The following is a 57,671-nucleotide window of genomic DNA, read 5'->3' as shown; positions in this document are numbered from 1 at the left end:
TCGGCGGTCCCGGAGGCCGCGACCGGACCGACTGAGGCGGTCGGGGTAGTGGTCCAGGCATTGCCGGTTACGGTGATAGTGTAACTGTCGGTTGCGTTTCCAGCGTTTGTTACCGTCAACTTATAAGAGATTGTTGCTCCTGGGCTGTCGAATCGGGTATCGGCGGTGGGCACCAGGCCGACATTGAGTGTCGGCTTGGAATTCACATTGCCCGGAAAGGTGCGCGCTTCAATTTCGGTCAGATTCGAAAAACCATCTCCGTCGGAATCTTTCGGTTCGATTGCGCCAAAGGAGGTGGCATTACCCCGTCCCTGCGCCAGATAATCGGCGCCAAAGGAGGTGAGCGGGCGGACTGCCGTGATCGAACTGGTACCGGCATTGCCATGGCAGAGGGTGCAACTGCTGAGGCTTGTACTTGCAGTGCCATACTTGGTATTAAAAATGCTAAGGTCATTAGAGTTGGCATGAGTGATGCTTGGAGCGAAAAACAGCGCCAAGCTTATTAAGAAGAAGCGTCCTAGGAGAGCCCTTCTTCGGACTGATCTTCGTGCCAAGACGATTAAAGCAATGCCGAGCAGCCCAACCAAGGTCGGATCAAAGCCGCTCCCGACTGTCATCGTGCATCCGCCGCCACCCCCGCCTCCCCCTGATCCGCCGGTGGAGACTCCATCATTCCCATCGTCTCCCCCGGGGTCGACGCCACCTCCCCCTCCGTTTCCTCCCGACCCGTCGCTGACAGTCGCGCTCATCGAAACCGAATTGTTGGCGCCGTTCGGATCGGTGGAGCCGGTAGAAACCTGGGCTTGTTGATTCAAATCGCCGGCGACACTGGGTGTTACGACAATGGTGACGACCGCGTTGGAGCCATTGTCAATCACGCCTAAATTACAGGTCACGGTATCGGTCCCCTGACATGCTCCCTGCGGCTCCGCCGACACCAAGCTCGTTCCGGCGGCGAGGGTCATCGTGATAACAACGCTGGTCGCCGCTTCGGGTCCTTGGTTGGTCACGGTGATCTGATAGGTCAGGTTCTCTCCGGCTGAAACAGAGTTGGGTGTGACGGTAGACGAAAGTGCCAGGTCCGACATGGCAGCCGTTGTCGGCTCCGCCGAGAGATCGAGAAGAAAGAGTCCATTGCTGGTTGCGGCAATCAAATTGCGCGAAGGGGTGAGGGCCAGGCCATAAACCGTCTCGGCGTTTGTTAGCGATCCGCTGTTTCCCGCGATCCAAGTCTCCCCCGCGTCGAGCGTATAATAATATCCTTCGGAGGTTCCGGCGTGGATGTAATTCGGATTGGTTGGATCGATCAGAAGCGAGCGGATCTCCGGAGGTGTTGCAGGAAGGCCGGTATTCTTCTGAGTCCACGACGTGCCGCCGTTCTTGCTTTTATAGATTCCATTCGATGCCGTTCCAGCATAGAGGGTCGATGGTTCTGCCGGATCGGTTACAAGGGAGTAGATGAAAAGGCCAACTCCGGGAGATATACCGGTCCAGATCAAGCCTCCATCGGTGCTCTTTGCGAGATTCGGTGTCCCGCTCCCTCCGGCATAGACCACGCCCATAGTGTCGATGGCGATAACATAAGCCCGAAGATCAGCTCCCGGAGGAGTTGTAGGGTTCGGCAGATGCGCCCACGAGCTTCCCCCGGTTGTTGATTTGATAATGGGTGAGGTCGTTCCATCATAGGAAGGAAGTTCGAAATTACCTGCGTAAAGAACGTCGGGATCGGCGGGATCAATCGCGAGCGATTTAATTTGCTCCCCCGGGCTTCCTCCATCAGGAAGGACCTCCGTCCAAGTCCCGCCGGCGTTGATGCTTTTCAAGATTTTTGAAGGGGTCGCGGGGAAGAATACATCGATGCTCGAGGCATAGACGTTGGCGCCGTCCACGGCGAGCGCTCTGACGCTTTCCCCGCCGATGTCTCCCGTAAGCGGCGTCCAGTTGTCCCCGCCATCCGTTGTTTTATAGACGGTCAATCCTCCCGCCGCGTAGGCGATTCCATCGTTTGTTTGATCCGCCGCAACGGCGTGGAAACTGGTTCCCGAAAGCCCACCAACGGAGGCCCAGTTTCCAATCAATGCCGTCGCGACCTCACGGGAGCCTGGCCCTTCAGTACCGCCATCTACCGCCGTGATTACAAAATGATACGTTCGATTCGGCGTTAAGCCGGTTAATGTATACGGACCGGTCACGCCGCTCCGCTTTCTTCCCCCTCTTAACGTCGAAAAGTTTTCTTTCGTCAGGCCCGATTGCTCGGAAATGTAGAGGTTGTAAGAATCGGCGCCGAGGATTCGGTCCCAATTGATTGTGATTTGGTTTGCGCCCGGCGCCAGGGTGACCAGAAGCGGAGGAACCGGCTGCTGCGTGTCGGCGGGAGCGGTTCCGGTGAAGCGAAAGACCTCGCTGTCGGCGCCGCCGTCATTGCTGAGTCCGATCCAATGGACAAAGCCATCCGCCAACCAAGGGAGACAGCAAGGGCTTCCCAACTGGGTGACCACCGATGTCGAAGGGGTCGGATCGATTGTCGCGATGCCGCTTCCGTCGTGGTAGCGAAACGAGCCGCCCAGGTCGGTCCAGAAAAGCTGCCCCCGATGAAGTTGAAAAGGATGTTCCGTCGTGATGCCTAAATCGGCCGGCCGGTTGGTTGTGTCGGTCAGTTGAACCCCGGCATTGAAAATAATATGGACATCGGTCCCGTTGGCGTTGCCATGCAGCCAAGCGATGTGTCGCCCGTCGGCCCGCGGGGAGAAGTTCCCAAGAGATGCATCTGTCTCCGTGGTCAGCTGAACAGCCGCAGGATTAGACGCGGTGCTGTCATAGAGAAAAATCTGTCTGATCCCATTTACAAGCTTCTCGTAGACCAGCCTTCCACGGTTGAGGTGAAACCCTCGGAGGGTCGAGTTGAACGTGTTGTCATCACCTGTCTCAACGGTGGTGATGCTTGTTCCATTGTAGAATTGAAGATGATAGGTTCCGATCCCATCGTCAAACACCCAAGCCGCTTGGCAGTCACTCGTCGAAATTCGGGCCGCGCCGATGGTAGCGCCATTCACATGTGTCAATGGAATCCCACCGGTGAGAAGTGTAGCTGTATTGGTCGCGGGATCGACCCGGAAAACATGCTTAACGAGTGTGTTCTGGCCGGAGCCGGCTTGAAGAACCATAAAGACGCAGCCGTCGGCGATCGCCACCCCTTCCGGATTCATCCCTCCCGTGCCGAATGGATTGGTTGCGACGACCTTTGAGGGTGTGCCGCCGCTGATCCACACCCACGCGTCGTTCTGCCCCCTCCGCCATGCGCCGATCACCTGGCCTGGAGAGGAGCCGCTTCCCAAAGAGAACACCGTACTTTCAATGGCGCCGGGACTGTTGTTGGGATCCTCCGCCTGGACCGGAGTCGCGTCGTCGTTTAAGAAAACCGATTCAGTTTGATCATCGTACCAGAGGACGTTTCCCCGGCTCGCGGCGCTGTTCCGAAGGCTCCACCCTTCGTCATTGGCGTTGGTGGTGATCTGCGCGGCCGCTTCCGCCTTTTCGGTGAATGTGAGCGGGGATAAAATGAGGGAAAGGAAGAAGGACAGAAAAATGTAACGGAGGTTCTTGTGAATCATTGAAAGGCTCCCGGGCTAAACGATATCGATACGAAAACGCCCGGGCGGTTCCTTTCGCCCAAATCTTGAATGCGCCTCTTGCGCGGGTGACGGCGTAACGGATATTAGGGAGCTTTATTCTAGAGGAAGTGAAAAGAGATATCAATCATTATTTACTTTAGGGATAATTGAGCGGGGCATCAAAACGGAAAAAGGGGGAACGCGGGGTCGCGGGTTCAATCCCTGGAGGGGACCCGTTGTTCTATTCTAAAAATCAGAATGCTCGGGAAAAGGGTTTTCTTAAGTAGACCTGAGGCTTCGTCGGGGTCCAATCCGGCTCAAATTCCATGTGTTTTCCGGCGAATGCGGCGACTTCCTCTCCGAGGATCAAATAACAGCCTTCCGTGACCAATGGGGCATATGTCTGAATTTCAACGATCGGATGCTGCCGAAGGCCGTCTTCTAAAATAACCATGACCTTGTCCCTGGGGTGGATCATTTTGTTAATCGAATCGAGCACGGACGAATCGAGCAGGTTCCCTTCGATGTAACGAACATTGCTTTTCTGCGGCAGGTTTTTTGCGTCTTTGACGACGGTGATGACGGAGAGATCTCTGTCGATCTTTTTAAGAATGGAAGCGGAAAAAAGGACGGCGTATTTATCTTTGGTTCCGATTTGGATCACCCACTTCGGCTTTGTCTCTAAAAAGACATCGGTGATTAGCCAATCCCACGGACTTTTCGTTTTAACCCCGTTATAGCCGATTGTCGCTTCGTTGACCTGCATCCATTCCCTCCGCAAATCTTGTTAAAAATACCAAGTTGGTCGTTTTTAAACTAATGCAACTCACATGCCTTGAACAGGATGGAGCAACTCCATGCGCAGGCAAGAAATAAATGGCTATTTTGGGGAGAATGGAGTGAAGGGGTCTTTATCCATTTGCAGAATTCTTCAAAAAAGTGAAAATGTTTTCCTGTGGAGATCCTAATGAAGGTTTCAGAGGGTGTTCTTTGAAAAAAACAGGCGGGGGGTCATTTCTTTTGAAATCGGACGAGGCGCATGAAGTCGTCGATGGTATAGAGCGCTTCGAAGCCGATCCCTTCTGCGGCGATCCGCTCTGCTCCCCCTTCTTTTCGATCGATCAGGGCAATCACTTTCAAAACCGAGTAGCCTTCTTTCCGAAGTGCCTCGATCGTTCGAACCGTGGAGCCTCCGGTGGTGACGACATCTTCGACGACCACGAGCTTGCCATTCGGCTGGAGGGCCCCTTCCACCTGCTGTCCGCTGCCATGTCCCTTCGGTTCTTTTCGGACGATGAAGGCGGGGATCGGCTTGTTTTTGAGGAAGCTGATCAGGGAGACGGCGGTGGCGATCGGATCGGCTCCCAGGGTCATTCCGCCGACCCCTTCGACTGGAAGACTTTTAATCCGATCGAAGATCTGTTCTCCGATGAGGAAGGCCCCTTCGGGATCGAGCGAAACCTTTTTGCAGTCGATGTAGAAGGAGCTCATCTTCCCGGAGGTGAGCTTGAAAGTAGGTACCTCGCTGTAGCGGAAGGCCCGTTGGAAGAGGAGCTCGAGGAGCTTGTCGCGGTCGGAGCGGGAGAGAAACATACTTATTGCATACCCGATTTCCAACCGGTAGTCAAGCATTTCCATGATATCGTGGCCGTCATTTGAACCGACGTAGGGGCGAGGCGCTGCCTCGCCCTGCACTCGCCCTGGTTTTCCCTTGTCTCTCCTGGGCGACCCGCCGGTCGCCCCTACAACCGGTAAACCGTTTACAACCTCCGGCGGCCCGTGTTAATATAACCGACTCAAATCTTGATATTTGGATCGGATGATGTCGCAAGAAATTTTGGAAAAAGTATACGACCCCAAGCGGGTCGAAGAAAAGTGGGTCGCCTTCTGGGAGAAGGAACGGCTTTTCCATGCCGCGCCCGAGTCGGATCGTCCCTCGTTCTCGATGGTCATTCCCCCGCCGAACGTCACCGGCTCCCTCCACGTAGGGCATGCTCTGAACAACACCCTTCAAGATATTCTGGCCCGTTGGAAGCGGATGCGCGGTTTTAATGTCCTCTGGGTTCCCGGCATGGATCACGCCGGAATTGCGACGCAGAACGTCGTGGAGCGCCAACTCGCGAAGGAGGGGCTCGACCGACATCAGCTCGGACGGGAGCGATTCATCGAGCGGGTCTGGCAGTGGAAGGAAACCTCCGGCGGGACGATCCTCCGGCAGCTCAAGCGACTGGGGGCATCGTGCGACTGGGAGCGCGAACGGTTTACCTTGGACCCGGGACTCTCCGCTGCCGTCCGGGAAGTGTTTGTCCGGCTCCATCAAGAAGGGCTGATCTATCGGGCCGAGCGTCTGATCAACTGGTGCCCGCGCTGCCAGACGGCGCTTTCCGACATCGAAGTGGAGCATGAGGAGAGCCGGGGCAAGCTCTACCGGATCGACTACCCGCTGGCCGATCATCCCGATCAGAAAATCACGGTCGCCACCACCCGGCCCGAGACGATGCTCGGCGATACGGCGGTCGCCGTTCACCCTGAGGATGAACGATATCAAAAACTCATCGGGAAAAAGGTCCGTCTTCCCCTGACCGGGGTCGAGATCCCGGTCATTGCCGATCCGGTGGTTGACCGGACCTTCGGGACCGGGGCGGTCAAGGTGACCCCGGCCCATGATTTCAACGACGAGGCGATCGGAAGGCGCCATCAGCTCCCATTTGAGAATATTTTGACTCAGGATGCGCATCTTGCAAAGACCTCTCGGACCGGCCGATACGCAGGGATGACGATTTCCGAGGCTCGAAATCAGGTTGTCCAGGACCTCGAAAAAGAGGGGCTGCTTCACGGGATCGAAGAGCATTCCCATGCCGTCGGGCGATGTTACCGCTGCAAAACGGTGGTGGAGCCGTTTGTCTCGACACAGTGGTATGTCCGGATCAACGATCCGAAGAACTCGCTCGCGGCCCCGGCGATCGACGCGGTCCGTCAAAAGAAGATCCGGCTGATTCCCGAAAGTTGGGAGCCGAACTACTTCGGATGGATGGAGAACATTCAGGACTGGTGCATCTCGCGGCAGATCTGGTGGGGGCATCAGATTCCGGCCTGGTACTGTCTGAAAGAGGCTGATAAAGAACCGATCGTTGCCCTGACCCCTCCGGAGAAATGTCCCCGCTGCGGCTCGACCGAGCTGCGGCAAGACCCCGATGTCCTCGACACCTGGTTCTCCTCGGCCCTCTGGCCTTTTTCCACCCTCGGCTGGCCGCCGGGGGATCAGCCCGATGGCCTAAAAAAAGAAGCGGAACAGTTATTGAAGACCTTTTATCCGACCTCCACGCTGGTCACCAGCTTCGACATCCTCTTCTTCTGGGTGGCCCGAATGGCGATGATGGGGCTTCATTTCATGAAAGAGGTTCCCTTCCGGGATGTCTACATCCACGCCCTGGTTCGCGATGCCGAGGGGCAGAAGATGAGCAAGTCGAAGGGAAACGTCATCGACCCGCTCGAGATCATGGACCGGTTCGGGACCGACGCCCTTCGGTTTACCCTGGCGGCGATGGCCTCGCCGGGTCGGGATGTGAAGCTCGCCGAGGAGCGGATCGAAGGCTACCGGAACTTCGCCAACAAGCTCTGGAACGCGGCGCGATTTATTCTGATGAACCTTCCCGAAGGAGGGGTGACCGGGCCGGCGCCCGGGCTTGCGGAGCGCTCTCCCGCCGATCACTGGATCACCAGCCGGCTGCACCGCGCGATCGGATCGATCAACGATTCGCTGGAGCGCTATCGATTCGATGAGGCGGCGCAGGCCCTTTATCAATTCATCTGGCATGAGTTCTGCGATTGGTATCTGGAACTGGCCAAGGTCGATCTTCAAGGAGGAAGCGAGGCCCATGGCCTAGATAATGAGGCGGCCACCAGGAAGCGGGCGACGGCACATACCCTCAGCGAGACTTTTAGTGCGCTGTTGCATCTGCTTCATCCGTTGATGCCGTTTATTACCGAGGAGCTGGCGGTCCACTTTCCCCGCCAAGCGAAGAGCTTGGCCGTTGCCCCTTATCCGACGGCTGATCCGACGAAGGTGAATTCGGTGATAGAGGAGATTGTTCAAGAGATCGTCATCGAGACGGTCGTCAGGATTCGGAATCTTCGCGGTGAGATGAACATTCCTCCGTCAGAGGAGCTGGCGGTCCAGATCAGCGCGAACGATGAACGGGCGCGTGATCTCTTCCGAAATCATCTCCCCTATATCCAACGGCTGGCCCGTCTTTCCGAGCCAACCATTGGGATCGACATGCCCTTGCCGAAGCAGGCGGCCACGGTGTTGACGGATATGGTGAAGGTTTACATTCCAGTCGATGAAGCCCGTCTGAGGAAGGAGATCGATCGTCTGGAAAAGGCAATGGCTAAGCTCGACAAAGAGTTAGAACCTGTGGAACGAAAATTTCAGGACCAGAATATCATGACCAAAGCGCCAAAAGAGGTCATCGCCAAGCTGGAAACGCAGCGGGCAGATTTGCAAGCAAAGAGAGCGAAGTTAAATGAGGATCTCCGCCGGTTCCGCGAAATGATCTCAGGGTCGGAATAATGGAGTCGTTTCTTTTAAAAAAACTGGTCGAGCGTGCTCTGGCCGAAGATCTTTCTTATGGCGATCGAACGACTGAAGCGCTCTTTCACCGTCCGGTTCCGGCGGTCGGTGAAATCATCGCCAAAGGAGATCTCGTCGTCGCCGGGCTCGATGTTTTTCAGACGGTCTTCGAACTCCTCGATCCAACGATTCGGGTCGAGGTCAACATTGGGCCGGGACAGAAGGCCAAACCGGGCGATTCAATCGGATCGGTCTACGGTGACGGACGGCTTCTTCTCAAGGGGGAGCGTACCGCGCTGAATTTTCTTCAGCGTCTTTCGGGTGTCGCCACCCAGACCCGGCGGTTTGTCGATCAGGTGGCCGGCACCGGGGCGAAAATCGTTGATACACGGAAGACCACCCCGGGACTCCGAATGCTGGAGAAAGAGGCGGTCCGGCTCGGCGGCGGATGGAACCATCGGTTCCACTTGGGGGATATGGTTTTGATCAAGGACAACCACATCGCCCTGGCGGGCGGGGTTGCGAATGCTTTAAAGGAGGCGCATGTATCGCTCTCCCATCCCTTCAAAATCGAGGTGGAGACGACGACCCTGGCGGAAGTGAAAGAGGCGCTTCAAATCGGCGCCGAGATCATCCTCCTCGATAACATGTCGCTCACTGAAATAAAACAATCGGTCGAGTTGATCCGAAAAGGCGCTTCCGGTGTGAAGATCGAGGTCTCCGGCGGCGTTCGGCTGGAGAACGTGGCGGCGATTGCCGGGTGCGGCGTTGATATGATTTCTGTGGGAGCGCTGACACATTCGGCGCCGGCAGTCGATATCAGCTTTGAAATGAAACCCCATTCGGAAAAGAAATAGGAGAAGACGTGGCGTTGGATTTGGAGAGGATTGAAAAACACTGCCGCAGCCACACCAAAGTTCGCGAGTGGGTACGGGAAATTATGATGTTTGATCGGGTCGATTCGACCAATCGAATTGCCCTTGAGATGGCGTCGCAAGGTCTTCCGGGCGGAATCGTGATCCTGGCCGAGGCTCAGGAGAAGGGAAAAGGGCGGCTCGGCCGTGAGTGGTTTTCGCCGGAAGGGATGAATCTTTACTTCTCACTCTTACTCCGCCCGTATCAACCGGCGCGCGACTTTCCCCTCTACTCGCTGGCGACGTCGGTCGCCCTCATTGAGGCGATTCAGCGGACCACCGGATTGGCCGTTCAGATCAAATGGCCGAATGATGTCGTCCTGGAAGATAAAAAGTTGGCCGGTATTTTGTTGGAGTCCGAAGTCAGGGGGGAGCAATCCCCTCCCTTGGTGGTGGGCGTCGGGGTGAACGTCAATATCGGCTTGACCGACTTTCCGCCGGAGCTCCAGAAGAGCGCCACTTCCCTCCGGATTGCCCTGGGGCGGCCGGTCGATCGGGCCGATCTTTTAATCGAACTGTTCAATCAGCTGGTGGAACAATACCGGCTTGTGGACGACAAAGCCCTCCTGATTCAGGCCGTCAGACAACACTGCCAAACCTTGGGGAGGCGTGTCCGCGTCCAGACCGCCCGCCAGGAGTTTGAAGGTTGGGCGGAGGATCTTCAAGAGGATGGGGCGCTGCTGATCCGAATGGGAGATGGAAACCAGCGGCGGATCTTGGTCGGAGATGTGACCCATCTTCGAGAAGTAAAAGACCCTTCCGCACATGGACGAAGCACCCCTGCATAGGCCGAGATGAAACCGGAACGAAAACAATCGCTGCTGTTGGTGATCGATATCGGAAACACCAATGTGGTGTTCGGCATCTTCGAGCGAAAGAAGCTCGTCGGAGAATGGCGGGTCGCCACCCACCTTCACAAGACGGCCGATGAATATGGAATTCTGCTCATCGATCTTTTACTTGCCCAAAAAATCCCCCTCTCGAAGGTGAAGGGGGCGATTCTCTCGAGCGTCGTCCCCCCTTTGACGCCGGTTTTTCAGGAGATGACCCGAAAGTATTTCTCGCTCGATCCGATGGTCGTCACCCATTCGCTGAAAACCGGTCTTCAGATCAAATACGACCAGCCGAAAGAGATCGGCGCCGACCGGATTGTGAACGCCGCGGCCGCTTATCATCTCTACGGCGGCCCCGTCGTCATTGTCGATTTTGGAACGGCGACCACGTTTTGTGTCGTTTCGGAAACGGGAGACTACTTGGGCGGGGCGATCGCCCCCGGACTGATCATTTCGGCCGATGCCCTTTTCTCCCGCGCCGCAAAACTCCCCCGTGTCGAGCTGATCAAGCCGAAGAGAATCATCGGAAGAGATACGGTCAGCAGTATGCAATCCGGCATGATCTTCGGATATGTCGGGCTGGTAAACGAAATCGTCCGCCGTATCCATCGAGAGATCGGAACGGAAGCGCTTGTGGTGGCTACGGGGGGCCTCTCCAATCTTATCGCGCCGGAATGCAGCACGATCCAAAAGGTGAGGCCCGCCTTGACGTTGGAAGGGCTCATGATTATTTATCATCTGAATTAAGTCGCCCTTGCAACTGAGTTGAGCCTGAACCAGGGGTCGGTCCCAAGCTGCCTTTTTCCGGTAGAAATGGGGAAATTTGCTTGACAGTGTGGGGATGATTTGGTAGGGTACTGGCACTCTATCTATGAGAGTGCTAAGATAGAAAATATATAGTTATCATAGAGTTTGAGGAGCAAAGATGCCGCTTGACGATCGCAGTAGATATGTCTTAAAGGCGATTGTCCTCTCCTACATCAAAACTGCTTTTCCGGTCGGATCCCAGGCCATCACGCGCAGTTTTGACATCGGAGTAAGCCCCGCCACCATCCGAAATATCATGGCCGATTTGGAGTCGCAAGGATTCCTGATGCAGCCGCACACGTCGGCCGGCCGGATTCCGACGGAAAAGGGATATCGTTTCTACGTAGATAACCTTCTCCAAGATGCGGAATTATTGAAGGAGCAGGATGATATTCTTGGGCAGGCGGAGCAATTGATCCAGCGCGAGACCATTCAGGCCCTCTTGCAGGATACCTCCAAGCTCCTCTCGGATGCGTCGCAATATCTCGCGATCGTCACCGCCCCCAAGTTTTCATCCACCCGGATCAAGCAGGTCGAGTTCGTCCGGCTGAGAAAAAATTCGGTGATGGCGGTCTGTATCTCTCAGGACGGTTTCGTTCAGAATAAATTTTTCGAAGTTCCGGAGGATCTCTCTCAGAAAGATCTCAACAAAATTGCCGACACCCTCAACCACCTCTACTCGGGGTTGACCCTTCAGGAGATCCGCCAGAAATTATTAACGCAAATTCAAAAAATGAAAGATCTCTACGATCATCTTCTTCAGGAAGCCCTCGAGCTGACGCGGCGGACCTTCATGGACGGCGGCTCGGGCGGAATCGACGCAGAGCTTTATATGGATGGCGCATCCCACATGATCGACCATCCCGATTTTGCCGATTTTCGGGTGATGAAGGGGCTGCTCAGCGCGTTTGAGGAAAAGAGGATGATCGTTCAGCTCCTCGATAAATATATCGGGACGGAAGGGGTCCAGGTCTACATCGGTTCCGAAAATCCCTTTCTGGGGGATCACCATTGCAGTTTGGTGGTGTCCCATTATAAAAGGGGGAATCAGGTATTAGGGACCGTGGGGATCCTCGGCCCGACCCGAATGGAGTACTCCAAAATTATTCCGCTGGTCGACTCGACGGCCAAGAAGGTCAGTCGGCTATTAGAAGAATCTTCCATGGAAGAGGAATCTTCTCTGGGAGAAAAAACCAAATGAGCCTTTCCTCTCATTATATTATTATTGTTGATGCTCGGAGGGGCCAGGGAAGTGAGGTGTTCTCTTGAACCAGCAGGATGAAAATAAAATAGGTGAAGAAAAAGAACGATTTGAAGAAGCGAAAGGCCCGGCCACTGCGGAAGATGCTCCGGCGGAGTCGCCTGAAAAAGTGATCGAGACGCTTCGTGCCGGTTATGAAAAGAAGGAAGAAGAGGCGCGACAGGCCCAAGAACGCTTCATGCGGACGTTGGCCGATTTTGAAAACTATAAAAAAAGAGCGCAGAGAGATCAATCGGACGCGCTCAAATATGCCAATGAAAAGCTCATTAAAGAGCTCCTCCCGGTCATCGATAATCTGGAGCGGGCGCTGGCCCATTCCAGGGAGACGCGGGATTTTGACCGGATGATGGAGGGGGTCGAACTGATTCGGAAGCAACTCCTCTCGGCGCTGGGAAAGTTCGGGGTCGCTCCGATCGAAAGTTTAAATCATCCCTTTGATCCTTCTCTCCATCAATCGATCGGACAGATCGAGGTGGAGGAGGGCTCCGATGCCGAAGAGAACCAGGTGATCGGAGAGACTCAAAAAGGTTATCATCTGAATGATCGTGTTCTCCGCCCTTCATTGGTGATGATTGCAAAGAAAAAGGCCCCTCCCTCCGGGGATGGCGCGGGGGCCGGCGAAGGAATATAGGCTAAATAAGCGTCCTCCCGGGGAATGCCTAAACCCGGTGGAAAAGCGAATAATGAGATCGGCACGTCTTTCTCATGCGTAGGTGGTATCGATCGTATCGTAAAGACAGCAGGGGCGTGCGTTGCGGATTCATGCGAATCCTTAAAGGAGGAGACAATGGCAAAGGTTATTGGAATTGATTTGGGGACGACGTTCTCCTGCATGTCGGTGGTGACCGGCGGAGAGCCGGAGGTGATCCCGAATGCAGAGGGAAGCCGGACGACCCCCTCCGTCGTCGCCATTACCGATAAGGGAGAGCGGTTGGTCGGACAGCTTGCCCGAAGGCAGGCGGTCACGAACCCGACCAATACGATCTACTCGATCAAGCGGTTGATGGGACGGAAATATGATTCGACCGAAGTAAAAGAGGCGATGAAGCGCCTTCCATACAAGATCGTGAAGGCCCCCAACGGAGATGCGCACGTTGAAATTCAGGGAAAGGTCTACAGCCCTCCCGAGATCTCGGCGATGATCTTGCAAAAATTACGGGCCGACGCGGAAGCGTTTCTGGGCGAGAAGGTGACCGAGGCGGTCATCACCGTCCCGGCTTACTTCGATGACAGCCAGCGGCAGGCGACCAAAGACGCCGGGCAGATCGCGGGTTTGAATGTCCTTCGGATCATCAACGAGCCGACGGCGGCCTCGCTGGCGTACGGATTGGATAAAAAGAAAGATGAGCGGATCTCCGTCTATGACCTGGGAGGGGGAACCTTCGATGTCTCCGTCCTGGAGATCGGCGACGGGGTCTTCGAGGTCAAGTCGACGAACGGGGATACGTATCTCGGCGGCGACGACTTCGATCTGACGATCATGGACTGGATGATCGAGGAGTTCCGGAAAGAGAACGGGATCGATCTGAAAAAGGATCGCATGGCCCTTCAGCGGTTGAAAGAAGCGGCGGAAAAAGCAAAGATCGAGCTCTCCTCTGCGATGGAAACCGAGATCAACCTTCCTTTCATCACGGCCGATGCCACCGGTCCGAAGCATCTGGTCATCAAGTTGACCCGGTCGAAGCTGGAGCAGTTGGTCGATCCGCTCGTTCAAAGGACGATCGAGCCGTGCCGAAGGGCGCTGGCCGACGCAGGATTGACGCCGGCGGAAATCCATGAGGTGGTCCTCGTCGGCGGGATGACCCGGATGCCGAAGGTCCAGCAGGTGGTGAAGCAGTTCTTCGGAAAAGAGCCGCATAAGGGGGTCAATCCGGATGAGGTGGTTGCCATCGGGGCGGCCATCCAAGGGGCGGTGTTGAAGGGAGAGGTGAAGGATGTCCTTCTTCTCGACGTGACGCCGCTCTCGTTGGGAATTGAGACCCTCGGCGGGGTGTTTACCCGGATCATCGATCGGAACACGACCATCCCGTCGAAGAAGAGCCAGGTCTTCTCCACCGCGTCGGACAACCAGACGGCGGTGACGATCCGGGTTTTCCAGGGAGAGCGTGAAATGGCGGCCGATAACAAGCTGCTCGGCCAATTCGATCTGATCGGTATCCCCCCGGCCCCGCGCGGTATTCCTCAGGTCGAGGTCACCTTCGACATCGATGCCAACGGTATCGTCCATGTTTCCGCGAAAGATATGGCGACACAAAAAGAGCAGTCGATTCGAATCACCGCATCGAGCGGTCTCAATAAGGAAGAGATCGACAAGCTCGTGAAGGACGCCCAGGCGCATGCGGAAGAAGATAAGAAAAAGAAAGAGTTGATCGAGGTCCGCAACGAGGCCGACAATCTGATCTACGCCACCGAAAAATCGGTGACCGAGTTCGGCGATCGGATTTCTCCGGAAGAGAAAAACCAGATCATGGAAAAGATCTCCCAGACGCGAAAGGCGATGGAGTCGAATAACGTCGAAGAGATTCGGGCGGCCATTTCCGAGCTCTCCAAGGCCTCGCATAAATTGGCCGAAGAGATGTATAAGAAGACCGGCGCCGGCGCGGCGGCGGGGGCTCAGGCGGGACCGACCGGAGACGGCGGGGCCGCCGGCGGGCAACAACAGGCCAAAGATGAAAACGTGGTCGACGCCGAGTTTGAAGAAACGGATAAAAAGTAGTAAAGTATGAGTCACTCCCCAGCCGCCTGGCGGTCCTCGAAAGCCGATCAGGCGGCTGGTTTTTAATGAACCATCCATCTCAATATCGATGTTAAGGAGTTCCGTGGCCAGCAAAAAAGATTATTACGAAGTGCTCGGTGTCGAACGAACCGCTTCAGAGGAAGAGCTGAAGAAGGCCTATCGCAAGATGGCCCTCAAGTTTCATCCTGATCGAAATCCGGGTGATAAAGCGGCCGAGGAACAATTCAAAGTGGTCAATGAGGCCTACAGCGTTTTGGCCGACGCCGAAAAGCGGAAGAGCTATGACCTCTTCGGCCATGCCGGACCGGCCGGCGGCGCGGGCGGTTTTGACTTCAATCAAGGGGGCTTCTCCGATATCTTCGGCGACATCTTCGAAGAGTTTTTCGGCGCTTCGGCCGGGGGGCGCGCCCGCACGCGGGCGCAGCGGGGGAACGATCTTCGCTACAACATGACCATCACTTTTGAAGAAGCCTATTTCGGGAAGGAGGCGAAGATCAGATTGCGCCGTCCCGAGGCCTGCAGCGCCTGCAAGGGAACGGGCGCCAAAGGAGGGGCGACCAAGGTCTGCCCGACCTGCGGCGGCGCGGGGCAGCTTCGATTCCAGCAGGGAATGTTTGCGGTCAGCCGCACCTGCAGCCAGTGCCGGGGAGAGGGGCGAATCATCTCGGAGAGCTGTCCGCAGTGTAAAGGGGAGCGGTATATCGCCCGCGATAAGACGATCTCCGTCAAGATTCCTCCCGGGGTCGAGACCGGCTCGCGGCTGCGCGTCATGGGCGAGGGGGAACCGGGACTCAACGGCGGGCCGACCGGCGATCTCTACGTGGTCCTGACCGTGGAGGAGCATCCTCAGTTTTCCAGGGACGGCGATCACATCCTCTGTCAAGTTCCGATCAGCTTCGTCAAAGCGATCCTCGGCGGAAAGGTCGACGCCCCGACGATGAAGGGGCCGACGGCGGTGAAGATTCCTCCCGGAACGGCGGATGGAAAGATCTTCCGTCTGAAAGGGCTGGGTTTCGCGAATATCCGCGGATACGGGATCGGCGATGAGCTGGTTCGGATCAAGGTCGAGATTCCGAGTAAAATCACAGCGAAGCAGCGGGAGCTTCTGGAAGAATTCGCGAAAATCAGCGGAGAGTCGATCGACCCCGATTCGGGAAAACTCTTCGAAAAAGTGAAGAACCTCTTCGAATAAAAACAAGTGATCAGCGCCTCACTTCCATGCCTGTCTATTTTATCCACTCAAAGCAGGTCGATCATGGAAAAATCACCGTCCAGGATCGTCTGGCCCACCATCTTCGCGATGTTCTCCGTTCGCAAGAAGGGGAGACCCTTCTTCTGGTCGATGAGCAACCGAAGCGGTACACCGCCCGGCTGATCGAATCGCATCCGGCGCGGTTGACCCTGGAGGTGCTGCACGAAGAGAACCCTCCCCCTTTTCCCCTTCCGGCCCTCCATCTGGGGATCGGCTTGTTGAAAGGGGAGAAGATTGAATGGGTTTTGCAAAAGGCAACCGAGCTGGGGGTGGCCCGGATGACCCCTCTGGTCACGGAGCGGGCGGTCGTCCGGCCCAAAGCGGACCGTCTGTCTCATCAGCAGGAGCGCTGGATGAAGATCATCACGGAGGCGGCTCAACAGTCGGGGCGCTGGAGCATTCCGATGCTCGACCCGCCGACCGAGCTGCTGGCGTTTCTGACGAAAACGGCCGGATACGGCTTGAAACTGATTTTCTGGGAAGGGGCTCCCTCTCAATCGCCGCGAGGCCGGATCGCGGAGGCGATCGCGTCATCTCCGCGCGAAGGGGTTGTTCTGATCGGGCCGGAAGGCGGATTGGAGAAAGCGGAAGTCGATGCCGCCTGCGCGATGGGATATGAGGCTCTCTCTCTCGGAGCGCGGATTCTGCGGGCCGAGACAGCCGCGCTTTCCGCTTTATCGATCGTTCAATATGAAATTGAAGGGAGGATAGATGGAGCGGGTTGACCGGCCGATGGGAGGGGAGCTTCCCGAGTTCTTTCCCGCGTCGTTGTTTCCCGAAGAGAAGGCGGAGACGGCAGCGGTTCAACCGGCCGGTTTTCTTCGCCGTGTCGTCGCTTTTCTCATCGACTTCTTCATTATCGAAATTCTCTATTTGGCGCTGTTGGCGGCCGGTTTTCTGGGCATCCGCTATTCAAACGGAGAAGCGGGTTTTCTTCTTACCGAAGAGGGATCACTGATCCCCTGGGTGGCGCCTTTTATCGCCGCTTGGTTTTGCCTTTTTCTCGGCTATTTCACCTTCTTTCACGCGCATGGCGGCCAGACGCCGGCGAAGATGCTGATCCGGATCAAAGTCGTCGCCTCCGGAGCGGCTCCCCTCTCCCCCTTCCGGGCGCTCGCGAGGTCGTTCGGTTACATTCTCTCCAGCTTCTTTTTCGGATTCGGTTTTTTGATGACCATTTTCAATAGAAAGAAAAGAGCGCTCCACGATCTACTGACCCGAACCGAGGTGGTCTTAGCCTAGATGCGCTGTTTGATCTTCATTTTACTTTTATCACTTCCGGCGTTTTCTGCCATCGGGTTTGCCGCGGAGCCGGTGGAGCGGATCGCGGCGACCCTCAACGATAAGATTATTTTTCTCTCCGACCTTCAACGTCATCAGACTTTTTTTGAGAACGCCGGAAAGAATATGAGGGGAGAAGATTCAAAAACGTTATTGGACCGGGTCGTTGATAACCGGCTCCTTCGTTTGGAGGCCCGTCGGTTTGTTCTTCAGGGTCCCACCGAAACGGAGATCCAACAACGCCTGAAGGTTCTCCGTGAGCGATTCAAAACCGAGGCCGCATTCGAAGAGGCCCTTGGACAAACCGGGCTTTCGTTAGATGAATTGAAGCAAGAGATCAAAGAGCAGCTTTGGGTGGAGAAGCTTCTCCAGGAGCGGATTCACGCGTTTGTTTTCATTTCTCCGAAAGAGGTGACGCGATACTATCAAGAGCATGCAGCCGATTTCGGCGGGAAGAAGCAGGAAGAGGTCGAGCCGATAATCCGAAAAATCTTAAGCGAGGAAAAACGGATGACAAAAGAGATGGAGTACCTGGCTCGGCTGCGATCGCACGCGGAGATTCAGGTGAACTTACAGTAGGCTGAAATCACCTTATCTCGACGATCATCTCCAACTCCACCGGCGCGCCGAGCGGCAATTCGGCGGCCCCCAGCGCCAACCGGGCGTGCCGGCCGGCATCGCCAAAAATTTGAACCAGGAGATCCGACGCGCCGTTTGCGACGGCCGGCTGTTGGGTGAATCCTTCGCTCGATGCAACATGGACGCCGATCCGGACGATCCGTTTGATTCCGTCGAGCGAGCCGAGCTCGGCCTTGATGACCGCCAGCGCATTCAGCAGCGTGATCTGCGCCGCCTGCTGTCCCTGTTCCACAGTCAGCTCTTTCCCGAGCTTCCCCACCATCGCCATCTTCCCCTCCACCATCGGAATCATGCCGGATAGAAATAAGAGATTTCCGCTTCGAACCGCCGGGACATAGGTTGCGACCGGCTTGGGCGGGGAGGGTAAGGTAAAGCCGAGTGATTGTAGTTTCTTTTCGTAATCCATCTGAAAGCTCCGGATGAAGTCGGTTTATGCAGCGGGTGCGGCGATCAGCGGAAGGAAGCTCTCTCCCACCGGGAGACGGTCCACTCCGAAATGCTCCGCCAAAGTCTGTCCCAGGTCGGCGAAGGTCGCTCGAATCCCGAGATCGCGCCCCGACGCAACCCCTTTCTGAAAAACGATCAGCGGCACATGCTCCCGCGTGTGGTCGGTGCCGGGAAAAAGGGGATCGTTCCCATGGTCGGCGGTGAGAATCAGCCAATCCCCCTCCTTCATCTTCGAAACGATCTCAGGAAGGCGACGATCGAACTCCTCCAGCGCCTTCGCGAATCCGACGGCATCGTTTCGATGGCCGTAAAGCATATCGAAGTCGACCAGGTTCGTGAAGATCAATCCGGTGTCGGTCCGGTCGATGAACCGAACGGTTTGATCGATGCCGTCGTTGTTGTCGTGGGTGTGGACCGATTCCGAAATCCCCCTTCCCGAGAAGATATCTTCGATCTTTCCGATGCCGATGACCGGAATCCGCGCCGCTTGAAGACGGTCGAGCAGGGTCTCGGCCGGCGGGGCGACGGAGAAATCGCGGCGGCGGTCGGTCCGGACGAATCGCCCCGGCTCGCCGATGAACGGTCTTGCGATGACCCGCGCAACCTGGTGCGGCGGCTTCAGGAGATTGCGGGCGATCCGGGAGATCTCCCAAAGTTTTTCGGGCGGGATGGTCGCCTCGTGCGCGGCAATCTGAAAGACCGAGTCGGCGGAGGTGTAGACGATCGGCGCCCCGGTCGCCATCTGTTCTGCGCCGAGCTCCTTGAGGATCTCCGTTCCGGAGGCGACCTTATTTCCGAGGACCTTCCGTCCGATCGCCGCTTCAAAAGGGCCGATCACTTCGGGCGGAAAGCCGTTCGGATAGGTGGGGAAAGGGGTGGGGGTGATCACCCCCGTCATCTCCCAGTGGCCGATCACCGTATCTTTCCCCGCCGATCGCTCCGCCATCTTCCCGAAATGGGCGGTCGGATGAGGAACCGGCGCAATCCCTTCGAGATCGTCGATTCGCCCCAACCCCCATCTCTCAAGGGTCGGAAGACGAAGCGCTACCGCCCGAGATATGTGGCCGAGGGTATCGCTTCCGGCATCGCCGTACCGGTCCGCATCGGGGAGGGCCCCGGCGCCGACGCCGTCGAGGACAATGAGAATGACCCTTGTGGGGGAAACGGCGCGCATCATCGCTTTCAGGCCTTCTTGCGTTGGTACTTATTGACCGCGCGATTGTGCTCGCGGAGGTTTTTTGAGAAGGAATGGGTTCCGTCATTCTTGGAGACGAAATAGAGGTAATCGACATCCGCCGGATAAAGCGCGGCAGAGAGCGATTCTCTCCCGGGGTTGGAAATCGGGCCGGGCGGCAGGCCGATGAAACGATAGGTATTGTAAGGAGAGGGGATGCCGAGATCTCTTTTGCGAATATTCCCGTCGAATTCAGTGAGAGCGAAGATGACGGTCGGATCGCTCTGAAGACGCATTTTTTTCTTCAGGCGGTTGTGAAAAACGGCGGAGATCAGGCCCCGCTCGGAAGGATGCCCCGTCTCCTTCTCGATGATCGAAGCGAGGGTGACGACCTCCCGCTGCGTCATGCGGAGTTGATCGGCCCTTCTACGGAGGGATTCATCATAGGCCGCCTGAAATTGGGTGACCATTCGCCGGACGATCTCATGGGGCGGGGTTCGCTTTGGAAACTGGTAGGTATCGGGAAAGAGATATCCTTCCAAGCTTTCCCCTTCGATCCCGAACTCACTCATTAAGGTCGGATCTTCCACGACTTTCATAAAGACCTCGGCCTCGGTGAGCTTCGCCGCTTCGAGCAGCTTCGCGATCTGCCGGGCGGTCGATCCTTCCGGAATCACCACCTGATAGTGAAGGATCTTGCCCCGCACGAGGAGATCGAGCAGTTCCATCGGCCGCATCGCCGTATGGAGGCCGTATTCACCCGGCTTGATGTTTTTTTCATTTCCCGTCCAAGCGCCGAGGAGACGAAAATAAATTCGACTGGTGATCAGCCCTTCGCGCTCCAAAAGCTCAGAGACGCTGTTGTAGGTGGCCCCTTCTGCAATTTCGATGACTTTGTGGGTTTCTGCAAGGGAGGGGGGATGATTCAGGAATTGGAGGCCGCGAACGGCCCCGATCGCAATGACGAGGGTAAGAGAAAAGAGGGTAATCCAAACCTTGATCATGCGCGCTCACTCGAAGGAGGTTGCTTCCTCTGGACACGGAACCCAAATCTTTCAAGAAAATGCTTGGACGATCCTTTTCCCCCGACAGACAGGTGAGTCGTTTTCTGCCGTGGATCGGTTCATGACTACTATTATAACGAATGAAGGCCGATACGAAAAGGGAGCCCGGTCAGGCGGCCGGCTCCCCTTTTTCACGACGGGAGGCCTCCCATCGCCGGAACTGGGCGGTCAGATCGGCGAGCTCTTTCTCCAGCCGCTCGATATCGGCGCGGGAAGGGAACCGGACATTCCCGGCGATTCTTTTGCCGAGGTCGGACATCTTCTGGTTGAGCTCCTGCTCCCCTTTTTCGGCCGATTCGAAAAAGGACCGGACGCGCCGCGCCTCTTCGGTTTGGCTCTCCTCCCCCTTCTTCGCGAGCTCGTCGGCCACCTCTTTGGCCCGTTCGGTCAATGCAAGTCCGATTAAAGCGGCTTTCCTCAGCGCGGTAAACATAAGCACCCCCCAAAAAAAGATTAATTTCCTCCGATCATCTTCTCGATGACCTGGACGGCCTGCTCCAGGGCGGCGTCGAGTTTTTCGATCCGCTTCCCGCCGGCCTGGGCCATCTCCGGTTTCCCGCCGCCGGTTCCCTCGATGAGGCCGGCGATCCCTTTGACGATTTCCGAGGCCGAAAGACGCGAGGCCCAGTCGGGGGTGACCATCACGACGATCGATACTTTTTCCCCCTTCGGGTCTGGCGCACCGACAATAATCACCCCCGATTTGAGCCGGTCGCGGAGCCGATCGGCCTGCGCCCGGATATCCTTAATCTCCGCCGGGGAGATTTTCTCGGCGATCAATGAGACCGGTCCGATCTTGCGGGCATTCGCAAGGGGATCGGACGCGGGCGCCGCCGCGCGCGATTTGAGCCGTTCGATCTCTCGGTCTTTTTCCTGAAGCTGGGTATTCAGCCGCTCCGCTTTCTGGGCGACCTCTTCCGGCCGCGTCTTGAGGAGACTCGAAACCTCGCGCAAGACCCGCTCCTGATTTTTCACATGTTGATAGGCGGCCGGACCGGTGAGCGCTTCGATCCGGCGGATGCCGGCGGCGACGCTGCTCTCCTTGACGATCTTGAAGAAGCCGATCTCTCCCGCGCCGTGGCAGTGGGTGCCGCCGCAGAGCTCCCGGCTGAAGTCGGCGACCCGCACCACGCGGACCTTCTCGCCGTATTTTTCGCCGAAGAGGGCCATCGCCCCGGTGGCGATCGCGTCTTTCGTCTCCATCACCTCGGTCTCGACATGGGCATCTTCTCGAATCCGCTCGTTCACCCGTGCCTCGATCCGGTCGATCTCTTTCTCGGTCAGCGTGGAGAAGTGATAGAAGTCGAATCGAAGGCGGTCGGGGGCGACGAGCGACCCGGCCTGTTTGACATGATCGCCGAGGACCTCCCGCAGGACCGCATGAAGGATGTGGGTTCCGGTGTGGTTCCGCGCCGCATTTTTTCTCGCCTCGGCATCGACAGTCACATGAACCGGCTCGCCGACCGTGATCGTCCCTTGGATGACCTTCGCCCGATGAAGATGAAGATCGGGGACCGGCTTAACGGTGTTGTTGATTTCGACCAGCGCCGTGGGTGACGAGAGGGTCCCTCGATCTCCGACCTGTCCTCCTCCTTCGGCATAGAAGGGGGAAGGGTTGAAAACAAGATCGACGGTTTCGCCCCCTTTTGCAGAGGTGACCCGGTCGGTTCCTTTCAGGATCGCCAGGAGGGTCACCTCTTCTTCAAGATGTTCGTAGCCGGTGAACCGGCTCTTTCCGATCTCTTCCACCAAGGCCCGATAGATCGGCGCGCCCCGCTCTTCCTCGCCGGCGCCGACCCACGATTTTCTCGCCCGCTCCCGTTGGACTTCCATCGCGGCATTGAAGCCGGTCTCGTCGACGCCGAGCCCCGCCTCTTGCGCCATCTCCGCGGCTAGATCAAGCGGGAAACCGTAAGTGTCGTAGAGGGTAAAGAGATCTTCTCCCGGGATTACCTGAATCCCTTGGCCTTTCACCTTGGCGATGATTCCTTCCAGAATCTGCACCCCCTGGTTCAGCGTATGAATGAACCGCTCCTCTTCCAGGAGAACCGCCTGCGCGATCTGTTTTCGATGCTGTTCCAGATCGGGATAGGGGCCGCGCATCGTGTCGATCACCACACCAGTCAGCTCGTGGAGAAAAGGATCATGGAATCCAAGCTGTTTCCCGAATCGAGCGGCCCGCCGAAGGATCCGCCGGAGGACATACCCGCGTCCTTCGTTCGAAGGGATCACGCCGTCGTTGATCAAAAAAGTAATCGCGCGGAGATGATCCGCAATGACCCGCCCCGCCATCGCTCCCCGAACCGCCTGCTCGGATTTGCCGGCCCGTTCGGCGATCGCCTTGAAAATCGGCTGGAAGAGATCGGTATCGTAATTGCTCAAGACCCCTTGGCAGACCGCCGTGATCCGCTCCAATCCCATTCCGGTGTCGATGCTCGGCTTCGGAAGGGGGGTGAGTTTTCCCTGCGCGTCGCGGTTGTATTGCATGAAGACCAAATTCCAGATCTCCAGATAGCGGTCGCAGTCGCATTTGCCGATCCCGGGGCAGTCGGGGTGAACCTGCGCTCCCTGATCGATCAAGATCTCGGAGCAAGGGCCGCACGGGCCGGTGTCCCCCATCTGCCAGAAGTTGTCTTTCTCGCCGAGCCGGAGGATCCGATCGGCCGGGAGATACTTCTTCCAAAGCTCGGCCGCTTCATCGTCATCCCGAAAGACAGTGGCGTAAAGCCGCGTGGGAGGAAGCTGGAATTCTTTCGTCAGAAGCTCCCAGGCAAAGTCGATCGCATCTTTTTTAAAGTAGTCGCCGAAGGAGAAATTGCCGAGCATCTCGAAGAAGGTGTGATGCCGGGCGGTCTGGCCGACGTTGTCGAGGTCGTTGTGTTTTCCGCCGGCGCGCATCGACTTCTGAGACGAGGCGGCCCGTTTGTAGGGACGTTTTTCCTCCCCCAAAAAGACCCCCTTGAACTGAACCATCCCGGCGTTCGTGAAGAGGAGGGTCGGGTCCTTCTCCGGAATCAGCGGGGAGCTCGGCACCTCTGTGTGGCCGTGCTCGACAAAGTAGCGAATGAATTTTGAACGGATCTCTGAGGAGGTCATCATCTTTCCCTATTCTATTCCGATGCCGGGTTTGCCATCATCTTAAATACTTTAAAAATCGTTTCCGTATTAAAACCTTTCCGCTGCAAAAAGGCATAGGCTTTCCGCCGGGTTTTCAAATCGTGGAGTAAAGAGGGGTCTTTGAGTCGCCGCCGGAGGGCCGCTTCCGCCTGCTCGACCAAGTCCCACTCCTCCGAGCGGCCTTCGATGGCGCGATCGGCTTCTTCCGAGGAGATTCCCTTCTCCAGAAGCTCTCTTTTTAAGCGGATCGGACCGAAATGGCGGTGTTCCGTGCGGAATCGGACCCACTGCCGGGCGAAGCGATCGTCATCGAGATAATTCGCCTCTTTCAGCGAGGCGATCACCTCCGCGATGATCTCTTCCGAATAGCCTTTCTCGGCGAGTTTGGTTTCGATCTCTTTGACGCTCCGATCCCGATAGGAAAGGAGCCGGTAGGCGGACTGTTTTGCACGATCGGCCGGGCGCGACGCTCCGGCCGTTTGACGCGCCTCTCTTTCGCCGCTTGGGGCCGCCGGCGCTTCGGCGCGTCGGGCGGGCCTAGAAGCGGTCGACCTGTAGCTTTCCGCCATCCGCTTGATCGTTCGATTCCTCCCAGCTCTCACTCGTCGACTGAATCCCCTTGACCTTCAGCGCGAAGTCTTCCGGATTGCTCGTCCACTTCAGCGCCTCTTCGTAGGAAATCAGTTGCTGTTTATAGAGATTATACAGCGACTGGTCGAAGGTTTGCATCCCATACTGCGTTCCTCCGACGGCGAGGACGTCATGAACCCGCCGCGTTTTTTCAGGATCGATGATCGCCTCCCGAATCGTCTGGGTGGCGACCAAAACCTCCACCGCAGGGACCCGCCCGCGTCCATCCGCTTTGGGGACCAGGCGCTGCGAAATGATTCCCCGAAGGACGGAGGCGAGCTGCAACCGGACCTGCTTCTGCTGATACGGCGGGAAGACCGAAATGATTCGATTGATCGTCTCGACCGCATCGAGCGTATGCAGGGTGCTCATCACCAGATGCCCGGTCTCGGCCGCCGTCAGGGCCGTCGAGATCGTCTCGAAGTCGCGCATCTCCCCCACCAGAATCACATCGGGGTCCTGACGCAGCGCGGAGCGCAAGGCGACGCTAAATGACTCGGTATCGTGGCCGATCTCCCGCTGGCTGACGATCCCCTTCTTGTCCCGGTGCAAAAACTCGATCGGGTCTTCGATCGTCATGATGTTGACCATCTGGTTCTGGTTGATGTAATCAACCATGGCGGCCAACGTGGTCGATTTTCCGCTCCCGGTGGTCCCGGTCACCAAGAGTAGACCGCGATGTTCCGACGCCAGCTTCTCGATCACCGGGGGGAGGAGCAGATCGTTGACGGAGAGGATCTTGGTCGGAATGACACGGAAGACCATTCCGATCGTCCCCCGCTGCTGAAAGACGTTGACGCGGAACCGCCCCAAGCCGGCCGCGCCGTAGCCGAAGTCGATCTCGCACCGCTCTTTGAACTTCTCCTTTTGCTGCGGGTTCATCACGGAAAAGGCGAGGCTGATCGCCTCTTCCTGTGTGATTTTCGGAAATTTCTCCAATGGAGCGAGCGATCCATGGACCCGGGCCATTGGGGCGACGCCGACCTTCAAATGAAGGTCGGACGAGCCTTTCTCCATCGCGGCCTTCAACAGCTCATCGATTTTCATATTTCCCCTCCAGAATGAGTTCACATCGAGAATCGATCTCCCTGATATCTCTGGTATATCAGCCGGAGACCTTCCGCCTGAAAGTTTACCATAGGGAATCGATTCTGGGGGCCGGAGGGCCCTCTTGGAAATCACCCGCGGGTATGTATGAAATGGAATGAGTCGCTCCCGGGAAGCCTCCTTCCCGGGAACATCTTTTCTTAAGCTTTTTAAGCTTTCACTTTGGTCCGCTCTGCGGCCAAGGCCGGTGCCGGGGCGACCGGCTCTTTCTTTCCGTTCGTCGGAAGGCCGCTCGCTTCCCGGATCGCCAGCTCGATCGTCGCTGTGGCGGCCGGATTCTCCTTCAGGTAATTGATCGATTGGTCCCGGCCCTGTCCCATCCGGTCTCCCTTGTAGGAATACCATGCCCCGCTCTTTTCGACGATCTTCTTTTCAACCCCCAGATCGAGGATCTCCCCCAGTTTGGAGACGCCGACATTGAAGAGAACGTCGAATTCGGCCTGCCGGAAGGGGGGAGCGATCTTGTTTTTGACGACCTTCACGCGAACGCGGTTTCCGGTCACCTCTTGGCCTTCTTTGATCGCCTCGATGCGTCGGATGTCGAGCCGGACCGAGGAGTAGAACTTCAGCGCATTTCCGCCGGTGGTCGTCTCCGGGTTTCCGAACATCACGCCGATTTTCATCCGGATCTGGTTAATGAAGATCACGGTGGTCTGTGACTTCGAGATCGCCGCGGTCAGCTTCCGAAGCGCCTGCGACATCAACCGGGCCTGCAAACCCATATGGGAGTCTCCCATCTCCCCCTCGATTTCGGCGCGGGGGACCAGGGCGGCCACGGAGTCGATCACGATGATGTCGAGGGCGCCGCTCCGAACGAGGGTCTCCGCGATCTCCAATGCCTGCTCTCCCGTGTCGGGCTGAGAGACAAGGAGGTCATCCACCTTCACCCCCAGGCGTCCGGCGTAGTGAATGTCGAGGGCATGCTCCGCATCGATAAACGCGGCGGCCCCTCCCGCCTTTTGCGCCTCGGCAATGGCATGAAGGGAGAGGGTCGTCTTTCCGGACGACTCCGGTCCGAAGATCTCGATGACCCGTCCGCGGGGAAGCCCCCCCACGCCGAGGGCGATATCGAGCCCCAGCGACCCGCTCGAGATCACCGGAACGTTGGCCGCAATCTCGTCGGCCCCCAATTTCATGATCGCCCCCTTGCCGAACTGCTTCTCGATCTGCGACATTGCCAGCTCAAGCGCTTTTCCCCGGTGGCTCTCTCTCTCCTTTAATTCTCGCTCTCCCATGTTTTCTCCTTGATAAAGTAAGTGATCTATCTTATCAAACTTATCAAAACCCGATGACCCGTTCTCGGGGGGCTCCCCCCAGTGTTGTGGTAAACAGCGGGGTATAAATCGATCCTTCCGGCCTCATCCGGCTTTCCATCAGGGTGACGCTCTCCATTTCACAACGCCCGATTTGGAGCCCGTTTCCCTCCGCGACCCAGCGTGTAAAGGTTTCGGGGACCGGCCCTTTGATTCGGCCCAACGTGAGATGCGGCCGATAGGGGCGGGTCTCGATGGAAAATCCCAACGCCGCCATCCGCGCCGAGAGATTCTGCTGCAAGGCAAGGAGCGGCGGCTCATTCGAGACGCCGGCCCAGAAGACCTTAGGGGAGGAGGGTTTCGGAAAGACCCCTAACCCGGTGATCTGGGTGGAGAAGGGCGCCGCCTCACGGGCCGACTCCCGAATCTGTGCTTCAATTCTCGGCTGCAGGGTCGGGTCGGTCCAACCCAAAAAGAAGAGGGTCAGATGAATCTGTTCCGGATCGACCCAGCGAATGGAAGAAGCCTTTTGCCGGCCGATCTCTTCCAGCGCCTTGCAGCGCTTTCGTATTTCTTCCGAGATCGGCAAGGCAATAAAAAGACGAATTCTCATATCGGGGTTCTGATTTTCGATCCCCTCTTATACCATTTTTTTACTTTTTTTGAAAGAGAGGCGGGGATGACAAATGCGGAATGCGAAGCAGAAAAAGGGGATCAGGTCGGCCTTTGGGATTTAACCGCGGGTGAGATATCTTCTCACTTTCTCCAGCGCCGTCTGCGCCGCCTCGGCCTGGATCGTTTCTCGATCGCCGTGAAATTGGAACCGCTCGGGAATGGTTTTGCGGCCATCCGAGAGGGCGATATAGACCAACCCGACCGGCTTCTGAGGACTTCCCCCGTCCGGCCCCGCGATCCCGGTGACCGAGAGACCGAGATCGACCCCCGCCTTTTTCCGGATTCCTTCGGCCATCGCGGCGGCCACTTCGGCGCTGACCGCCCCCTTCTCTGCCAGAAGGGCGTTCGGGACCCCCAGCAGCCTCTCTTTAGACCGGTTGCTGTAGGTGACGCAGGCCGAATCGAAATAGCGCGAACTGCCGGGGATACGGGTCATCCGGGCGGCGATCCCCCCTCCGGTGCACGACTCGGCGATCGCCAGCCATTTTTTCTGCTGCAAGAGAAGTTTCCCTACGATCTCTTCCAGGGTCTCTCCCTCCCGGTTGTCGTCGCCGTTTTCCATCGACCTTCCCTCAATGGTTGAGGATGAGCGCAATCAGTTGAATGAAGACGACAGCGTAGGCCCCCGCCAGAAGGTCGTCCGCCATGACCCCCCACCCCCCCGGAAGCCGCTCGAACTGCTGGCAAGGGGGTGGCTTGAAGATATCAAAAACGCGAAAGGCCAAGAGACCGGCGAACCACCATCCGACCGACGGGGGAATCAGAAAAAGGACCCCCATCATCGTCACAATCTCGTCGATCACAATTTCGGATGCATCTTTTTTCTGAAAGAACGGTTCGGATAAACCGGCCGTATGGACCCCTAAAAAGATGAATGCGATGAGGGTGAACAAATAGAGAACCGGCGGGAGGGAGCGAAGGGCGAGAAAGAAGCAGAAACCGAGGAGGCTGCCGAGGGTTCCCGGCATAAGGGGGAAGTAGCCGACGCCGAAGCCGGTTGCAATCCAGCGCGCCCATTTTGGAGAGGGAGCTCGATCCGAGGCTTTCTCGTCCGTTTTTGAGAAGGGGTCTTGTTCGGAGCGCGCCTCCTTTTGTTTTGTCTTCATCACTCGAACGAGACCCTCGCCGCAGGTTTGGGTGATATTTAGAAAATGTTGAAAAACAGTAACATTCGGGCATTTTCATGTCAAGAGAATCGGCCCGGTTCAAGAGGGAAAACCCCTTCGGCTCCGTTGACATTGAGGTCTTAAAATGTTATAAACAGAAGCGTTTTAGGTAAGAACGGAGTGAGGTTTTAAGACTGGTTTTTGCTTTTTGAATTTGATTTTGTAAGCTCCTTCTCGTTGTCCTGTTTTTCCGTCTGTTTTCCTCTCAGGATCTTCCAGCCTCTTTGCATCTCCTGATCCTCCCGCGGGCGCTTGTTTCGCGCCGTCGCTCCGTTTGATTGCGTATTAAATGTGTGACAGGAGCGGTCTTCACGAGACATTGGAAAAAAGTCTCGCTGAGCCGCGGGTTGATGATCATTGCATCCTGCGATTAGAGATCAACGCATTGCAGGAGAGAAGGAGAAAAAATGAGTATTCCTACCGCTAAGAAAGATTCGTTTGAAACCCTCCAGAAAGAAAACCAAGCGCTCCGAAATCAGAACGTCGCCCTCCTCGGCGACGGAGAAGTTTTTATCCGCCGGGACGCCTCCGGGATCATGCGCGCTTGCAAGATGCCGGTCTCCCTTTCCGAACGCAACAAAGAGATCCAGCGGATCGGTGAGCACTGGATGATCACGTCGGCCGGCGCCGATAAACTCAACCAACTTCCCGGCCTGAACATCATGACCCCTCCTTCGGTCGTCGTCGACGGGAAGGAGGTCTCCAACCCCTACATCGAACGGCACCCCAAGACGCGGGCGATCCAGTCGGTCTATGTCCGGAAGATCATCTTCGGTCCGAACCCGATCGGGAACATGGTCGGCGTCGACTACACCCTCTTTTTCAACGTCTACACTTACTTTCTCCAGGACCTTCAGGTGAAGGTCCGGCGCTATCCGGTCTGCGGGACCTATGGGATGAAGGAGAAGCCGCCCGCTTCCCTCTCCCCCGATCGTCCCGGACGGGCGCTGGTCTTCTTTGAAATTGAAGATCCGGTCGGCCTCTGGGTCGACCTCTCGCATGGGGAGATCCAGGAGGTTTTCAACCAGCATGTCAGCCGGCAAAAATTCGGCGACCGCCACGCACAGTCGATCTGCACCCGAAACGCGCTGCTGAAACATCCGGCGATCGCGGCCAAGACGGTCGAGGTCCACAACGGCGTCGCCAAGATCACGGTCTACGGCTTCAAGCACGATTTCGATTTCAAGAAGTTCGCCGAGCTCGGCGAGAAGATCGAAAAAGGCCAGACCGATCCGAGAGAGGTCCAGGTCGAGCGGGCGGCCGAAGAGGCGCGGTTCGAAGAGGTCAGCATGGAAGGGGCGCTGGAGGGAGACGAATACGGCGCCGTTCCGATGGAAGATCAGGAACGGATAGCGAGTTCGTCCAAACCGGCCGAGAATCCCGCCAAGGAGGGATAAATGTCGAAGCTGGCGCGTCTTCGTCTTCATAACTTTAAGGGGAAGCGGTCCGAGTGGGCGATCGCTCCCAAGATGCTCCTGGTCGGACCGAACGGGGCCGGCAAGAGCGCCTTGCTCCAGGCGGTCATGGTCGGCATTCTCGGCTATGAGCCGCGCCTGGGCCGCACCCCGGCTTCGGTCGTCCAGCTTGCCTCCGGCCGGGAGATGTCGGTGGAGATCGAGACCGACGCAAAATTTATCCTTCACCGAACCTTTAAGCTCAGCCGGGGGGCGGTCTCGACCTCGGTTTGGGTTTCGCCCCATCAAGGGGAGAAGAATCTGGCCGACGCCCATCGGCGCATCGCCGAAGAAGTGGGTGATTTTGCCGTTTCTTTCGATCTCAATGCGTTTCTCTCCCTCTCCGATGCGAAGAAGCGGGCGTTTCTCTTCGGGCTCTCGCCGACGAAGGGGCTCGGGTGGGACAAGCCCCATCTCAAGAGCCGGCTGATCCAAGCGGTCCGCGCGCCTGTCAGCTCCCTCACACTGCACGCCTGGATCGACAAGGCATTCGCCCTCTGGACGGAGGGCCACGATCTTCAGTCGAACTTCGATCGAATGCTGATCTATCTCAAAAAAGAGCTCTCCCTCTGGTCCCTCCGAAAGAAGGAAGGAATCGCTGCGGCGCGCCGGATGCTTCACACCCGAAATCAGGAGCCGTTCGTTCCTTCCGAAGCGGCACGGACCACTCAACGGGAGATCGAAGAGATTCAAGAACGGATCATCCTCATCCGGGAAGAGCTGGCCAAGGATGAGGCGCGTCGAAAATCGGCGGAAGCGCGGGGAAGAGAGATCGAAGGATTACGGTCCCGTTTGATTGAGCGGGAGGCCGCCGCGGCCTCCGTTGAGAAGATCCGAGCGCAGATCGCCGAATTGCGGAGCCGGTCGTTTGATCGCGCGCCGATGCAAGCGGAAAGAGACCAGGTCGAGCAGGCGACCGCCGCCCTCTTTGGCGAGATCGAGCAGGAGGAGAAGCGGCTGAATGCGCTGAAGATCGCATTGGAGATGGAGAAGAAAGGGCTCGATCGCGCTGAATCAATTCATGGGACCTGTCCTGTGGTTGAAGGGATTGGCTGTCCGGTCGACTTCACCCCGGTGATTACGCAGGGACGGGATCGACTCTCCTCGCAGGAGATGACGATCTGCGAGATCGAGTCGTTGCAATCGATGCGATGGCAGCGCTACCGGGGATTGCAGGAGAGCCTCGGACCCCTTCAGGCGCGCGCTCTGTCGCTGGATCGGGAAGAACGCGAAACGCAAAAGCAGATCGCCGTCTGGGAAGAGATGCTTCAGCGCGCCGGCCAAGGGGAGGAGAAGCAGGCGGAACTGATAGCGGCCTTGGCCCGGCTGGAGGCGGAAGAGGCGGGCGACGGCGGTTATGCCGATCCGGCCGATCTGATTCTCCAAAAAGAGGGGCTCGAGCGCCATCTGGAGGAGCTGAAGCGCCGTCTCGCCGAACAGGAGGAGCGGCGCTCCCTCTGGATCGCCTACCAGCAGAACCAAGTCGATCTGAAAAAGGCCGACGCGAACGTCGAGGCGCTGAAACAGCTGATCGTGGCCCTCGGCCCGAAGGGGCTTCAGGGGGAGATGATCAAGGAGATGATCCGGCCCTTCTCGAAGATCGTCAATGATCTGCTCCACGCGATCGATCCTGAAAAAGAGTTGACCTTCCGCTTTCAGGATGTTCGGGGAAACGAAATCTTCGAGATGGGGTGGAAGCGGGGCGAGCATTTCATCCCGTTTGAAGCCCTCTCGACGGGCGAGCGGGTGCTCTTCTCCGCCGCGCTGATGACGGCGTTGATTCTCTTCCGTGAGCCGCGCTGCCGGTTGTTGCTGGTCGATAATCTCGAGAGCGTCGACCTTCACCACCGCCGGCGGTTCATCGAGGCGCTCTGTGCCTTCGTCGATGAAGGACACCTCGATCATTTCATTGTCGCGGGGGTGGAAGGAATTCCGCCGGGAGATGCCGCTCGCCTCGGAGTGAAGATGATCCAGATGGCCGACTCGGCAATGGCTTCGGCTTAATCAATCGGCCGGGTTTGCGTAGGGGCGACGCATGCGTCGCCCCTACAATCACATTTCATGGAAAGCGAATATGAAATTAATCGAAAATCTCAATGAAGCACAGCGCCGGGCGGTGGAGAGCCGCGCACAGGTGATCCTCGTGAATGCCGGCGCCGGAAGCGGGAAGACGGCGGTCTTAAGCCTCCGGTTGGTCCGGCTCCTGAAAGAGGGAATCTCCCCTTGGAATATGCTGGCGCTGACGTTTACGCGCCATGCGGCGGGCGAGATGCGCCGCCGCATCGAGGCAGAGGTCGGGGAGCAGCGCAAGTTGAGCCTTTTGACCTTCCATGCCTTTGCCGCTTCCCTGCTGGAGCGGTGGGGAGAAATTCTCGGCTATCGAAAGAACTTCTCCATCTACGATCAATCCGACCAGGTGGAGCTGCTCCGCGAAATTCTCGACGAGCTGGGGATCAAACGCGACCCGGCGGACGTGGTCCGGGCGTTCCAGACCGGCCGGTTCTTCCAAAGCGATCCCCTTTTTCGCGAGTACCAGCGCCGGCTGAAGGAGGGAAACGCTTTCGATTATCGCGGACTGTTGCAGTCGGCCAACCTTCTCCTTCGCGAGCACCCCGCCGTCCGCGAGAGCTATCAATCGCGCTTCAGCCATCTTTTGGTCGATGAAGTGCAGGATACCGATTCGGATCAGTGGGAGATGATCAATCTGCTGCGGCCGTCGCATCTTTTTATGGCGGGGGACGATTATCAGAGCATCTACCGGTTTCGCGGGGCGAATATCGACCACATCCTCTCCTTCCCGAAAATGGTCCCAGAGGTGGAGGTCATTCGTCTTGAGCAGAACTATCGATCGACCGGTCCGATCGTCGAGGCGGCCAATCGCCTGATCGCCCACAATCGATATCAGCTCGAAAAGCGGCTTCGGACCGATTGGGCCGGATCGGTCGCCGTCTCCGTGATGCAGGCCGACACCCCGGAGAAAGAGGCGGAGGCGGTGGCGACGATCATCAAACGCGATTATGGAAAGGCGGAGTGCCGTCCTTCCGAGATGGCGATCCTCTATCGGACCCACGCGCAGGCAATTCCACTCGCCAGGGCGCTCCAGCTTCGAAAGATCCCCTATCAGGTGGTGACCTCCTCCTTCTGGGAGAAAGAAGAGGTCCGGCACCTCTTGAGCTTCTTGATTATCCTCCACAACCCGGGGGATGATTACCATTTAAAGAAGATCCTTCCGAAGGAGCGTTATTCACCGGAGGTTCTCTCCTCGCTCAACCTCGAAGCGGCCCGCGCCGAGCGGCCTCTCTTCGATCTGCTTCCCTCGTCCTGGTTCAAAGAGCATCTTCTCGATCTTCAGGAGAAGCTCTCGAAGGGAGCGTATCCGACCGTTTTGGATCTGGCGAAGGAGGTCGATCGCCGGTTTCAGTTCTCCGAGCGATACCGAAAAGAGGGTTATCCGCTGAAGGAGGCCCATCTTCTGAAGCTCTTCGAGAAGATGGGCCGTTGGCAGGGGGAGAATCAGGAAGACCACTCGCTCTCCGCCTTTCTGCGGTGGCAGTTTACCCGATCGGTCCAAGACGAGTTGCGGGATGAAGAGGACTCCGTGAAGCTGCTGACGATCCACGCCGCCAAGGGATTGGAATGGCCGACCGTCTTTCTCTGCGGTCTCGAACAGGGGCTCTTCCCGCTCCGGCCGGCGTTGTCCTCGGAAGAAGAATTAGAGGAAGAGCGGCGGTTGATGTATGTGGCGATTACCCGCGCGAAGGAACGCCTCTACCTCCTCTGGTCGAAGGAGCGGACCCGTTTCGGGCGGCCGGTTCGAAACAGGCCGAGCCAATTTCTCACCGAAATGATCGGAACGATCCCATCTCCTCAATCGGGTTCCGGGTCCGCTTCCCACCTCGCCGATTAGGATGGGGACTGTAGGGGCGAGGCGGTGCCTCGCCCACCCCCCCACAAGAACGATCCAATTATTTGAACGTTTCCCTTGCGCGATCCTGTCTCCATCTCATAGAATGATCTATGAGTGAGGAGATCATGAAGCGACCCCTCTTTTTAATCGTATCTCTTTTCTTTCTCTTCTCGGCATGCGCTTATTTCCCTTTCCCCGAAGGGGCGATTCCCGCCTCGATGCCGGGTCGGAAGACATTTCAGGGAAGCCCCGAAAAAATCGTTTCGATTGTGGCGGGGTCGGGTCAGCGCGGTCTTCAAGACGGGCCGGCGTCGCTGGCGCGATTCGCCTGGCCGACCGGGATTGCGGTCAACCGGCGGGGCGACCGGTTCGTCGCCGATTATGACAACCATGTCATCCGGAAGATCGACCGCTTCGGTTGGGTGACGACTTTTGCGGGACAGGGGGTTCCCGGCTTCGCCGATGGGAAGGGAAGAGAGGCGCTCTTTCACGGTCCCGATACGCTCGCGATGGATGGAGACGACAACCTCTATGTGGCCGACACCGACAATTTCCGGATCCGAAAAATCACGCCGGATGGGGTCGTTTCAACGGTTGCCGGGAGCGGAAGGCAGGGCAATAAAGAGGGAGCGGCCGAGGAGGCGGAGTTTGTCTATCCAACCGGCGTGGCGGTGGCCCCGGACGGAAGCCTCTATGTGGCCGATCGGGGGGCGCATCGAATCAAACGGGTCACCCCGACGGGAATCGTCATGATCGTCGCCGGGACCGGCGAGCAAGGATATCACGACAGCCTCGCCTACTTTTCAAAATTCAATCAACCGATGACGGTGGCGGCCGACAACGGCGGGAATGTATATGTCGCCGATGCAGGATCGCACACAATCCGGCGGATCGGCTCGGACGGCAACGTCATGACGGTGGCCGGATCGGGGGAGCCGGGAGATCGGGACGGGCTTCGAGAGGAGGCGCAGTTTTACTGGCCGACCGGCGTGAGTGTCGATATCGAGGGAAACCTGATTGTCTCGGACAGCAAGAACCATCGCATCCGGAAGATCCTCCTTCCTCAGGGGCGGGTGAGCACGTTGGCGGGGAGCGGTCAGCCGGGCGATATCGATGGGATGGGGCTTTCAGCCGGATTCGACTTTCCGACGGGAATCGGGATCGACCCGGCGGGGAATATCTACATCGCCGATTCCGCAAACCATCGCATTCGCGCGATCCATCCGGGAATTCTCCGGGTGGGGGACCACGCTTGGGAAGTCGGTTCGCGGTTCGCCGAGCGATGAAATTTAAAGATCGGCAAAGAGGGCCGACTTGAGGAGGATCCGGTCGTGCTCCTCCTCGATCGTTTCGATCAGCGCCTTCACGACTTTCGGATCGAACTGAATTCCCGAGCAGTGATTGAGCTCCGCCGTCGCCTCTTCCAGAGAGAGAACCTTCCTGTATTCATAAGGGTAATCGGAAACCATCGCATCGAATGCGTCGGCCACGGCCACGATCCGCGCCAGGAGGGGGATGTCTTCTCCGCCGATGCCGTCGGGGTATCCTTTCCCGATGTAATACTCGTGGTGATGCCGGATCAAGGCGAGTACGTTCGGGGAAAGGTTTAGCGGGGCGACGAGATTCACGCCGATTTCGGGATGTCTTTTGATCGCCTCCATCTCCTCGGAGGTATACTCTCCCTTTTTCTGGACCACCTGCGGGTCGATGCCGAGCTTGCCGATGTCGTGCATGTAGGCGCCGATCTGCAGCTCTTCTTTCTCCGAATCGGTCAGTCCGAGGCGTTGCGCGATCAGGTAGGAATAATAGTTGACCCGGCTCGAATGGCCGTAGGCGTACGGATCTCTTTTTTCAACGGTGTCGATGAGGGCCCGGATGAAGTCAAAATGGTTGACCCGCCGCTCCTCCTCGATTTCTTGCTCCGTTTTTTCGAACATCTTCTTGACCCCCTCGAGAAGGGAGCGATCTTGTTCGAGCAGCTTGATCCCTTGGGAGAGTTCTTTCTCGGCGCCGATCAATCCTCCGATCTGGATCAGGAACTCTTTTAATTGATCCATCTGCCGCTTCTTTCCGGCGGCCCGATTCACGGCGGTCAAAACGTCCCCCATGTTAAAGGGCTTCAGGAGATAGGAGGAGGCGCCTAAATGGAGCGCATCGAGCACTGTTTTGAACTCCCCGTAACCGGTGATGACGATGACCTCGATGTCTCCATGCATCTGTTTAATTTGGCGAAGGACATCGATTCCTTGCAGGTTGGGAAGCCGGAGGTCGAGCGTCACCACATCGACCGGTCTTTCCTTCAGCTGGGCCAATCCCTTTTCTCCCGAATCGACGGTGAGAACATCGAAGTAAGGGGAAAGGATCATTTCGAGCGATTTTCTCGGGCCGAGCTGATCTTCAATGATCAAAATCTGAGGACGTTTTGCCATCTCGTTCCTCCTGGAAAAAGTGTTCAATCGTTCCGGTTCCTATCCCTTCTTAGAGCAAATCCCAGACCGTCTTGATCTTTTGTAAAGAAGCGAGATCGGTCTGGATTTTCTCCAAAAGTTAATGAAAATCTGCACACTTTTGTTCCGCGGGTGTGGAGCCGGCGACAGGGTTCTACAAGGTGGTATGATGGGGTAGCGAAAAGAAGTAAGGTGGGGTTAATTTAGGTTTGGATCGAACGGCATCGTTGCATAAAAGGCCCATTCGGGACCGAACCGGCGCATCATTTGCGGCCAAATGAGGGTCGGGTCGGCGTCAAAGATCAGCGCTGCATCGGCCGGGAGGGTCCGCCAGGCGCCCGAGGACATCTCCCCTTCCAATTGGCCGGGCGCCCAACCGGCATATCCCAAGCAACAACGGATCTCTCCGTCGGGGCCGAGCGCTCCCGGCGTTTTCAGCTCGTCCAAATCCTTGGCCAGGTAGACGTCCTCCAGGACGCTGTGATTTTCGAGCGTTGCATCGCCCCGGCAGAGTATCAACATTCCGTTTTTCGCCACGGGGCCGCCGGCGTAAACCCACTCGCCGCCGGCCAGCTTAGGAAAATCTTCGATCAACGTCGAGACCGCCACTTCCGTCGGGCGGTTGATGATCAATCCCAACGCCCCTTCCGGTCCATGCTCGCACATCAGGATCACCGACTGCCGGAAGTTGGGATCGTTAAGCATCGGCATTGCGATCAGCAATTTTCCCTTGAGCGTTTCTATCGCCTGTTCCATGAAATCTCCAGATCCGCGATCCACGCTGATACCCCTATCTTAACCGGACGATATTCTCTTCGCAAGCAGGGGGAACACCTAAGCGCCTGCATAAAGCCGATAGTCGATCTCCGGGAAGAGGTTGTCTTTTTCTTCGATCTCTTTGAGCGCAATTTCATGAATCCGCTCCGATGAAATCTCTTCATAGAGCCGGGTAAAGCGGGAGAGGTGATCGTAGGTTCGCTTGACGGCATACGGAACGGACGTTCCGGTCTTCATGATAAAAGCCCAGTCCGAAGCCTGCGCCAAGAGGAGCTCGCGGGCGGCTTGGCGCAGCGCTCGTTTCCGAAGGCCGTCCGCTTGGGGGAAGCGTCGGGCCAGCGAGACCATCCGATCGGCCGCTTGATGAAGGTGGCGATAAATCCAATCATTGCTCCCCTCCAGCCAGACCTCGTTGTATCCCTTCCATCCCCAGCTGCACATCGGCGGGGTCGCCACCTGATTCCTCGGATTCTCGCGAAGATACTCGGACGGTGTGGTGAGGCGGAAAATGTTCTGATCGTAGGCGCTTTTCCGAATGAAAAAGTCGATCCACTCCGGCCCTTCAAACCACCAATGCCCGAAGAGCTCGGCGTCGTAGGGGGCGACGATCACCGGCTTTCGCCCCATGGCGTCGTGGAGGTGCGCGATCTGGCGTTCCCGGTTGAACATGAAATTTCCCGCGTGCTCCGCCGCCCGGTCGATCGCCCATCCCCGGTGATACGGCTCCTTGTGGTCGGTTTTCCCGGTAATCCGGTGGTATTTGATTCCGGTTGAAATGCGGATGCCGCCGTCGTGGATGTAGGGCCGGACGTAGTCGAGATCGAGGTCAAAGCCGATGTCGCGATAGAAATCGCGGTAAACGAAATCTCCCGGGTAGCCCTCTTCCGCGCTCCAGACCTGTTTCGACGATTCGACGTCCCGTCCGAACGCCGCGACCTTCGCGGGGGTGTAGATCGGGGCGTAGAGGGCATATTTCGGACGGGGAACGGCGTGGAGGAGTCCATGCGAATCGACGATGAAATATTGAAGCCCGGAGGCGGCCAGGTGTTCTTCCAATCCGGGATAATAGCCGCACTCGGGAAGCCAGATCCCGCGGGGACGCCGGCCGAAGTGGCGTTCATATTCCCGCGCGCCGATCTCGACCTGCGCCCGCACAGCATTCGGATTGACCGCCATGAGCGGAAGAAATCCGTGCGTCGCCGCCGAGGTCATCAGCTCGACGGAGCCTTCTTCCTGGAAGGCGCGAAAGGCGGCGAGAAGATTCCGCCGGTATCGATCGTTGAAGACGGTCCGCGCTTCCCGGAACCGATCGAGATACATCCGGGCGGTCGAATGAAACTCCGGCTGGCTCCGCGTCCGATGCACCTCCTTCTCCGCAAGCTCGATCAGCCGCTCGATGTGCTCCAAATAACGCCGTTGCAGAAGCGGATCACTGAGCATGGCGGCCAAGGTCGGCGTGATCGAGAGGGTGATCCGAAACGGGACCCGATCGTTCAACAGTTTTTCAAAGATCGTAATGAACGGAATATACGTTTCGGTAATGGCCTCAAAGAGCCAATCCTCTTCGAGGAACTCCGGATATTCGGGGTGGCGCACAAAGGGAAGGTGTGAATGGAGAATGAGAGAGAGAGATCCTTTTTCCATGGGAACCTCCTAAATGCCGTGAGTCGTTAAGAGCCGTGAGGCGACAAAGAAGAGAACGTGAGGCGTGAGGGGTAAAAGCGCCTGACGCCTCACGCTTCACGTGTTTTAGCTTTTTCGGAGCAGTCCCGGAGAGAAGAGGCTTGAGATCGCCTCTCTTTCCTGCTCGAACGGCTCCAGCGGCAACCTTCTTCCTCCGTCGGAAACGAGCGCCCCCTCCGGCGACCACCACTCTTCATCGAACCGGTCGGAAGGGCCGGCCGGCGGGGTGTGGGCGCTGTTCGATCGGGCGATCGTTGCGAATGCGCCGGAACGGGACTTCATGCCGATATCGATCAAAAAATTCCGGTCGGGCTGGCCGACATCGACATACCAGTTTCCGATCCGGTGGTCGACGTCAATGTCCCAAAAATGGGTCAAATCGCTCCGCTCCGAAAGATCGTAAACTCGCAGGGCGAGGCGGCTTTCCGGATCGGCCAGTTTCCGATGGGTCTCTCCGATTCCTTCGTGGGTCACCTCCCAATAGCTGTAGATCCACCAGGGGTCGCGGACCAGGGCGACGACCTGATTGACGCCATATTCCATCGGAATCTCCGGATAAGTTGCAATGCCGACGCCAGTCCTTTCCTCTTGGGCTTCTCCCTCTCCGGCGTGTTCGGTCATCCTGCTTGCCGTGACCGCTTCTTTCTCCGTCAAGGGGGCGGGCTCCCTTTTTTCCGCCGGAGAAAGCGATTCCAGCAAAACGGAAACGATCTCGCTCTTACGCATGGAAGGGCGAAGGCGAATCGAATGGGTCTTGGCGAGAGAGCGAAGGGCGGCGATATTCTTTTTTTCAAGCTCTTGTCGATTCATGAAGACTCCTCACTTTTCACTGCATCGTACGAATCATCCGTTACGAAGGGTCATTCCTTATCCAGGGTGTCTGGGGTGATCCGGGGCGGCTCGGCGCGGCCCTGGGTGGCGTGACGGCAATACGGACAAGCGGTCCACTCGGGCTGAAGGAACTTACCGCAGGAAGCGCAGACATAGGGAGAGGCGCAGCCGCAGTGGGGGCAGATCAGATAATCGAGGTGAAGCGATCGGTGACACTGGGGACAAAGATTCCTAAAGGTCTCTTCCATCTCAACCACACGGATGACCTCCTCCGTCGTGGTGATCCCCTGTGCGACCTTCTGAAGGCCGTCTTCCTGCAAGGTGCGCATTCCGAAGGCGGCCGTCACGGCGCGGATCTCTTGCTCGGTTGCGCCGCTCGCGATCAGCTCCCTTAATTTGGTGGAGAGGGTGAAGAGCTCGAAAATGCCGCGCCGACCCGAGAAACCGGTGTAGTGGCAGGCGGCGCATCCTTTTTCTTGAAAGAAAGCGCCACCCGCCGGCGCTTCCACCCGGCATTGGAGGCAGAGCTTTCGGACCAGGCGTTGTGCAACGATGCCGACCACCGCGGAGGAGACGAGGTATCGCGGGATTCCGATATCAATCAGCCGGGTGATCGTCGAGACGGCGTCATTCGTATGGAGCGTGGAGAGAACCAGGTGGCCGGTCATCGCTGCGCGAAAGGCGATCTCCGCCGTCTCCAGATCGCGAATTTCGCCGATAAGAATAATGTTGGGGTCTTGACGGAGGATCGATCGAAGGGCGGCGGCGAAGGTGAGACCGATCTCCGAGTTGATCTGCACCTGGTTGACCCCTTCGATCGTGTATTCGGCCGGATCTTCGACCGTGGTCAGGTTTTTCGTTTCCGACTTCAATTCGTTGATGACGGCGTAGAGGGTGGTGGTCTTTCCGCTTCCGGTCGGGCCGGTCACCAGGATCATCCCTTTCTTTTTTTTGCTCATCTGGCGGATCAGATGAAGAGACTTCTCATCGAGTCCGATCTGATCGAGCTGAATCAAGATCCGTGCCTGGTCGAGGATGCGTAAGACGACCTTCTCGCCGTAGAGGGTCGGGAGGATCGAAACGCGGAGGTCGACTTCATGGCCCTCCACAACGACCCGGACCGCGCCGTCCTGGGGGAGGCGCCGTTCGGCGATGTCGAGCTTGGCCAAGATTTTGATCCGGGAGATCAGTGGGTTCTGAACCCACTTGGGAAGATGCATCTCATCTTTCAACAGACCGTCGATCCGGTAGCGCACCAGGCAATCTTTCGGCCCCGGCTCAAGATGAATGTCGCTCGCCTGGAGCTTGATCGCTTTGCTCAGGATCAGATTCGCCAATTGAATTACCGGGGCAAGACGGCTCTTCTCTTCGAGGGAGCGGGCCTCCGCATGGTGGAGGTTCCCCTCTTCCAACGATGAAACGACCTGAATCGATCCCTCTCCGAAATCTTTCGCGGAGGCCTCGACGATTTTCTCCACCGAGGTGGCGAGGCGGTAGTTCTGCTCGATGGTCTCCAAGATGGCTCTTCGCGTGGCGACGGCCGGATGGATCGCCATCCCCGCTTGGAATTGGAGGTCGTTGATCGATTCATAATCGAGCGGATCGACCATGGCGACCCTCAGCTTTTTGCTTTGAATCTCCAACGGCACGGCGAGGTGCCGTTTGGCGAGCGATTCGGGGATCAAAAGAAGAAGGGCCGGATCGATGGGGGTCCCCGTCGGCTCGATATAACTGAGATCGAGTTGGGCGGCAAGGGATTGGGCCATCTGTTTTTCTGAAATCATTTGCAGCGTAATGAGGATCTCGCCCAGCCGTTTCCCGATCTTCCGCTGTTCGTCCAAGGCCTGCCGGATGTGGTTTTGAGTGAGAAGGCCGTTTTCAACCAAGAGATCTCCCAATCTCTTTTTTGCGGCCTTCCGCTCACTTCCCTGAACTGCATTCTCCATCGGTCCACCTTTTGCTGAATATTGAGGTGCGCCGGGAACCGATAAAAGCTCCCGTCCGTCGAATGCCGAAATGAAAATGGTGCCGCCGACCTCGTCTGAAAATGAGGAGAGCCTCTTCCTCTCGGCCGATCGGCCGAACGGTTCTGAAGAGCGGAATAAAAAGTTGAGGGAAACGTCGATCGGGTTGTTACGCTCCATCCGGCCGGTTCGGGACGCGCCGTCGTTGAGGATGGAGAGGGCGGTGTTTCCAATGGCTTGGAGATGAATCGGTTCTTATTTTATCCGTTTGAAAATTCAAAAGTCAATCAATCGTGATTTTTCTCACTTCTTCCTCAGAGGACATCAGGATCGGCCATTCGATCTTCTGTAACGGTTCGACATGTAGAACCCCTGCAATCTCTTGACAAGGGAAGGGGGTTCCAGTAGTCTCTCCGCCATGCAAGAGAGAAGAAAGTCCCAACGAATCGGTTTTAATCTGAAGATCGCTCTGATACAGGAAGGGGGAGGTGTGATCGAGATCCTTCGTCCCAATATCGGTTGGGGAGGGATCGGAGGCTACACCCGAGATCCGGTTGAAGCAGGCAAGGGGATCGAGATTGAGGTTTTCTTCGAACAACGTTCGGGTGAGATGACTTCGGAGAAACTTTCAGGGAAAATCGTCTGGGCGCGCCGCGATGGGAATTTCAATGCGCTTGGGATTTCTTTTTCGGAAGTGAGCCGCGCGTCCCACCCCCGGCTTCTTTCATATCTTCAATACATCGATCAGGCTGATTAAGTCTGGTTACTGGCTTGTTCGACCCAGATATCACTCTGGCGTTGGCCGGCGTGTTCGATATATTCCGAGAACTCCTCTTCGTTTTTATCCGCCGCGAGGAATTGCCCGTAGTGACGGCGAGCCTCCGCTTTCCTCCCGAGCTTATCGAACGTCAGTCCCAGGTAGTAGTGAACGATGAACAGCTCGGGATTGAGTTGAAGCGCCTTCTCCCAGGCTTGAATCGACGCGAAGGCCCGGCCGGCCATGTAGTAGGCCGATCCAAGATTAAGATGCGTCTCGCTCCAGTCGGGATTTTGCCGAAGAACCTCTTCATATTCCCGAATCGAGTCGGACCAATTTCCTAAATGGAAGTGGGCGGAGGCGAGATTGTTTCTCGCTTCGCCGAACTGCGGCCGGATTTGGAGCGCCGTTCGATACTCCTCGACGGCCATTCGGTAGTTCTCTTCCTGGGCCCAGAACCACCCCTTCGAGAAATGACCGTAGGCGGAGTCGGGGGCCAGATCGATAATTTTTTCAAGGTTTGTCTTGTTCCGCTCGTAATCGTCGCTCTTCAGCGATTCTTGAAAGAGCGCCTCGACCTCCCTGTGCGTCCCCTCCGCCGGATTCTCGGCTCCCCATGCCGGGGAGATGGAGAGGAGGAGCGTCCAACCCAGTAAAAAACCACCAGATATAAACTGTTTCATCGCCCTTTCCTTTTCTCGGCCGGTTTTGGGGAGGAATTCAGGAGGTGACCGATCGATTCGAGCCATCTTGATTTCTTATAAACAACCATAACAAAATTCGGCGACCTGTCAAGTATCGGGATCTTTCAGGAGAATAAACGCGTTAAGAATCAATTACTTATGGCGCAGCAGATTTTCGGGGATTTGGGGAGGAGAAGTACCAGAGAGGGATTTTCCTAGCGGTCGTGACAGACGAGGCAAAGCGAGGCGGAGGGGACACGTAAAAAGGGACGGATCTTTTCGCTGTGGGGATTGTGGCAGCTGTCGCACTCCACCCGGCCGGAGGTGGTTCGGACCAGGGTGGAGAGGATTTCCGGCGAAGAGACTTTTTCTTTCGGAAGATCGAGGTAAGAAGAGGTTCCGTCATTGGGGAGGACATACCCTTCCGGGCGGAGATCGGGGATGGTCCAGTAGCGGGCGTAGGTCACCGACGGATTCTCGGGAACGAACATGCCGTTCGGTTTTCTTGGATAAGGAATCGAAATGGGATGGTCGACGCGGCTCAATGGCGGCGCTTCCCTGGGGGAGAAACCTCCCTCCCAGGAGGTGTTGGCCTCGGCGCCGAGACGGGCGGTATCGACATTGACGCCGTGCATATCCTTGGCAAGGGCGCCGTCATGGCAGGCCAAGCAGGTGAGCGAGGAGCCGGTCGGCTGATTGTACGGGTGGCTCTTCGCCGAAAGGGTGGCGGTCAGACGGTATTCGGCTCCCTCCCGGCTTCCCCAGAGAGGGGGGCTCGGCGCCTTTTCAGGCGGAGCGGCGCTCTCCGTTTCGGCAGGGACCGCTTTGGGCGCCGCCGCGGCTCCGGGGATCGGATCGATATGGCAGATCGTACAGGAGGTGGAAGGAGGAAGAGAGGGAAGGGCCAGGTTGTGCCGCGAGCGGACGACCTCATCGAGCGGAGAGGCATCCAGCGTGGCGAGCCCCGCAAAGAGGGCAAAGGAAAGAAGCGCAAGCATTGTTCCCGGTCGCTTCATCTCAAGCGTTCCTTATTTTGATAAACCGATTTTCTTTTGAACGATCTCCGCCAATTGGTCCGCCATCGCGGTGATCGCGGTTTGCTCTTCGCCTTCGATCATGATCCGAAGAAGGGGTTCGGTCCCCGAATACCGGATGAGAATCCGTCCGTTGTTCCGGAGCTTCTCCTCGCAGTCGGCGATCGCTTTTTGAAGCTCCGGAATCTCCGAGATTTCCTGTTTTTTTTGAACCCGGACGTTCTTGAGCACCTGGGGAAGCGGGGTCATGCAAGCGGCCAGCTCGGAGACCTTTTTCCCCGTCCTTTTCATGAGAGAAAGGAGCTGCAGCGCGCTAATCAGGCCGTCGCCGGTGGTGTTATAATCCAGAAAAATGACATGGCCCGACTGCTCGCCGCCGAGGTTATATCCGTCTTTGAGCATCCGCTCCAGCACATATCGATCGCCGACCGGGGTTCGAACCACCTGAATCCCCCGCGACCGGAGGGCCAAGTCCATCCCCATATTGCTCATGAGGGTGGAGACCAGCGTCTCTCCTTTTAATGCCTTCTCCTGGTGGAGGGCCAGGGCGAAGGCGACCAGAAGCGCATCGCCGTCGACGACATGACCCCTTTCGTCCACAAAGACGGCCCGATCGGCATCCCCATCGTGGGCAATGCCGACGTCGGCCTGGGTCTCGATCACCTTCTTTTGAAGTTCCTCGGGATAAAGGGCGCCGCAGTTGAGATTGATGTTGGTCCCGCTGGGATCGTCGCTGAGGACGACGACCTCGGCCCCCAACTCTCGGAGGACCATCGGAGCGACTTTATAGGCTGCTCCGTTCGCGCAGTCGACGACGATCTTCATCCTCTGGAAATCGAGCCCTTTCGGGAGGGAGTTCTTGACGAACTCGATGTATCGCCCTTCGACGTCATCGATCCGAAAGACCTTTCCGATTTCCGCCGCGGTCGGGCGGATGTTGTCGATCTCTCCCGAGAAGATCAACGATTCGATCTGATGTTCCATTTCGTCGGGGAGCTTTAACCCGTCCCTGGAGAAAAACTTGATGCCGTTGTCTTCGAAGGGATTGTGCGAGGCGGAGATCATCACCCCGGCATCGACCCGGAGGCTTCGCGCGAGAAAGGCGACGGCGGGGGTCGGAAGGGGACCGACCAAGAGGACATCGACCCCCATGGAGCAGATGCCCGAGGTGAGGGCCGACTCCAACATGTAGCAGGAGAGGCGAGTGTCTTTGCCGATGACGATCCGGTGGCGGCCCGCCTTGTTTTTAAAGATATGTGCGGCGGCCCGGCCCAGCTTCATCGCCATCTCGCTCGTCATCGGCTCGATGTTGGCGATGCCGCGGACGCCGTCCGTTCCGAAGAGCTTGCGCATGGTCGAACCCACTCGGCTACTTTTCTGAGGGAGGATCGCTCATCGAATGCTCGCCGGGGCCGTCCATGGAGTGATCCGGCGGGACCGATGAGATTTGCATGAGGCGATTTTTATTGATCTTGATCTTCGCTTTTTCTTTCAGCTGATCGATTTCGTCGTTGATCATCGTGCCCCGGATGTTTTGGAGTTGGGCGGGAGCAAGCTCTTCGAAGTTTTTCGCATCTTTGGTCTCGACCACTTTGATAATATGGAATCCGAAGGGGCTTTGGACCGGTTTGCTGATTTCGTTGACCTTCAGAGAAAAGGCGGCGTCGCTGAACGCTTTCACCATCCGGTCCTTGGTGAAGAAGCCGAGGTCTCCGCCGCGGGGGGCGCTTCCGGGGTCGGTCGATTTCTCTTTGGCCAGGGCGGCGAAATCTCCCCCTTGATCGAGCTTTTTCTTGATCTCTTTCGCTTCTTCTTCGGTCTTGACCAGGATGTGGCTGGCGCGGACCTCTTTAAATTCGGCTTTGTTTTTATTATAGTATTTTTTCATCTCAGCGTCGGTCAGCTTTTCCGCCGCGATCTGGTTGACCACTTCGCTGATCATCACCTCTTTGGTCAGCTCTTCGATCCGTTCTTTCACCTCTTTTTTCTTATCGAGCCCCAACCGCTTTCCCTCTTGGTTGAGGACCTCGCGCGAAATAAGGATATCGAGGAGCTCTTCCTTTCCCTCGGCCGTATCGAAATTCCCCTGCCCCTCCCGGGTCAGCCGCTCCATCCGCTTTTGAAATTCATCCGAGCTGATCGAGGCCCCGTTGATGTTGGCGACCTCGTCTTCCGCTGCGTTCACGATCGAAAAGAGCGTCCCCTGCGCGACGATGCTCAAAGTAAGAAAGGAAACAAGGGCGATCATCTGTTTTAAACTCATTGAAACCTCCGAGTCATAAATATGTGGCGACATTGTACCCGTTTATCCGAAAAAGATCAACGGGAATTCCTGCACGGGCCTTATTCCGATGAACGCTTCGTCCGGTTTATTCTTGTTTTGACCGGGTGAGGTTGTTAGAATAGCTCCTCTTTTGGATACGGTCGATTCTCGGTGACGGAGATCACTTTTCCGGGATCGGTTTTTGCCAACCCTCACGGCCGAAACGATGAGTGCCCCCCAGTTTGTCGAAGTCGCGCTTGCCGAAGCGGATGGAACTTTTCATTACCATCTCCCATCAACCTGGGCTGCGGCGCCGTTGACGCCGGGTACCCGGCTGCTGGTGCCGTTCGGGCGCGGCTGGCGCCTGGCTTATTATGTTCGGCGCGTCGATCGTCCGGAGGTCCCCGAAACCAAACCGGTCCTCGCCTTATTGGACGGGGATGTCTCGATTCCATCTTCCCTCTTTCAACTCCTTCACTGGATTTCCGATTATTACTCTGCCCCGTTGGGGCGGGTGATCAAAGGGGCCTTCCCCCAGGGAAGCCAGGCGGTGGTCCGTAGACGTTTCCATCTCACGGAAGCGGCGGAGAGTGCCGGGGGAGAAAAGAAAACGGCGCTCCAGGAGCGGGTTATTGCGGCGCTCAAGGAGGGAGGAGGGCTGACGGAGCCCCAACTTCGCAAACGGACGGGGGGAGAGAAATTGGCCGGGTCTCTCTCCACATTAAAGAAAAAAGGATGGATCACGGAAGCGTGGGAGGTCGATCGCCCCGCCGTTCGGAAAAAATTCCGGCGTCTTGTTTTCTTGAAATCCGATCCGGCTGAAGCGGTCTCCCTGATCAGCTCGTTACAAAAACGCGCCCCGCAGCAGGCCAGTGTCCTCCAGATTCTTCTCACTGCCGGAGGGGCGATGCCGGTCGGCGCATTTGAAGCGCCGCTTCGCGCCTCACTGAAACGCCTGCTCGACAAAGGGCTGATCGATCAGGCGGAGGAAGAGGCGCCGCGAACGCCGATGCGCCCTTCGGGGTTCCCGCTGCAGCCATCGATTCTCTTGAATCCCGATCAGCAAGGGGCGGTGGAACAGATCGTCTCCGCCGTCGAGGGGAAAACGTTCACCCCGTTTTTGCTGCATGGGGTGACCGGGAGCGGCAAGACGGAGGTCTACCTTCGCGTCATCGAAAAGGCCCTCGCGCAAAAAAGGGGGGCGATCGTCCTTGTGCCGGAGATCGCTTTAACCGCCCAATTGGTCGCGCGGTTTCAGAGCCGGTTCGGAGAGGCGGTTGCGCTCTTTCACAGCGGTCTCTCGCCGGGAGAGCGTTATGATGAATGGCGCCGTATCCGGGAGGGAAAAGCCCAGATCGCCATCGGCGTCCGGTCGGCGATCTTCGCTCCCTTCGAATCGGTCGGGGTGATCATCGTCGACGAAGAGCACGATTCGTCGTACAAGCAGGATGACGGCGTCCGCTATCATGCGCGCGATACGGCGCTGGTCCGGGGAAAGCAGTCCGACGCCGTCGTGGTATTGGGATCGGCCACCCCCTCCTTCGAGTCGTTCTACAACAGCGAGACCGGAAAATATCGCCTGCTTCCGCTTCCGGGCCGGATTGACGCCCGTCCCTTGCCGGCGGTGGCGGTGGTCGATCTTCGCAAGAAAGAGGATTGGGTCCGGCCGTTTTTGACCCGACCGCTTCTTTCGGCGATGGAGAAGCGCTTGGAGAATCGAGAGCAGACGCTTCTCTTTCTGAATCGGCGCGGCTTCTCCCCCTCGCTCCTCTGCCCCGACTGCGGCTATCTTCCCCATTGCATCCGTTGCAGCGTCTCCTTGACCTTCCACAAGAAATTGCAAAAGCTGGTCTGTCATTATTGCGGGTTTCAGCTTGCCCCGCCGACCGCCTGTTCTCAATGCCAGGGGATTCGGCTGGTCCATCTTGGGATTGGAACCGAGCAGGTGGAAGAGGAGATCAGACAACGCTTTCCGGCGGCGCGGGTGGCCCGGATGGACCGGGACACCACGCAGAAAAAAGAGTCCCATCACAAGATCCTGACGGCGATGGCGCAGCGGGAGATCGACATCCTCATCGGCACCCAGATGATTACCAAAGGGCATGACTTCCCCGATGTCACGCTGGTCGGCGTTCTTTGCGCCGATCTCTCGCTTCACTTCCCCGATTTCCGCTCGTCCGAGCGGACCTTTCAGCTCCTCGCCCAGGTGGCGGGCCGGGCGGGGCGGGGGGATCGTCCCGGCGAAGTGATCATCCAGACCTTTCAGCCGAACCATGAGTCGATCGTGGCGGCGACCACGCACGATTATCTCGGGTTCTATGCGCAGGAGATCGCCTTTCGAAAGGAGATGGGTTATCCGCCGTTCTGCCGGTTCACTCTCCTCTTGTTCAGTCACTCGGAAGAAAAACGGGTGGTCGACCGGGCGGCGGCGCTTGTGAAAGAAATCGAGAAAGTACTCCCTCCCCCGAAAAAAGGGGAGGCCGAGAGGGGGGTAACCCTCCTTGGTCCGGCGCCGGCGCCGCTGATGCGCCTGCGGGGAGAATACCGGTATCAGATTCTTCTCAAAGGAAAAGATCAAAAGAAAATAGCCTCTGTTCTCAAGGAAGGGCTGAATTCCTGGAAGCGGATGGAGCGAAAAGGGGTCCGGCTGGAGGTGAATGTCGATCCTCAGAATTTTGTTTGATCATGCCACCTTCGGGTAAGGCGTAGCTGTAGAAATCATAATGATGTTGTTTTTCACATATTGTAAGGTCAACTCTTTCTTCCTGAAACAAATAAAGCCTTCGCAAATAAAACAGAGTGGAGTATAATCGGAAACACAGATATTCCAAATAAGTAACCAGTGTCGATTCATCCATGCGAAATTTTTTTTATTATCAACTAATCTTCACCCTATTCTTTTTATCCGAGTGTGCTGCAGGTCAGATAAGACCACCTCACACTCTGGAGCATCATCCATCCCCATCCGATCAGAAGGCCTTTTCAAATGAGGCTGAAATCCTCAAAGCGGCAACTCAATTTGCCCGCTTAATAGAGAACCATTTCGGTGACATTGAAGTGGCAGGCAGATTCGAGGCGCTGCGGGAGGTGGCCTTGGTGGTTGGGAAAACCGGGAACCAAGCCGATTCCAAGGCATTGTTTAACTCCCTGATCGAACAAATTGAAGAAGTCAACGACATATCGGCTTCGAGTAAAAAAATGCAGCAGAAAACAAAAGAATTAAATCGTGGAAATTCTTCCTTCAAAGGGGTCACTCCAGATCAAAACCTTTGGCATCTGACCCGCTGGAAAATTAGCGCCCTGATGGATGTCGGGCATGCTCAGATGCAAGTCGGGCAAACAGCGGCGGCAATCGACACATTCGAGAAGGCGGTGGTTCTAGCAGAGTTGCTACCGAATGAAGACAGGTTGGATATTGGCAAGATGGGGACCCTTATGGACATCGCCGCCAAGCGAATGATGGAAAAAGACCGAGAAGGCACCATAGCAACAATCGAAAAGGCATCTCAGGCGGCCGAGTCTTTGTCTCAAGGATCGATCAGCTTATTTGAATGGACAAAAAATTTTATTCTAATGAACTTTGCCTGGTCTCAATTGGAGATGGGAGAGTCAGTGGATCCTTTAATTCTCGACAAAGCATTTGAAATTGCCAACGAGAATTCCGATAAATGGAAGAGTGCGTACCTTTTTCGGGATATTGCCATGCTTCAGGCGAGAATGGGTGAGCGGGAGGCGGCGCTGACGACCATTGAAAAACTAATTGCTATTCGGGAATCTGTAACCGACAGAGATGCTGAAGACATTTTAGACTACAATCTAATTGATACCCTAAAAGTAGCGGAGAGCTTTATTCAAGCCGGGAGAAATGAGGATGCCCAGTTTCTCGTTCAGAAAGTAGTCAATCGAATGAGAATTATAAACAAAAACGAAATGGAAGGAATTAAGTCCTCTATCTGGAGAAAGATCGCGATGGTCCGAGCCCAGATGGGCGATATCCAAGGAGCGTTCGAAGCAGATAAATTGGTGACGGACGAAACGTATCAAGGCGTCGCCATTCATTCTATTTTCTATGCTCAGATCAAAACAGGCGATCTGAAAGGAGCGCAGAAGACCGCGAGCATTATCAAGAACGCGAGTATTTTTAAAGATCTATCTATTGCTCAGGCCAGAAGGGGTGACATAGATGGAGCCACGGCGACCGCTGATTTGATTTGCTGCAATTCGAAGAGTTTTTTTGAAGCGAAGCTTCGGGCAGAGGCCTTACGTGCCATTGCAGCCGCCCGAATTGAGAAAGGAGGAGATGACTCTGTTTCAAAGTGGGCTCTGAGCCAACCGACTCCAGTTGAAAAAACCTATGCGCTTCTGGGTGTGGCGGAGGGGCTCCAACATCGCAAGGCTCAGCGATAAAGATGCGAATAAAGACAATCATAGAGTCCATTCCAACCTTGTAAGTTTGTGCTTCAGCCATCCGATCGCTTTTTACTTCCTGAAGTCAGCGGTTGAAGAAATAGATGAGTGGAGTAGATTGCACATAAAAAGAAACAATGCTGTTGCGAACACCTTGATATGCGATGGCCCATATCATCAAGATTCAAGACGCGGCCCCAAGGACAAGAATGCTCGTATAATCACCTTTTTTTAAAAGGCATAAAAAATTGAAGATTCAACGGAGAGAATCTTTCCTGAAATTCTCAAGTGGATAGAAGCAACTGATGGAGTCTATTCTCAGCTTAATTATTTAGAAGTTTACAGTATAATCGAACTTACGTATTCTACTACCTCCAAGCATTTCGTCGTGAGTGGACTTCCATGATCCAGATTGCAAAAGCGGCAATCGCTAGCTTTTTGGGAGTTTTTGTTCTTGCCAGCCTGCTCTTCGCTGAATCCGACCCCAACATACTTTTTCTGGAAGCTTCTGCGTTGCTGAATTCGGCTCAGGAAACTGAGCGGGAAAGCTATTCAGCGGCATACCCCCTCTATGAAGCTTCTATACAAAAACTGGAGGCACTCTTTTCAGAGTTTCCCGATTCCTCTCTGGTTGCCGAAATATCCAAAGGAAAAATCCTTGTCGGTCCGTATAAACTTGATCAATTAAGAGAATTGATCCTGCCTCAGGCAAAGAAAAGGGCGGATGCGGAGGAAAATCCGCTTGAGGTGGCGCTGCTGATTGCTGAAAAGAAGGCCGATCCAGCCTATAGGGGCTATGCAATCCGAGGCGTGGCGTTACGTTATGCGGAAGAGAGGAAAGATGAACGGGCACTGGAGGTCGCGCTGACCAAAACGTGGAGAGGTCAGCGTCCTGGACTTCTGCTTGATCTTTCGGAGAATTATGCGAAGAGGGGGCTGATAGAAAAAGCATCGGGTCTGTTGGCATTGGCCCTTGAGTCCGCCGAAGCGATCCCAGGGACACAAGACACACTTGAAATCAGAGCTTCTCAGTTGGCGGCCGTCGCCAACGCCTATGTAAAAGCGGGGAAAAAAGAAAAAGGTCTTGCAATAATTGCTCGGGCCAACGAAGATGCCTTGCAGATTGAACATGCCTACTATCGGGGTCGGGCCTTATCGAGCGTTGCGGAGGGTTATCTGAAGATTGGAGAAGATGAAAGAGCATCGAAGCTCTTCTCGGATGTAATTCAAATCATGAAAAATGGAAATTTTGAGTTCGGTTATCCATCAAAGGCACTGGTCATCGCGGAGAGCTATGCCCGTGCGGGAATGTACGACAAAGCGATCGAGATCATCCATAACCAACCACCATCAAACAGAGGGAAGGAATGGGATTTATTGGATGTCGGAAAAATTGCGGCGCTCCGTGGTGATAGAGCGCGCGCGGATGAAATTTTCCGGATGGCCCTCCAGGTGACTGGAGACTCCTTGAGCCTTCAAATGAATGAGCAGACGGCAAAGATCCTGGTAGGGCTCGCCTCCGTTTCGACTAAGATAGGAGAAGAGAAAATCGCCTTGGATCTCCTGAGCCAGGCGGCGGAAACCATGGCTCAAATCAAAGGGGACCACGATGAGGCCCGTTTCTTTGCTGAGATGGCTTTAGGTTATTCCGAAGCTGGAGAGAGGGAAAAAGCTTCTCATCTTCTATCTAAAGCCCTCGATTCGATAGACCGAACACCGGGCGGTTCGAAGGATTATGTGTTGGGGAAAATTGCATCTGGGTATATTAAAATCGGACGGTATCATGACGCGCTTCAAATTATTCGGTTAAAAGATTCCCCATACGGAAGAGCCTCTATCCTATTGGAGGTGGCGGCCGCTTTAGGGGGTGACAGCCAAAGGGAAGGCGCTATGGAGCTCCTGTCTCAGGCGGCTAAGGAAACAGATGCAATGGACAGTATGGATTTGAGACTCTACTGGTTACTACAAATCGCGAATGCGTATGCGGAGTTGGGCGAAAAACAGAAAGCGTCGAATCTCTTAGCTTATGCCGTTGATCTTTCGCACACGTCGGAGCATTCATCATCTCGCTCTTTTCACAGGCTTGCAGACGGATATATAAAAATCGGAATTTTGGAAAAGGCGTCTCAGATTCTATCCAAGGCGCTTCATGCAACAGAGACCATGAGAGATCAATACGAGCGGAACAACAGCTTGACCGATATTGCAATAAGGTTCGTTCAGATTGATCAAGTAACGAGAGCTATGGAGGTTGCCGATCTTATTAAAGATGACGGCAAAAAAGCGGAGGCCTTCAGTAAAATGGCGGCAACCCTGGAACACGCCGGGAATGAAACAAAGGCCACGGAACTTGCTGCCGCAGCCCTTGCCATTGCGGAAAACCCGAATCTTCCCATCGATCCGTGGCATCTTCCTAACATCGCAGAGGCACTCGGAGAAGCCGGGCATTTAAAAGGCGCTGAACGCATTGCCGAAAAGGTCCAAGATCCTAACAAAAAAATCCCATTGTTGCTTGAACTCTCCAGGATTTATATGGGTCGAGACAAAAAAGCGGAGGGGGTTGAGCTATTACCGAAAGTGTTGGCCATGGCGCAAACCTTAAACGATGGGAGCAGCAGGGCAATCTGGCTAGGAGAGATCGCTCAGATATGGGCCAAAGAAGGAGAGAGAAAAAAGGCGCTGCAGATGCTTACCCAAGCCCGGGAAGCATCCTTGCAGCCTCCTCCTGGCACGGATGGCAATTTTCTGACCCGGATTTTCGCAAAGGTTCTGCCTCGCTCTAAACTCCACCATGACCTTCTGACTTCTGTTGTAGAGGGCTATGTGACCATAAATAAATCCGATCTGGCGATCGAGACAGCTTCCCTGATCGGAAAACCCTATGAGAAGAGTCGTGCTCTGCTGAGAGTGGCAAAGCATTTGGCCGAAACCGGAAGAGAGACACAGGCTTTATCCCTTCTGGCGCAGGCTCATCGGCTGGCACATGAAGTCAAGAGCGCCTGGTATAGCGAGAAGAGCCCGCTTTTAGCGGATATCGCCGGCGTTTATTTCCAGGTAAACGAGAGAACCAAAGGTCGAGAGATCCTGTCGGAAGCGATCCTCGAGACGAAAGCACTTTCCTATCCGGGTCCCTTTATCTCAGTGGCGTTTGCCGCAGCAGGTGGCGGGGAACAAGAGAAGGCTCTCGATCTCCTCATTCAGGCACTCCATGTTCCCAACAATTCGAACGTCGACTGGGTGAAAGCGATCCAGCTCGGTGAGATGGCGTTTGCTGCTTCAGATGCGTCGAGAGGAACAAGCCAACTGAAAAATAAAACAAGGACCCTCCTGCATGAAATAATCAAGGAAGCAGAAGCCCTTGAGGATGATCGATAACGGATAGTTGCCCATAGACGATATTTACTTCCTTGAAAAAGAAAATCATACGGATTGCAATTGTGTTTTGAGGATTCGGCGGAAGGAATCGAGGATCGGACTCCTCTTTCCATTCACTTAGGGTTGGAAAAGATTCGAGGGTGATTTCAAAGAACGTGTAGCGTTCCAGAAGGCTTGGAGTAAAAAAGGGGCCAGATTGAGCTATCCCCCTTTTCCAATAGATTCGAGCATAGGTACGGGTGGGTACCCGGTGAAAGTTCTATATAATCCGAAAAACCTGGTGGACTCCTGCCTAAGACGCGACGGTTGGGGCGGCATTCTTATACTATTTCTGGCAGGAGCAGGCATCTTCTATGTCATGTATAAGAGCAAGTAATCTGACTTTTTCCCAATCAGGCTCCTTCCGTTTATTAATACAACGTTTGTACAATTGTTACATCTGTTTGGTAGGGGCGGCCCCTACAATAACGAAACACAATTTATTACGTTTGTATTAGTATTCCACCAAGGCTTCTTCCTAAACTCCACCAGTCGGCGCCTGTGATATTCATGGAGTTTACAAACGGTAACCGCTAGTTCTCAATCTTTTTCAATATATCGAATTGTAGGTGGAGAAATCCCGCCGAGAAATCCTTCCTGATTCATCAATCTTACTTCCTGTATGCTGAGCAGATTTCAAATGGTAATTTGTCAATTGGGCGTCAATTTTTCACCAAATAAATTGCTGAAATATAAATACAATATTGGTATAATATTTCTCACATTCGGCCAACATAAGAGGACGAAATATGAAAATAACACAATTCATCTTTTCGACCGCCGCAGTTTTGTTGCTCTTATCTGCCAAAGTGAACGCCTGCTCATGTGCATTCGACTCGCCCTGCCAGGTTTTTTCAGGCGCATCAGCGATCTTTATCGGAGAGATGGTCGGGGGCACAGAAAAAGTAGACATGGGGAGGGAGACCGGAAGTACATCGTATGAAGCGGGAGAGGTCCGATTTATCGTCGAAGAGACTTTTAAGGGGAACCCAGGAACTGAAGTTACGATCTCGGTGAAGAGCCACAAAAATTCCAGTTGTGGCCCGTATGGATTAATTAAAGGACAAAGATATATCGTTTACGCCTACGGCGAGTCCGGTCACTTATCGACAGGCGTCTGTACTCTTACAAGGCCACTTTCTATGTTTTCGGAGAAGGATGACGATTTTCAATTTTTAAAAAACCTTCCTAAGGCGGGCAGTGGTGGCCGGCTTACAGTTTCAGTATCTGCTGATCGAGGGATGATTTATAAGCCGTTTAGAGATGTGGCTGTGATTCTGAAGAATGGGGAAAAACAGTCGATTCGAGGGATTACAAACGCAGAAGGCATCTTCGAAATCTCTAATTTGCGGGCTGGCAAGTACGAAGTAGAAGCGCTATGGCCCAAGAGTTATTCGAGTACAAATTCAAAGGCTGAGGTCGATGTGCATGACCGAGGGTGCGCAACCATCAATTTTGTTGCCAGGCCCGATACGATTCTCACCGGTCGAGTATTTGATAGTCGTTTTCGGCCTGCCTCTGTAATGTTAAACCTAGATCCCATCGACCTGCAGAGCGATGGCAAACCTATGTTTATCTATGGACGCTCTGATGACGATGGGAATTTCCAAATAAAGGGAATACCCCCTGGAAAATACTTGCTTTATTTTGACCTTCATACTGATGATTTTAGGAAGAATATGAAATACTTTTATCCAGGAACTCCGAAATCCGAAGAAGCCACTGTCATTGAGATCGGCTCGGCTCCGAAATTAGAAAACTATGACTTTCAGATACCAAAAGAATTCAATTCTCAAATAGTAGAAGGGCAGGTTCTATGGCCTGATGGGAAACCTGCCGCTGGTGTGGAAGTGATGCTCTTATGTCCAAGAAGTACTCAGGCCGAAGGATACATCTTAAATTTTGGTTCGGTCACCACCGAGACGGATGAAGAAGGATTTTTCACGCTAAATGCATATACAGCAACCATCTACAATCTTGAAGCTCGCAGCAGTAAGATTCCACCATCAGAGAAAGACCCGCCGGCGTACCATTCTCCAGCCCATCCCCTTATCGTAGATGAAGATCTAAAAGGTATGAAAGTAGTATTATCCGAAGCAGGATTGACCGGCAATGGATGCTCAAGACGAGGTGTAAAATAGTATTCCCTCAGGAGTAGTGGAAATCTCGCCTTCAGGCCAAGTGGCCTATTCACGAGTGAGCTTATTGATTCTTTGAGTAACAGCAGATGAAAAAAGCAGTGACTTTTTTAATAATCATTCTTCTGTGGTTTGGAAAATTATCAGTTATTGGCGAGGCTCTCGCTGAAACAGGAACACTCGAGCTTGAACCGGAGGAAGGGCTGTTCGGTTATGTGGAAGACAATCCATATCATTCTGCCGTCGGCGATCTGCTTTTAAGTGCAAATAAATTTCGCAAGTGCCAGATGTTGTTCTTGCCATCCTTCGATAAAGAGAGTGCGGTATTCCTGGTGCGGAGCGGCGACAACCCGAAGGCGAATGCGATCGTTGTGACAGCTGAAATGAAAGAGCAACTATGGGGTGCAATAAATAGATTTCTAATGAAGGAAGCTGGAGAGGGTAAGCTCTACACAATCAACCCAGAAGACATGAGGCGGGCGCTTAGCCAAGTATCTCGTAGAGTCGAACGGGTTGAGGCTGAGATTGATCCAAGCACTGCAGATCTATTGGAGAAAACCTGGGAAAGCATGCTCCTCCGCGTACGGTACCCTCCTCCATCTTACGAAGTTGGATTAGATGGGGAAACCTTCCATGTGGCTCACTGGGTAAACCCAAGCGGATATCTAACCGGCAAAACCTGGAGCCCCGAGCCAAGCACTCGGATAGGTGACTTCGTCGAACTTGCAAAGGTGCTCCGGAAGTATCCAAAACTAAGCGGTGATCAACGCGAAGCTGTGAGGAAAGATTTGATTTCTCGGGCTGAAGCCCTCTTAAGACGTTTGAATGAGAGTGGCCAGTGATGGAATTATCCTAAAGAAGGATTAATCAATAAACCTTCCTGAAAGCTGTCTTTTGATGTACTGAAGATAACTGCAGATTTCAAGCGAAATTCGTGATTCGTAAGTGATGGACGGTTTGAAAGAATTCAAGGTGCTGGTTCACGGATGCTTGTGGCCGTCCGCCCTTAGAAAAACTGTTCCAATTTTTGATGTAAAGAAATATTATGGCGGTGGATTATCCACGCTGTTACCTCCAGCACCGGAACAAGGAAGACCAAGGCAATTAACTTGTGCCCCGTTATTATGAGCGCCTGATCCCTGGTAAACCATCTAAGAGCAAGAATCGTTATGAGAGAAATCCAAAGGATTAGTAGTGGAATCCTTATTTTTGTAGGATGATCTCGTAATCTTTCTTTTAAAGATACTAGCAGGGTGCTGAAAAAGTCCTTTTAAGGTTGAGTTTGATTGAGTATACTTGCGCAGGATCTAAGGAGGAGGCATCATGCGCGGCATCAACGATTCTCAAAGTGGTCTGTTTAGTTATCTTTCT

45 protein-coding genes (1 of these 45 running past the window's edge) are annotated in these 57,671 nt (G+C 55.7%); 22 read left to right on the top strand and 23 right to left on the bottom strand.

The window, feature by feature from the left end; translation table 11 throughout:
* The 3 genes from MNODULE_RS00225 to pyrE all read right to left on the bottom strand — a co-directional run.
* Positions 1–3,611 carry the 5' portion of a JDVT-CTERM domain-containing protein gene (locus tag MNODULE_RS00225; protein WP_168057500.1) on the bottom strand. The gene continues 1,366 nt to the left of window position 1, outside the view, so 3,611 of the gene's 4,977 nt are visible here — the first part of the coding sequence; the start codon lies at positions 3,609–3,611; its stop codon lies off the left edge, out of view.
* A 253-nt stretch (positions 3,612–3,864) separates the two neighbouring features.
* Complete coding sequence (locus MNODULE_RS00220; RefSeq protein WP_168057499.1) at positions 3,865–4,377, bottom strand: CmcI family methyltransferase; 513 nt, start codon at positions 4,375–4,377, stop codon at positions 3,865–3,867.
* A 245-nt stretch (positions 4,378–4,622) separates the two neighbouring features.
* Positions 4,623–5,306: an orotate phosphoribosyltransferase gene (gene pyrE / locus MNODULE_RS00215; RefSeq protein WP_320412324.1), complete on the bottom strand. Its 684-nt coding sequence runs from the start codon at positions 5,304–5,306 to the stop codon at positions 4,623–4,625.
* Positions 5,307–5,433: 127 nt separating this feature from the next.
* Between pyrE and MNODULE_RS00210 the strand changes: the two genes are divergently transcribed.
* The 11 genes from MNODULE_RS00210 to MNODULE_RS00160 all read left to right on the top strand — a co-directional run bounded on the left by MNODULE_RS00210 (position 5,434) and on the right by MNODULE_RS00160 (position 17,848).
* The gene (locus tag MNODULE_RS00210) at positions 5,434–8,184 is read left to right on the top strand and encodes a valine--tRNA ligase (RefSeq protein ID WP_168059148.1); all 2,751 of its coding nucleotides are present in this window, start codon (positions 5,434–5,436) and stop codon (positions 8,182–8,184) included.
* On the top strand, positions 8,184–9,041 hold the full coding sequence (gene nadC / locus MNODULE_RS00205; protein ID WP_168057498.1) for a carboxylating nicotinate-nucleotide diphosphorylase: 858 nt from the start codon (positions 8,184–8,186) through the stop codon (positions 9,039–9,041). The genes MNODULE_RS00210 and nadC overlap by 1 nt, the downstream gene beginning before the upstream one ends.
* 8 nt (positions 9,042–9,049) lie before the next feature.
* On the top strand, positions 9,050–9,886 hold the full coding sequence (locus MNODULE_RS00200) for a biotin--[acetyl-CoA-carboxylase] ligase (protein ID WP_168057497.1): 837 nt from the start codon (positions 9,050–9,052) through the stop codon (positions 9,884–9,886).
* Between the two features lie 30 nt (positions 9,887–9,916).
* Complete coding sequence (locus MNODULE_RS00195; protein ID WP_168059147.1) at positions 9,917–10,678, top strand: type III pantothenate kinase; 762 nt, start codon at positions 9,917–9,919, stop codon at positions 10,676–10,678.
* Positions 10,679–10,856: 178 nt separating this feature from the next.
* A complete protein-coding gene (gene hrcA / locus MNODULE_RS00190; protein WP_168057496.1) occupies positions 10,857–11,939 on the top strand; it encodes a heat-inducible transcriptional repressor HrcA in 1,083 nt (360 codons plus the stop codon).
* A gap of 64 nt (positions 11,940–12,003) precedes the next feature.
* Positions 12,004–12,630 (top strand): nucleotide exchange factor GrpE, encoded by a 627-nt coding sequence (gene grpE / locus MNODULE_RS00185; RefSeq protein ID WP_168057494.1) that lies wholly within the window; start codon positions 12,004–12,006, stop codon positions 12,628–12,630.
* 156 nt (positions 12,631–12,786) lie between these two features.
* Positions 12,787–14,715 (top strand): molecular chaperone DnaK, encoded by a 1,929-nt coding sequence (gene dnaK / locus MNODULE_RS00180; protein WP_168057492.1) that lies wholly within the window; start codon positions 12,787–12,789, stop codon positions 14,713–14,715.
* A 103-nt stretch (positions 14,716–14,818) separates the two neighbouring features.
* Positions 14,819–15,928: a molecular chaperone DnaJ gene (gene dnaJ, locus MNODULE_RS00175; protein WP_320412323.1), complete on the top strand. Its 1,110-nt coding sequence runs from the start codon at positions 14,819–14,821 to the stop codon at positions 15,926–15,928.
* 26 nt (positions 15,929–15,954) lie between these two features.
* Positions 15,955–16,713, top strand: coding sequence for an RsmE family RNA methyltransferase (locus MNODULE_RS00170; protein ID WP_168057488.1), 759 nt, complete (start codon positions 15,955–15,957; stop codon positions 16,711–16,713).
* A complete protein-coding gene (locus MNODULE_RS00165) occupies positions 16,700–17,230 on the top strand; it encodes an RDD family protein (protein ID WP_168057486.1) in 531 nt (176 codons plus the stop codon). The genes MNODULE_RS00170 and MNODULE_RS00165 overlap by 14 nt, the downstream gene beginning before the upstream one ends.
* Complete coding sequence (locus tag MNODULE_RS00160) at positions 17,231–17,848, top strand: SurA N-terminal domain-containing protein (protein ID WP_168057484.1); 618 nt, start codon at positions 17,231–17,233, stop codon at positions 17,846–17,848.
* 7 nt (positions 17,849–17,855) lie between these two features.
* Here MNODULE_RS00160 and MNODULE_RS00155 read toward each other — a convergent pair whose 3' ends face one another.
* From MNODULE_RS00155 to MNODULE_RS00105, 11 genes are all read right to left on the bottom strand, one after another.
* Complete coding sequence (locus MNODULE_RS00155) at positions 17,856–18,314, bottom strand: RidA family protein (protein ID WP_168057482.1); 459 nt, start codon at positions 18,312–18,314, stop codon at positions 17,856–17,858.
* Between the two features lie 24 nt (positions 18,315–18,338).
* Entirely contained in the window at positions 18,339–19,532 is a 1,194-nt protein-coding gene (locus MNODULE_RS00150) for a phosphopentomutase (protein ID WP_238339155.1), read from the bottom strand.
* Positions 19,533–19,537: 5 nt separating this feature from the next.
* On the bottom strand, positions 19,538–20,533 hold the full coding sequence (mltG, locus tag MNODULE_RS00145; RefSeq protein WP_168057480.1) for an endolytic transglycosylase MltG: 996 nt from the start codon (positions 20,531–20,533) through the stop codon (positions 19,538–19,540).
* A gap of 169 nt (positions 20,534–20,702) precedes the next feature.
* The gene (locus MNODULE_RS00140; RefSeq protein ID WP_168057478.1) at positions 20,703–21,026 is read right to left on the bottom strand and encodes a hypothetical protein; all 324 of its coding nucleotides are present in this window, start codon (positions 21,024–21,026) and stop codon (positions 20,703–20,705) included.
* 20 nt (positions 21,027–21,046) lie between these two features.
* Positions 21,047–23,689, bottom strand: a complete 2,643-nt coding sequence (alaS, locus tag MNODULE_RS00135; protein WP_168059145.1) for an alanine--tRNA ligase — start codon at positions 23,687–23,689, stop codon at positions 21,047–21,049.
* 14 nt (positions 23,690–23,703) lie between these two features.
* On the bottom strand, positions 23,704–24,279 hold the full coding sequence (locus tag MNODULE_RS00130; protein ID WP_168057476.1) for a regulatory protein RecX: 576 nt from the start codon (positions 24,277–24,279) through the stop codon (positions 23,704–23,706).
* The gene (locus MNODULE_RS00125; protein WP_168057474.1) at positions 24,248–25,387 is read right to left on the bottom strand and encodes a type IV pilus twitching motility protein PilT; all 1,140 of its coding nucleotides are present in this window, start codon (positions 25,385–25,387) and stop codon (positions 24,248–24,250) included. Before MNODULE_RS00125 ends, MNODULE_RS00130 begins: the two co-directional genes overlap by 32 nt.
* 209 nt (positions 25,388–25,596) lie before the next feature.
* On the bottom strand, positions 25,597–26,682 hold the full coding sequence (gene recA, locus MNODULE_RS00120; RefSeq protein ID WP_168057472.1) for a recombinase RecA: 1,086 nt from the start codon (positions 26,680–26,682) through the stop codon (positions 25,597–25,599).
* 43 nt (positions 26,683–26,725) lie between these two features.
* Positions 26,726–27,313: an RNA 2',3'-cyclic phosphodiesterase gene (gene thpR, locus MNODULE_RS00115; RefSeq protein ID WP_168057470.1), complete on the bottom strand. Its 588-nt coding sequence runs from the start codon at positions 27,311–27,313 to the stop codon at positions 26,726–26,728.
* A 120-nt stretch (positions 27,314–27,433) separates the two neighbouring features.
* Positions 27,434–27,937: a CinA family protein gene (locus MNODULE_RS00110; RefSeq protein WP_168057468.1), complete on the bottom strand. Its 504-nt coding sequence runs from the start codon at positions 27,935–27,937 to the stop codon at positions 27,434–27,436.
* 10 nt (positions 27,938–27,947) lie between these two features.
* On the bottom strand, positions 27,948–28,481 hold the full coding sequence (locus tag MNODULE_RS00105) for a phosphatidylglycerophosphatase A family protein (protein WP_168057466.1): 534 nt from the start codon (positions 28,479–28,481) through the stop codon (positions 27,948–27,950).
* Positions 28,482–28,948: 467 nt separating this feature from the next.
* Here MNODULE_RS00105 and MNODULE_RS00100 point away from each other — a divergent pair, with 467 nt between their 5' ends.
* The 4 genes from MNODULE_RS00100 to MNODULE_RS00085 all read left to right on the top strand — a co-directional run bounded on the left by MNODULE_RS00100 (position 28,949) and on the right by MNODULE_RS00085 (position 35,188).
* Complete coding sequence (locus tag MNODULE_RS00100) at positions 28,949–29,938, top strand: hypothetical protein (RefSeq protein WP_168057464.1); 990 nt, start codon at positions 28,949–28,951, stop codon at positions 29,936–29,938.
* Complete coding sequence (locus MNODULE_RS00095) at positions 29,939–31,999, top strand: AAA family ATPase (RefSeq protein WP_168057462.1); 2,061 nt, start codon at positions 29,939–29,941, stop codon at positions 31,997–31,999.
* Between the two features lie 70 nt (positions 32,000–32,069).
* Positions 32,070–33,902: an ATP-dependent helicase gene (locus MNODULE_RS00090; RefSeq protein ID WP_168057460.1), complete on the top strand. Its 1,833-nt coding sequence runs from the start codon at positions 32,070–32,072 to the stop codon at positions 33,900–33,902.
* Between the two features lie 125 nt (positions 33,903–34,027).
* Complete coding sequence (locus MNODULE_RS00085; RefSeq protein ID WP_168057458.1) at positions 34,028–35,188, top strand: NHL repeat-containing protein; 1,161 nt, start codon at positions 34,028–34,030, stop codon at positions 35,186–35,188.
* A 3-nt stretch (positions 35,189–35,191) separates the two neighbouring features.
* Here MNODULE_RS00085 and MNODULE_RS00080 read toward each other — a convergent pair whose 3' ends face one another.
* From MNODULE_RS00080 to MNODULE_RS00060, 5 genes are all read right to left on the bottom strand, one after another.
* Positions 35,192–36,331, bottom strand: coding sequence for an HD domain-containing phosphohydrolase (locus MNODULE_RS00080; RefSeq protein WP_168057456.1), 1,140 nt, complete (start codon positions 36,329–36,331; stop codon positions 35,192–35,194).
* 216 nt (positions 36,332–36,547) lie between these two features.
* Entirely contained in the window at positions 36,548–37,105 is a 558-nt protein-coding gene (locus MNODULE_RS00075) for a YqgE/AlgH family protein (RefSeq protein WP_168057454.1), read from the bottom strand.
* Positions 37,106–37,183: 78 nt separating this feature from the next.
* Complete coding sequence (locus MNODULE_RS00070; RefSeq protein ID WP_168057452.1) at positions 37,184–38,770, bottom strand: glycoside hydrolase family 57 protein; 1,587 nt, start codon at positions 38,768–38,770, stop codon at positions 37,184–37,186.
* A 105-nt stretch (positions 38,771–38,875) separates the two neighbouring features.
* Positions 38,876–39,619 (bottom strand): DUF4912 domain-containing protein, encoded by a 744-nt coding sequence (locus MNODULE_RS00065; RefSeq protein WP_168057450.1) that lies wholly within the window; start codon positions 39,617–39,619, stop codon positions 38,876–38,878.
* Between the two features lie 50 nt (positions 39,620–39,669).
* Positions 39,670–41,586, bottom strand: a complete 1,917-nt coding sequence (locus MNODULE_RS00060) for an ATPase, T2SS/T4P/T4SS family (protein WP_168057448.1) — start codon at positions 41,584–41,586, stop codon at positions 39,670–39,672.
* 70 nt (positions 41,587–41,656) lie between these two features.
* On the opposite strand from MNODULE_RS00060, the gene MNODULE_RS00055 reads away from it, so the two are divergent.
* The gene (locus tag MNODULE_RS00055) at positions 41,657–41,851 is read left to right on the top strand and encodes a hypothetical protein (RefSeq protein ID WP_168057446.1); all 195 of its coding nucleotides are present in this window, start codon (positions 41,657–41,659) and stop codon (positions 41,849–41,851) included.
* Between the two features lie 171 nt (positions 41,852–42,022).
* A complete protein-coding gene (locus tag MNODULE_RS00050; protein ID WP_168057444.1) occupies positions 42,023–42,361 on the top strand; it encodes a PilZ domain-containing protein in 339 nt (112 codons plus the stop codon).
* Here the strand turns inward: MNODULE_RS00050 and MNODULE_RS00045 are convergent.
* The 4 genes from MNODULE_RS00045 to MNODULE_RS00030 form a co-directional block, all read right to left on the bottom strand.
* Positions 42,358–43,044 carry a tetratricopeptide repeat protein gene (locus MNODULE_RS00045; RefSeq protein WP_168057442.1) on the bottom strand — a complete coding sequence of 229 codons (687 nt, stop codon included), beginning with the start codon at positions 43,042–43,044 and terminating at the stop codon, positions 42,358–42,360. The genes MNODULE_RS00050 and MNODULE_RS00045 overlap by 4 nt on opposite strands.
* Before the next feature lie 215 nt (positions 43,045–43,259).
* Entirely contained in the window at positions 43,260–44,060 is an 801-nt protein-coding gene (locus MNODULE_RS00040; RefSeq protein WP_168057440.1) for a cytochrome c3 family protein, read from the bottom strand.
* A gap of 12 nt (positions 44,061–44,072) precedes the next feature.
* Entirely contained in the window at positions 44,073–45,431 is a 1,359-nt protein-coding gene (glmM, locus tag MNODULE_RS00035; RefSeq protein WP_168059144.1) for a phosphoglucosamine mutase, read from the bottom strand.
* Positions 45,432–45,447: 16 nt separating this feature from the next.
* Positions 45,448–46,341, bottom strand: coding sequence for a foldase protein PrsA (locus tag MNODULE_RS00030; protein WP_168057438.1), 894 nt, complete (start codon positions 46,339–46,341; stop codon positions 45,448–45,450).
* Between the two features lie 202 nt (positions 46,342–46,543).
* Here MNODULE_RS00030 and priA point away from each other — a divergent pair, with 202 nt between their 5' ends.
* The 5 genes from priA (at position 46,544) to MNODULE_RS00005 (ending at position 57,142) form a co-directional block, all read left to right on the top strand.
* Positions 46,544–49,024, top strand: coding sequence for a primosomal protein N' (priA, locus tag MNODULE_RS00025; RefSeq protein ID WP_168057436.1), 2,481 nt, complete (start codon positions 46,544–46,546; stop codon positions 49,022–49,024).
* A gap of 173 nt (positions 49,025–49,197) precedes the next feature.
* Positions 49,198–50,748, top strand: coding sequence for a hypothetical protein (locus MNODULE_RS00020; RefSeq protein ID WP_168057434.1), 1,551 nt, complete (start codon positions 49,198–49,200; stop codon positions 50,746–50,748).
* Between the two features lie 402 nt (positions 50,749–51,150).
* Positions 51,151–54,123: a tetratricopeptide repeat protein gene (locus MNODULE_RS00015; RefSeq protein ID WP_168057432.1), complete on the top strand. Its 2,973-nt coding sequence runs from the start codon at positions 51,151–51,153 to the stop codon at positions 54,121–54,123.
* A 788-nt stretch (positions 54,124–54,911) separates the two neighbouring features.
* Positions 54,912–56,303 carry a hypothetical protein gene (locus tag MNODULE_RS00010; RefSeq protein WP_168057430.1) on the top strand — a complete coding sequence of 464 codons (1,392 nt, stop codon included), beginning with the start codon at positions 54,912–54,914 and terminating at the stop codon, positions 56,301–56,303.
* Positions 56,304–56,389: 86 nt separating this feature from the next.
* Complete coding sequence (locus MNODULE_RS00005) at positions 56,390–57,142, top strand: hypothetical protein (RefSeq protein ID WP_168057428.1); 753 nt, start codon at positions 56,390–56,392, stop codon at positions 57,140–57,142.
* Positions 57,143–57,671: the final 529 nt, after the last annotated feature.

Source organism: Candidatus Manganitrophus noduliformans (assembly GCF_012184425.1).
Classification (GTDB): domain Bacteria; phylum Nitrospirota; class Nitrospiria; order SBBL01; family Manganitrophaceae; genus Manganitrophus; species Manganitrophus noduliformans.
This window is presented reverse-complemented; position numbering and strand designations above follow the sequence as displayed.

What these genes read in the sequence shown, in the direction of transcription:
- MNODULE_RS00105 (WP_168057466.1), bottom strand. Translation starts at nt 28,481, where the DNA reads ATGAAGACAAAACAAAAGGAGGCGCGCTCCGAACAAGACCCCTTCTCA.
- mltG (WP_168057480.1), bottom strand. Translation starts at nt 20,533, where the DNA reads ATGATCAAGGTTTGGATTACCCTCTTTTCTCTTACCCTCGTCATTGCG.
- dnaK (WP_168057492.1), top strand. Translation starts at nt 12,787, where the DNA reads ATGGCAAAGGTTATTGGAATTGATTTGGGGACGACGTTCTCCTGCATG.
- MNODULE_RS00070 (WP_168057452.1), bottom strand. Translation starts at nt 38,770, where the DNA reads ATGGAAAAAGGATCTCTCTCTCTCATTCTCCATTCACACCTTCCCTTT.
- MNODULE_RS00005 (WP_168057428.1), top strand. Translation starts at nt 56,390, where the DNA reads ATGAAAAAAGCAGTGACTTTTTTAATAATCATTCTTCTGTGGTTTGGA.
- MNODULE_RS00150 (WP_238339155.1), bottom strand. Translation starts at nt 19,532, where the DNA reads ATGATGCGCGCCGTTTCCCCCACAAGGGTCATTCTCATTGTCCTCGAC.
- hrcA (WP_168057496.1), top strand. Translation starts at nt 10,857, where the DNA reads ATGCCGCTTGACGATCGCAGTAGATATGTCTTAAAGGCGATTGTCCTC.
- MNODULE_RS00110 (WP_168057468.1), bottom strand. Translation starts at nt 27,937, where the DNA reads ATGGAAAACGGCGACGACAACCGGGAGGGAGAGACCCTGGAAGAGATC.
- MNODULE_RS00220 (WP_168057499.1), bottom strand. Translation starts at nt 4,377, where the DNA reads ATGCAGGTCAACGAAGCGACAATCGGCTATAACGGGGTTAAAACGAAA.
- MNODULE_RS00010 (WP_168057430.1), top strand. Translation starts at nt 54,912, where the DNA reads ATGAAAATAACACAATTCATCTTTTCGACCGCCGCAGTTTTGTTGCTC.
- MNODULE_RS00015 (WP_168057432.1), top strand. Translation starts at nt 51,151, where the DNA reads ATGATCCAGATTGCAAAAGCGGCAATCGCTAGCTTTTTGGGAGTTTTT.
- MNODULE_RS00210 (WP_168059148.1), top strand. Translation starts at nt 5,434, where the DNA reads ATGTCGCAAGAAATTTTGGAAAAAGTATACGACCCCAAGCGGGTCGAA.
- thpR (WP_168057470.1), bottom strand. Translation starts at nt 27,313, where the DNA reads ATGAGAATTCGTCTTTTTATTGCCTTGCCGATCTCGGAAGAAATACGA.
- MNODULE_RS00165 (WP_168057486.1), top strand. Translation starts at nt 16,700, where the DNA reads ATGGAGCGGGTTGACCGGCCGATGGGAGGGGAGCTTCCCGAGTTCTTT.
- MNODULE_RS00125 (WP_168057474.1), bottom strand. Translation starts at nt 25,387, where the DNA reads ATGAAAATCGATGAGCTGTTGAAGGCCGCGATGGAGAAAGGCTCGTCC.
- nadC (WP_168057498.1), top strand. Translation starts at nt 8,184, where the DNA reads ATGGAGTCGTTTCTTTTAAAAAAACTGGTCGAGCGTGCTCTGGCCGAA.
- MNODULE_RS00085 (WP_168057458.1), top strand. Translation starts at nt 34,028, where the DNA reads ATGAAGCGACCCCTCTTTTTAATCGTATCTCTTTTCTTTCTCTTCTCG.
- MNODULE_RS00050 (WP_168057444.1), top strand. Translation starts at nt 42,023, where the DNA reads ATGCAAGAGAGAAGAAAGTCCCAACGAATCGGTTTTAATCTGAAGATC.
- MNODULE_RS00020 (WP_168057434.1), top strand. Translation starts at nt 49,198, where the DNA reads ATGCGAAATTTTTTTTATTATCAACTAATCTTCACCCTATTCTTTTTA.
- MNODULE_RS00065 (WP_168057450.1), bottom strand. Translation starts at nt 39,619, where the DNA reads ATGAATCGACAAGAGCTTGAAAAAAAGAATATCGCCGCCCTTCGCTCT.
- MNODULE_RS00030 (WP_168057438.1), bottom strand. Translation starts at nt 46,341, where the DNA reads ATGAGTTTAAAACAGATGATCGCCCTTGTTTCCTTTCTTACTTTGAGC.
- MNODULE_RS00160 (WP_168057484.1), top strand. Translation starts at nt 17,231, where the DNA reads ATGCGCTGTTTGATCTTCATTTTACTTTTATCACTTCCGGCGTTTTCT.
- MNODULE_RS00055 (WP_168057446.1), top strand. Translation starts at nt 41,657, where the DNA reads ATGAAAATGGTGCCGCCGACCTCGTCTGAAAATGAGGAGAGCCTCTTC.
- MNODULE_RS00080 (WP_168057456.1), bottom strand. Translation starts at nt 36,331, where the DNA reads ATGGCAAAACGTCCTCAGATTTTGATCATTGAAGATCAGCTCGGCCCG.
- alaS (WP_168059145.1), bottom strand. Translation starts at nt 23,689, where the DNA reads ATGACCTCCTCAGAGATCCGTTCAAAATTCATTCGCTACTTTGTCGAG.
- MNODULE_RS00095 (WP_168057462.1), top strand. Translation starts at nt 29,939, where the DNA reads ATGTCGAAGCTGGCGCGTCTTCGTCTTCATAACTTTAAGGGGAAGCGG.
- MNODULE_RS00170 (WP_168057488.1), top strand. Translation starts at nt 15,955, where the DNA reads ATGCCTGTCTATTTTATCCACTCAAAGCAGGTCGATCATGGAAAAATC.
- MNODULE_RS00140 (WP_168057478.1), bottom strand. Translation starts at nt 21,026, where the DNA reads ATGTTTACCGCGCTGAGGAAAGCCGCTTTAATCGGACTTGCATTGACC.
- MNODULE_RS00155 (WP_168057482.1), bottom strand. Translation starts at nt 18,314, where the DNA reads ATGGATTACGAAAAGAAACTACAATCACTCGGCTTTACCTTACCCTCC.
- MNODULE_RS00090 (WP_168057460.1), top strand. Translation starts at nt 32,070, where the DNA reads ATGAAATTAATCGAAAATCTCAATGAAGCACAGCGCCGGGCGGTGGAG.
- MNODULE_RS00040 (WP_168057440.1), bottom strand. Translation starts at nt 44,060, where the DNA reads ATGAAGCGACCGGGAACAATGCTTGCGCTTCTTTCCTTTGCCCTCTTT.
- MNODULE_RS00075 (WP_168057454.1), bottom strand. Translation starts at nt 37,105, where the DNA reads ATGGAACAGGCGATAGAAACGCTCAAGGGAAAATTGCTGATCGCAATG.
- MNODULE_RS00130 (WP_168057476.1), bottom strand. Translation starts at nt 24,279, where the DNA reads ATGGCGGAAAGCTACAGGTCGACCGCTTCTAGGCCCGCCCGACGCGCC.
- recA (WP_168057472.1), bottom strand. Translation starts at nt 26,682, where the DNA reads ATGGGAGAGCGAGAATTAAAGGAGAGAGAGAGCCACCGGGGAAAAGCG.
- MNODULE_RS00060 (WP_168057448.1), bottom strand. Translation starts at nt 41,586, where the DNA reads ATGGAGAATGCAGTTCAGGGAAGTGAGCGGAAGGCCGCAAAAAAGAGA.
- glmM (WP_168059144.1), bottom strand. Translation starts at nt 45,431, where the DNA reads ATGCGCAAGCTCTTCGGAACGGACGGCGTCCGCGGCATCGCCAACATC.
- MNODULE_RS00100 (WP_168057464.1), top strand. Translation starts at nt 28,949, where the DNA reads ATGAGTATTCCTACCGCTAAGAAAGATTCGTTTGAAACCCTCCAGAAA.
- MNODULE_RS00045 (WP_168057442.1), bottom strand. Translation starts at nt 43,044, where the DNA reads ATGAAACAGTTTATATCTGGTGGTTTTTTACTGGGTTGGACGCTCCTC.